Raw genomic sequence first — 55845 nt, forward strand, 5'->3', positions numbered from 1 at the left:
TCCCAGTTGTTCTTGGCCGAACGCAGATTGGTGCGCGGGTCGCGCTTGACCGCGTGGTTGAGGTCGGGGAACTTCAACGGGTCGCGCAGGAAGAACACCGGGGTGTTGTTGCCGACCAGATCCCAGTTACCTTCCTCGGTATAGAACTTGACCGCGAAGCCGCGAATGTCGCGCTCGGCATCGGCCGCGCCACGCTCGCCGGCGACGGTGGTGAAGCGGGCGAAGAGTTCGGTCTGCTTGCCAATCTGGCTGAAAATCTTGGCGCGGGTATAGCGGGTAATGTCCTGCGTCACGGTAAACGTGCCGTAAGCGCCGGAACCCTTGGCGTGCATGCGCCGCTCGGGGATCACCTCGCGGTCGAAGTGGGCGAGCTTTTCGAGCAGCCACACGTCCTGCAACAGCACCGGGCCGCGCGGGCCGGCGGTCATCGTGTTCTGGTTATCAACAACCGGCGCGCCGGCCGCAGTAGTGAGTTTCTTGCCTTGCATGGTTCTCTCCTTGAATGAGGTTGCGCTCGCAACGCTTAAAAATTGTCCGGCAACGCCGCCAGCACCGAGAAATAGGAATCCCAGGCCAGGTCGTCAAACCAGCGGTCAATAAAGCGCGAAATCATGGCGGGCCTCCTTGCTGAGCAGCGGTCGAACTGACCGGATGAATGCAGTCTAGGATTCGGTGGTTTATTTATCCAATCAATTGAATAAATAAACCGGATTTGAATTAGCTATGGCTGATGTCGCGGCAGGAGTTCCGGGTAGGGGCCTTGAATTCTCTTCCTCGAGGGAGATCGACTGTGGTTCGGGAGGTAGTTCTTCCTGCTCGTCGGGTTGCACGAGTCGAGGTCTTCGAACAGACAGGTTTTCAGTCGCCCGTTGCCGCGCTATTGTGCTGACAGCATGCACTGTCGGGCTCCGGACCTGATTCCACAAAATGGGCAGAGGCATCGGTTTACGATGATGGTCGTCAGGCTAGAATTTGCCTGGCACGGGAGGAAACATGTCAATCAAGCACTGTTCGAGGAAAACCGGGGACGGCTGGCCGGTGTGCGTCCTGTTCCTGCTGGTTTGGCTGCTGGTGCCGCTTGATGCTGCGCGGGCGGCGCCGGCGGGGCCGATCCTGATTGCCCATGTCGCCCCGACGACCGGCCGTTTTGCTTTACATGCCGAGGCGGATCGGCGCGGCGCCGAAATGGCGATCGAGGATTTCAACCGCAACGGCGGCGTGCTGGGGCGTGAGGTCGTGCTGATTTCACGTAATCCGGGGATGGATGGCAAGCAGGCCGCTCAGGTAGCCGAAGAGTTGATCGTCCGTAACCGGGTCGGCTTTATGGTCGGCGCGATTGCCTCGAACGTCGCGGCCAGCATGTCGGCGGTGGCGCAGAAATACGGCGTTATCTATATCAACACCAATTCCTCCGCGCCCTCGGAGTCGGTCGAGAACGCTCACCGCAGCAAGTTTGTCTTCGATGCCAGCGGCGCCAATTTCAATCGGGCCTTGCTCAAATATGCGCTGAAAGATCGCAAGACCAGGCGGGTCCTGCAGCTGACCGAGGACAACGAAGCCGGGCGCAGTAACGCAGCGGCGATGCGGACCTACATCGCCGAATTCGGGGGCGAAGTGGTGGGTGAGGTTGTTGCCCCGGAGAACCTTGCCGATCCGGTCGAGGTGCTGCGCAAGGTGGCGGCGATTCCGGCCGATGTCGTCACCTTGGTGATCAGCGGCGATAATCAGATCAAGCTGTTTTCGCAGATCGATCCCAAGGTTCTTGAGCAGCAAGCATGGATTGTTGGTGAGGTCGATTGGGAGGAGCTTTATCCGGCACCGGGAACGCCGCGTCCGCTGTTCGGGACGACCTGGGCCTGGAATCTCGATACCGCCGGAACCCGTGAATTTGTCGACCGCTACCGCAAGCGTTATGGCCATACCCGACTCCCCTGGCCCGGTGACGTGACGCATGCGGCTTATCTGGCAACCCGCGCGTTGCTGGCTGCCATCAGCAAGGCGGGGACAACCGATAGCCACGCAGTGATCCTGCAACTAGAACAGTACAAGGCAACGGCAACCGAGCGGATGCAGCACGATGCAGCCTGGATGGATCCGGTCAGCCACCATCTCCAGCAAACCGTCTATATCGCACGTTGGCGGCCGAGTGCGACGCAGCCGGAGCGTGGAATCGAAATTCTTGGCCGGGTCAGCCCCGAGCAGGCGCGTTACGAACCCGAAAAAAACACCCGTCTTGAGCCTCTGGCCGAGACTCCGCGATATATTCCCTGAGTCATGTTCAAGAAACCCGGCCTGATCGGCCGCATTGCACTGCTTGTCGTTTGCGTCGAAATCTTTGTCTTCGGTGCGCTGGGCAGCTTTTATGTCAGCCGCTTCAGCAATACGCTCGATCAACACCTGACCTCGGGAATCCGCAACGTCGGCCGGATGCTGGCGCAGGAAAGCCTTCCGATCAGTTCCCTGGGGGAAAAAAGCCTGATCTCCGACCTGGTGGGAGCCCCCTACCTCGATGGGTTAGTAATCGGCGGCAACGGTCGGGTCATCGTTGCGACCGATAGCTCTATCCTCGGCCAGGCGGCATCGAGCCTACTCGGTATTGATCCGGCCTGGCTCAATGCCGCTGCGTCCGACGAGCAATGGATCGTCGAAGATTCGCGTCTGACCAGCGTGCAGCATTTGCACGGCGGCAGCATTTCTCCTCTCTATATTGCGATCATCCGGGTCAGTACTGCTCCGATTGAGGCCCGCAAGCAGTCGATCATCCTCTGGGGTTTGCTCGGCTCGCTGCTTTTCGTCGCGCTCAGTTCGGCCGTGCTGATCGTGGTCGCCCAGCGCTTTATCGGCCAACGTGTCGATACCTCGCTGAAGGTTCTCAAGCAGGTCGAGTCCGGAGCCTTCGACGTGCAGATCACCGATCCCGCAGCCGATGAACTTGGGCAGTTGCAGGAGGGGATCAATTCGATGATCGTCAGGGTCGGGACCCTGATCCGGCAGCAGCAGGACGACGCCAAGGAAATGCGCGAACAGAAGGATTTACTGCAGTCGATCATCGACCATGCACCGATCCGCGTTTTCTGGAAGGACTGCGAGCTGCGCTATCGCGGGTGCAATAATCTTTTTGCACGCGATGCCAGCTTTTCGCGGCCGGAACAGTTGATCGGCAAGACCGACTTCGACATGGTCTGGCGCAACGAGGCGGAAAAATATCGCAGCGATGACCGGGCTGTGATGGAATCTGGCGTTGCCAAACTCAACTTTGAAGAACCGCAGTCGTCGGCCAATGGGCTAATCTGGCTGAGTACCTCGAAGGTACCTTTGCGCGATGCCAATGGGCAGATTTTCGGGGTCCTCGGCATCTATCAGGATGTGACCGAGCGAAAGCATGGCGAGGACGAACTGGTTGCCTATCGCGATCACCTTGAGTCCTTGGTCAAGGCGCGTACGCTTGAATTGGCGTCGGCCAAAGAGGCTGCCGAAGCTGCAAATGTCGCCAAGAGTGCCTTTTTGGCCAACATCAGTCACGAAATCCGGACCCCGCTCAACGCCATCACCGGCATGGCATATCTACTCCGCCGTAGCGGCGTCGATGCCCGGCAGGCCGATAAACTGGACAAGATCGAAGCCGCCGGCAATCACCTGCTCGAAATCATCAATGCCGTGCTTGACCTCTCGAAGATCGAGGCCAGCAAATTCTCGCTGGCCGAAGAACCTTTCTCCGTCGCCGAGATGGTCGACAACGTTGCCGGCATGGTCGGCGTCAAGGCCAAGGAAAAAGGGCTGGTCCTGAGCGTTGCCGCCGAGCCGCTGCCTGCCCGGTTGCTGGGCGACCGTACGCGCTTGCAGCAGGCCTTGCTCAACTATCTGTCGAATGCCGTCAAATTTACCCGGAGCGGCGGCATTGGACTGCGCGCACGTGTCGTCGAGGAGACCGCCGAGAACGTCCTGCTGCGCTTCGAGGTCAGCGACTCGGGGCCGGGGATCGCACCCGAAGCCTTGCCCCGGCTGTTCTCGGATTTCGAGCAGGCCGACAACTCGATTGCGCGCAAATATGGCGGCACCGGGCTGGGCCTGGCGATTACCCGGAAGATCGCATTGTTGATGGAGGGCGATGCCGGCGTCGATACGGAGTTGGGCAAGGGCAGTACTTTCTGGCTGAACGTTCGCCTGAAGAAATGCGATTCCGATACCGGTCTCGTTGCCGATGACGATTATGTGACCAGCGATATCGAGCTTGCATTGCGGCGCGAATTTGCCGGTGTGCGCATCCTGCTTGCCGAGGATGAGCCGATCAACCGGGAGGTAACCTTGTCGCTGCTCGACGATGTCGGCCTGGTCTGCGATATCGCCGAAGACGGGGTTGAGGCCCTGAAGCTTGCCACCGAGCGGCAATACGCGCTGATCCTGATGGACATGCAGATGCCGAACATGGATGGGCTGGAGGCAGCACAGCGGATTCGCCGGCTTTCCGAAATACGGCGGTTGCCGATTCTGGCGATGACTGCCAACGCCTTTGCCGAAGACCGCGCGCGCTGCCTGGCGGCAGGGATGGATGATTTCATCGCCAAGCCGGTCAGTCCGGAGCGTCTATTTGCAGCCTTGTTGCAATGGCTCAGGGCTGGTTGTGCAGAGGCTGGCGCCGCCACCGTCCGCTGACGGACCGGTGCCTCCTGCCTTGTCCAATGAAAAAACCGCCGGTTTGCCGGCGGTTTCTCTGCTCCTGAAAGCGAGCTAGCTTAGCCCAGTCGCTGCCGTGCCCGGCCAATCGCGGCCTTGACCTGTTCCGGGGCGGTGCCGCCGATGTGGTTGCGGGAAGCAAGGGAGCCGGCCACGGTCAACACGGCAAAAACGTCGTTTTCCACCTGCGGGCAGAAGGCCTTGAGTTCGTCCAGGCTGAGTTGCGGCAGGTCGACGCCCTTGGCTTCGGCGGCCTTGACCGCGTGGCCGACGGCTTCGTGCGCGTCGCGGAAGGGCAGGCCCTTCTTGACCAGGTAGTCGGCGAGGTCGGTGGCGGTGGCGAAGCCCTGGGTCAGCGCGGCCTGCATGTTCTCGGCGCGGACGGTGATGCCGCCGGCCATGTCGGCAAAGATGCGCAGGGTGTCGGTGACGGTGTCGACGGCGTCGAACAGCGGCTCTTTATCTTCCTGGTTGTCCTTGTTGTAGGCCAGCGGTTGCGACTTCATCAGGGTCAGCAGGCTGAGCAGCTGGCCGTAGACGCGGCCGGTCTTGCCACGCGCCAGTTCCGGCACGTCCGGGTTCTTCTTCTGCGGCATGATCGACGAGCCGGTGCAGAAGCGGTCGGCGATCTGGATGAAGCCGATGCGCGGGCTCATCCACATCACCAGTTCTTCCGACAGGCGGCTGATGTGCATCATCAGCAGCGCGCAGGCAGCAGTGAATTCGATGGCGAAGTCGCGGTCGGAGACGGCGTCGAGCGAATTTTCGCAGACGGCTTCAAAGCCGAGTTCCTGGGCGACGAATTCGCGGTCAATCGGGTAGGTGGTGCCGGCCAGCGCGGCCGAGCCGAGCGGCAGGCGGTTGGTGCGCTTCCTGGCATCGGCAAAACGCTCGGCGTCGCGGCCGAACATTTCGAAGTAAGCGAGCATGTGGTGGCCGAAGGTGACCGGCTGCGCGACCTGCAGGTGGGTGAAACCGGGCATCGGGGTCGCCGCTTCCTTTTCGGCGAGGTCGACCAGCGCGCTGCGGAATTGCTTGAGCAGCACCTGGATGTCGTCGATGGCGTCGCGCAGGTAGAGGCGGATGTCGGTCGCGACCTGGTCGTTGCGCGAGCGGCCGGTGTGCAGGCGCTTGCCGGCGTCGCCGACCAGTGCGGTGAGGCGCTTTTCGACGTTGAGGTGCACGTCTTCGAGGTCAATCGACCATTCGAGCTGGCCGGATTCGATTTCCTGCGCCACCTGCGCCATGCCGCGTTCGATGTCGGCCAGATCCTGGGCGCTGATGATGCCCTGCTTGGCGAGCATCTTGGCGTGCGCCAGCGAGCCGCGAATGTCCTGCCGCCACATCCGCTGGTCGAAATCGACCGAGGCGGTGTAGCGCTTGACGAGGTCGGATACCGGTTCGGAGAAACGGCCGGCCCAGGTGTATTGATTGGCGTTGGAGGTCATGAGGTGCTCTAGAATTCGGCAATCGGTCAGAAATCAGTTAATCACGGCCGCCGAGCGCGCTGGCCCGGACTGGAAGTGGAGGGCAAGCGGGGCGCGGCCAGGACGACAGGAAAAATGTCCAGCGAACCTGCAAGTATACGGCACTTTCCGGCGGCTCACCCGCTCCCGGACTGGCGCAATCTCGGCGTCCTGCTGCGCACCCTGCTCGGGATCAACGCGGCTGCGCTGCTCTGGGCGCTGGCGCAGGTCGGTAGCGGTGCCGGCGGGAGTAGTGCGGGGGCGGCGCAACCCTGGCTGACGGCCTGGGCTGCCCGCTATCTGGAACTGGCGGTGGGGGTCGAGCCGCATCTATTCCTGCTCGGGCTGCTGCTGGCGCTGGCTCGGGATGGGCTATGGCGCCTGCCGCTGCGTCTGGCGCAGGGCCTGGTAACGTTGCTTGCCGGTGGCCTGGCGCTTGGGCTGAGTGCCCTGGGGGCGGCGCTGGGGATCGGTGATGGCGGGCTGGCCCCGGTCTTTCTGCTGGCAATGGCGGCCTGGGCCTTGCTGCTCGGCTATTTTGACCTGCGTGCCCGCGCCCACTCGCCAGTACTGGCCGAAGCCCGGCTGGCGGCGCTGAATGCGCGCATCCGGCCGCACTTCCTGTTCAATTCGCTGAATGCAGTACTGTCCTTGATTCGCGCCCGGCCGCAGCAGGCCGAAAATGCGCTGGAATCGCTCGCTGACCTGTTCCGCGCCGCGCTGCGCGACCCCGGCGAACTGGTTCGGCTGGGTGACGAGATCGAGCTCGGGCGGCAGTACCTGGAACTGGAAAAACTGCGTCTCGGCGAGCGGCTCACAGTCGAATGGCAAATCGGCGATATTTCGCCGGCCACGCCGATCCCGCCGCTGATGCTGCAGCCCCTGCTGGAAAATGCGGTCTATCACGGTATCGAACCTTCGCCCGCTGGGGGCTGCATCCGCATCGCGATTGGCTATTCGCATCCCGGCGACCGGCGCGAATTCCGCCTCAGCATCGGCAATCCCCTGCCGCCGGTTGCCGGTGGCCGGGCAACCCACGCCGCCGGCAACCGTATCGCGCTCGACAATATCCGCGAACGCCTGCGCCTGTACTACGATCTCGAAGCCCGCCTGAAGATTGAAAGCCAACCCGAGTACTACCAAGTCAATATCGTGCTGCCATGTCCGCCCCCGTGCCCCTGAATCTGCTGCTGGTCGATGACGAGGCGCCGGCCCGCGAACGCCTGCGCTTGCTGCTTGGTGATATGGCCGGCCAATTGCCCAATCGCGTCGTCGGCGAGGCCGCCAATGGTCGTGAGGCGCTGGCCTGGCTGAATGCATGCGCGGCAACTGGCGAAACGGTCGATGGTGTACTCGCCGACATCCGCATGCCGGGCATGGACGGGATCGAACTGGCCAGCCATCTGGCCTTGCTGCCGCAGCCGCCGGCAGTGATCTTCACCACCGCCTACGATAATTATGCGGTTCAGGCCTTCGATCTGGCGGCCGTCGATTACCTGTTGAAGCCGGTGCGCGCCCAGCGTTTGCTGACTGCCCTGCAGAAGCTGCCGGCACGGCTGGCGCCGACGGAATTGCGGCAATTGGCGGCAACGCTCGGCCAGAACTGGCGCGGCGGTGGACGCAGTCACCTGTCCTGCCATGAACGCGGACGGCTGCTGTTGATCCCGGTCGATGAAATTCTTTACCTGCGTGCCGAACAAAAATACGTGACCGCGCGCACCCTCGAACGTGACTATCTGCTCGACGAATCGCTGGCCCAGCTGGAGGCCGAATTCGTCGAGCGCTTCCTGCGTCTGCACCGGGCGGTGCTGGTCGCGCCCGGCGCCGTCGCCGGTTTCGAAAAGGCCGCCGGCGACGATGCCGAAGCCTACGGCTGGGCCTTGCTGCGCGGGGTGCCCGAGAAGCTGCCGGTCAGCCGCCGGCTATGGTCGGCGGTGCGGCAGGCGCTGGCCTAAGCGTTGCGCTCAGGACGTTCTTGAAGGGTTTTGTGGGCTTTTGAGTCAGCTGCTGGCTGCGTTTTCCTTGTTCTGTTAATGCCATTGGATTTATTCTTATGGAATTGCCTGGGTTTGCCATCGGCCCTTCATCGCCGTGTCGCAATCCGTCGGCAGGATGGTCGTGGGCAAACTTGGAGAACCAGCATGGGAAATCAGCAAAACAACGCTTGCAGCGCCTGCGCCGGCGAGGACGTGGTCCTGGAGAACGTCTCGCGCGAGTTGGCCTTGATGCGCTTCCTGCAGTTGCAGCAATGCGGTGATCAGCCGCTGATGTGCGAAGTGCTGCCGAACCGCTACACGGTCTGCCGCGGGCACCTGGGCTGCCATGTTTCGCCGTCGCCCGTAGCGGTCTTGCCGCGGTTTGCTTGCGCCTGAAACCGGCCGGACGCCAGCGGATTTTTGCGGTTGCCCACGGTCGACCGTGAAAAACACCGAAATTCGCCGTCTTCAGCCCGCTGGCGCGGAAAAGCTGAGCCCACCGGCGCCCGACGAGGGGCCGTGGCTGGGACTGCCGGGAACGCTGTCGGGCCGGTCCCAGTAGGGTTCCTCGCCGAAGCGCCGGAGCAGGTAGTCGATGAAAGCCCGGATCTTCGGCGGCAGGTGCCGGTTGGGCCAGTGCACGGCGTAAAGAAAGCGTTCGACCGGGACGTAGCCGGGCAAGACCTCGATCAGCCGCCCAGCCTGCAATTCGCGGCCGATGATGAAGGTCGGCAGCAAGGCCAGCCCGAGGCCGCCGACCACCGCCTGCGACAGAGCTTCGTCGTCGTTGATCCGCAGCGAACCGGAGACCGGGATCGCGATGTCGCCGTCCGGCCCCTTCAGGCGCCACTGTCCCTGCGTGCTCATGTGCGTGTAGTCGAGGCAGTTGTGGCTGCGCAGGTCTTCCGGGCGCTGCGGCAGGCCGTGCCGGGCCAGGTAGTCGGGGCTGGCGCAGATCTTCCGCCGGATCGGCGCGAGACGGCGGGCGACCAGGTGATCGTCGGGGGCGGCGGTGATGCGCAGCGCCAGGTCGTAACCTTCGTCGACCAGGTCGACCAGGCGGTCGTTGATCGTCATGTCGACGTTCAATTCCGGGTATTGCGCCATGAAACCGGGCAGGGCCGGGGCCACGTGCAGCGTCCCGAAGGCAACCGAGGCGCTGATCTTGAGCGTGCCGCGCGGCGCCTGGTGCAGCCGGTGCACGGTGTTGTCGGCGAGTGCGAGCTCTTCGAGGATGCGTTCGCAATGCTCGAAATAAGCCTCGCCGACCTCGGTTAGTCCGAGTCGGCGGGTGCTGCGATGCAGCAGGCGGACGCCGAGCGCCGCTTCGAGCCGGGCAACCGCCTTGCTGACCCGCGACTTGGACTGGCCGAGGCGTACCGCCGCACCGGAAAAACTCCTGGCCTTGACCACCTGGGCAAAGATCAGCATGTCGTTGATATCGTGCATCGCCGCTTTCTATTGTTTCCTTGATGGAAACAGTTTGATTCGAACTCGCCAGCTTATCAAGCGCCGGCTCTTTCCCTAAGATGGACGACATGCTACCCGCCAAGATCACGGCAAGTGGCTGTTTTTTGCGATTTGAATTATTTTTTTGAGGAAAAATAGGCCGATACATGTTGGAGCCGAGCATCATTGTCAGCGATGTTGACTACGTTCGTTTGATGGCGCTGCCCTCGCCGCCGGAGCTGCGGGCCGAGTTGGAACGCGCAATTGTTGTTCCTTTGGAATCAATGAACCCGGCGATTGTCGGCATGCACTCGCTGGTCCTGTACCGCGACGAGGCCAGCGAGCAATTGCGCGAAGTCGAGGTGGTTTACCCCGACGAAGCTGATCCGGCGAGCGGCAGGGTCTCGGTTTTCGCCCCGGTCGGCGCCGCGCTGATCGGCCTGACCATCGGTGAAAGCATCGACTGGGACTTTCCCGACGGCAGCGTGCGCCGCTTGTGCGTACTGGCGGTCAAGCCGCCGCCGGCACCGCCCGCCGCCCTTCCGGCCCACTAGGTTTCCCCCCCCCTCGGCAGAACCCCGGCTTCCATTTCGGAAGCCGGGGATGGCGCACCGGAAATCCCTGTTTGTCATTTTCTATCCACGTTTGAGGGAGATACTGCCGTGCGCTATTCATCGTTTGACGGGTTCATGACCCATGTCGCGTCCCGTAATCCAGACCAGCCGGAATTCCTGCAGGCGGTCGCCGAGGTCATCGAAAGTCTGTGGCCTTTCATCCAGGCGCATCCCCGCTATGCCGAACACGGGCTCCTCGACCGCCTGGTCGAACCGGAGCGGGCGCTCAGCTTCCGCGTTGCCTGGGTCGACGACCAGGGCGAAGTGCGGGTCAATCGCGGCTACCGCATCCAGCATTCGTCGGCGATCGGGCCGTACAAGGGCGGCATCCGCTTCCATCCCTCGGTCAACCTCTCGATCCTGAAGTTTCTCGCCTTCGAGCAGACCTTCAAGAACGCGCTGACCACCCTGCCGATGGGCGGCGGCAAGGGCGGCTCCGATTTCGATCCGAAAGGCCGCAGTCCCGGCGAAGTGATGCGTTTCTGCCAGGCTTTCGTCAGCGAACTGTTCCGCCACATCGGCAGCGATACCGACGTGCCGGCCGGCGATATAGGCGTCGGCGGGCGCGAAGTCGGGTTCATGGCGGGGATGATGAAAAAGCTGTCGAACCGTGCCGATTGCGTGTTCACCGGCAAGGGCCTGAGCTTCGGCGGCTCGCTGATCCGCCCTGAAGCGACCGGTTACGGCACGGTCTATTTCGCCGAGGAAATGCTGCACCGCAGCGGCCGCTCCTTCGCCGGGATGCGCGTCGCCGTGTCGGGTTCCGGCAACGTCGCGCAATACGCCGTCGAGAAGGCGCTGCATCTGGGTGCCAAAGTGGTCACCGTTTCCGACTCCAGCGGCACGGTTTACGACGAGGAAGGCTTCACCCCGGAAAAGCTGGCCGAGCTGATGGAGGTCAAGAACCATCTCTACGGCAGGGTCGACGAGTACGCGCAGCGCGTGCCCGGCGTCTATTTCATGCCCGGCCAGCGGCCGTGGAGCATCCCGGTCGATATCGCCTTGCCCTGCGCGACCCAGAACGAGCTCGACGCCGGCGATGCCAAGACCCTGGTCGACAACGGCGTGCTCTGCGTCGCCGAGGGCGCCAACATGCCGTCGACGGCGGGGGCGGTCGGGGTATTCGAGCAGTCGGGCGTGCTCTATGCGCCGGGCAAGGCGAGCAATGCCGGCGGCGTCGCGACCTCGGGGCTGGAAATGAGCCAGAACGCGATGCGCCTGGCCTGGCCGCGCGAAGAGGTCGATGCGCGCCTGCTCGGGATCATGCGCGGCATCCACGACGCCTGCGTGCTGCACGGCCGGCGCGCCGACGGCAGCATCAGCTATGTCAACGGCGCCAACATCGCCGGCTTCGTCAAGGTTGCCGACGCGATGCTGGCGCAGGGCGTGATTTAAACCCGCTGCGGCTTTTTGGCGCTTTTTCACGGTCGACCGTGAAAGAGCGCCATTTTCCGTTTACCCGCCGAGCGCCCGGCTGACCACTTCGGCGACATCGCGCGACAGTCCGGCATGGTCGCGGATGCGTTCGAGCGCGGCGCGAGCGTGCGCCTGGCGGCCGGCGTCGAACTTCTTCCAGCGGTCGAAACTGCGCGCCAGGCGCGAGGCCACCTGCGGGTTGCGGTCGTTAAGCGCGATCACCTGTTCGGCCATGAAGGCGTAGCCGCTGCCGTCGGCGGCGTGAAAGCGCGCGAGATTAGCGCCGAAGGCGCGGATCAGCGCATAGACTTTGTTCGGATTGCCGAGGTCGAAGGCCGGGTGCGCGGTCAGCGCCTTGACCGTGGCCAGCGTGTCGGGGCGGCGGCTGGTCGATTGCACCTGCAGCCATTTGTCGACCACCAGCGCCTCGTGCTGCCATTGCGCGTAGAAGTCGGCCAGTGCCTGCTCGCGCTGCGGGCAGGGATCGGCATTCACATTGGCCAGCGCCGCCAGCGCCGCGAACTGGTCGGTCATGTTGTCGGCCTGCGCGAACTGGCTGGCGGCCAGGCGATAGCTGGCGGCGTCGGCGAGTTCGAGCAGGTAGCCGAGGCAGACGTTGCGCAGCGCGCGGCGGCCGGCCTGCTCGCGGCTCGGTGCATAGGGCTCATTCACGGTCAACGCCGCGTAGAGGCCGGAAAACTCGCCTTCGAGCTGTTCGGCGAGGTGGCGGCGCAGGGCATTGCGCGCGGCGTGCAGGGCCTCCGGATTGACCTCTGCCAGCAGTTCGGCCAGCGTGCCTTCGCCGGGCAGGGTGAGGGCTTCGGCGACGAAGGCCGCGCCGCGCTCGGCTTGCGTCTGGAGCAGGCGGCGGCAGGCAGCGGTGAAGGTCTCCGGCCACTGCGGCTGACGCCCGGCGGCGATTTCGGCGGTGGCGTCGAGGATCAGCGTGGTGGCGAGGCGCTGGCCGGCTTCCCAGGCATTGAACGAGTCGCTTTCGTGCGCCAGCAGCAGGGCCAGTTGTTCCGGGCTGTAGGCGAAGTCGAGATAGACCGGCGCCGAGAAATCGCGCAGCAGCGACGGTACCGGCTCGGCGGCGAGGTCGTTGAAGACGAAGGACTGGCTGCTGGCGGTGAGCTGCAGGGTGCGCTCGCTGCCCGGCAGCAGTGCGCCGCTCTCCGCGAACAAGGCGACGCGGACCGGGATCAGGTAAGGCTGTTCATCGCTGGCCTTGGCGTTGCTCTGGCTCAGAGTCAGCGTGTAGCTCCGCGATTCCGGGTCGAAATGGCCGTCGACCGTGACTTTAGGCGTGCCCGGCTGGCGGTACCAGCGCATGAACTGGCTGAAATCGAAGCCGGAGGCTGCCGCCATCGCCGCGACGAAATCCTCGCAGGTCACCGCCTGCCCGTCGTGGCGGCGGAAGTATTCGTCCATCCCGGCGCGGAAGGCGTCGCGGCCGATCAGCGTCTGGATCATGCGGATCACCTCGGCGCCCTTTTCATAGACCGTCGCGGTGTAGAAATTGTTGATCTCGATATAGGACTCGGGCCGGATCGGGTGCGCCATCGGGCCGGCGTCTTCCGGGAACTGCGCGGCGCGCAGGGTGCGTACCTCGCGGATGCGGGCGGTCTGGCGGTTGTGCAGGTCGGCGCCGAATTCCTGGTCGCGGAAGACGGTCAGGCCTTCCTTCAGCGACAGCTGGAACCACTCGCGGCAGGTGACGCGGTTGCCGGTCCAGTTGTGGAAGTATTCATGCGCGACGACCCGGTCGATGTTCTCGAAATCGACGTCGGTAGCGACATCCGGGCGGGCCAGCACGTACTTGGTATTGAAGATGTTGAGGCCCTTGTTCTCCATCGCGCCCATGTTGAAATCGCCGACGGCGACGATCATGTAATGGTCAAGGTCGCATTCGAGGCCGAAGCGTTCTTCGTCCCACTTCATCGACTTCTCGAGCGCGGCCATCGCGTGCGGGCATTGGTCGAGCTTGCCCGGCTCGACGTAGATCGCCAGCTGCACGGTACGGCCGGAGGCGGTGGTGAAGGTGTCGCGCAGCACGTCGAGCTTGCCGGCGACGACGGCAAACAGATAGGCCGGCTTCTTGAACGGGTCTTCCCACTTGGCCCAGTGTTTGCCGTTGGCTTCGTCTCCGGCAGCGACCGGGTTGCCGTTGGCGAGCAGGACCGGGAAGGTCGCTTTATCGGCGTGCAGGGTTACGGTATAGACCGACATCACGTCCGGGCGGTCGAGGAACCAGGTGATGCGGCGGAAGCCCTGCGCCTCGCACTGGGTGAAATAGCCGTCTCGCGAGCGGTAAAGGCCGGAGAGGCGGGTGTTGCGGTCGGGCTGGATGCGCACCACGGTCTGCAGCGTGCACTGGTCGGGCAAGGCATCCACGGTCAACGTGCGCTCAGTGACCAAAAACGGCACTTCCTGGCCGTCGACCGTGAGCGACAGGGTGTCCAGTTCCTCGCCGTCGAGCACCAGCGGCTGCGCCGGCTGCTCAAGGTTGCGGCGCAAGGCCAGGCGGCTGGTGACCGTGGTCCCGTCGGCGGCGATTACGAAGTCGAGATCGACCCGGTCGATCCACCAGGCGGGCGGAGTGTAGTCCTTGAGATAAATGGTCGGGGCGGTATCGGTGTTCATCGGGTCTCTGGCCTGAATGCGAAATGAGCGCCCGATGATAAGGCAAAGCCGGCCCTGTAGCGTGGCCCGCTTGCCGGCGCCGGCTCAGCCAGATCGTTGCCGACCGTCAGTCGCGGCCGCGCCCATGACCGTGCCCGCGATCACCTCGATCACCGCGGCCGCGTTCGTCGTCGCGATCGTTGCGGTACTCCCGGCGCTCGTGCTGTTCGCGGTAAAGCGGGATGTATTCGTTGCGGTACCAGTCGTCCTGCACGAAATACACCGGCCGGCCGCAGGCGTTGTAGCGGTCGCAGTAGCGGTGCCATTTCTTGGCATGGCCGGGCGGTACGCGCAGGTAGAGCGGCGGATAGGCGACGCGGGCCGGACGAACGACGATCGGCTCGGCGTAAATCAGCGGCGGCGGCGGATAGCCGCCAATGTCGATGCGGCCATAGAAACCGGGCTGTCCGATGCTGACGGAAATCTGTGCGCTGGCAGGCAGGCTGACGGCGGCGGCGAGCACTGCGGCGGCAAAAAGCTGGGGAAATTTCATGATGATCGTTCCGACAAGGAGGGTATTAAGCAAACGCTCGAACCAGTCGGTTGGTGGACAGCGGCGATCAAGGATTGGTTGCCCGACGATGGCCGGCGGGCGCCGAGCATTTCCCGGCAGGTTGGCGGAGCCAGGGGGCGCGGGCATCGGGCCGGTTGTGCCGGAAGTCAGTCCCGGCAATGGATGCTTCGTGCGGTGTCGGTTTGCATGGGCAGGAGGATTGGGGAGGGTGCGCTGAGGAATCTCCCGGCATTTCTGCGTCCTCTCGGCAAAACTGCTTGCGACGATATGTCGCAGGCTTGCGGCCGGGGCTTCGCCCTACAATGCGGGCCCCGCAATTCATCCATAAAAACAGTGCATTAGAAAATCATGGTGCGCTGATCGGAATTCCATGCAGACATTCAAGCTTCTTCCCCTGGCCTGGGCCTTGGCCGCTATCGGCAACGTACTGGCCGGCGAAAGCGGTATCGCCGCGACCGACAATTCGGCAGTCACCCTCGGCGAAATCAAGGTCCAGGGCAGCGGCAGTCTGCCGGCGCGCAGCGTGCTCAGTTCGGTCAATCTGCTCGGAGCGAGCCAGATCGAGAACCAGAACGTCAAATCGCCGTGGCAACTGTTCAACCTGATGCCGGGGGTGATGATGACCGAGTTCAACATGGGCACGACCTCGGGCAAGTTGTCCTTCCGCGGCTTCAACGGCGAAGGCGAAGTGAACGCCGTCAAACTGCTGATCGACGGTATTCCCAGCAACAGCAACGATGGCAACATGCCCTATCTCGACCTGCTGTTTCCGCTCGACATCGAGTCGATCGAACTGGTCAAGGGGACCAACGATCCGCGCTACGGCCTGCACAACATCGCCGGCAATGCCAACCTGACGACCACCGTCGGCGGTAATTACACGCGGGCCAGAGCGGCGCTGGGCAGCTTTGCCGCGCGCGAGCTGCAATTGGCAAAAGGGATCGAGGACGGCGGCTGGAGCCAGAACTACTTCTTTGCCTACCAGGCGGCCGATGGCTGGCGCGACCATGCCGGATCCGAGAAATTCTCGACCGCCGGCAAATGGTTCTATTCGCCGGATAGCGGGCGGACCCAGTTGGGGCTGATCGCTCGTGCCTATCGCCAGGCGGCGGAAGAGCCGGGCTATCTGAGCCGCAGCGAAGCGGCCAGCGCGCCGCGCAGTTCGCCGGCACGCAGCGAGACCGATGCCGGCCGGCGCGAGATGCAGCAGGTCAGCCTGCATGCCGACCGCCAGTTCACCGAGCGCCTGTTCGGCAGCGCCAAGGCGTATCTCAATCACATCGACGACCGGCGCTGGCTGAATTACGGCCAGGGCTTGCAGGCGCAGGAGCGGGCGATCCAGGAAACCCAGCGCGGGCTGCTGGCGACGCTGACCTGGCGGCCGCAGGTCAGCCTGGTGCACGACCTCGCCATCGAAGGCGGGGTCGATGGCGAGTGGCAGGAGAACCAGAGCCAGCGCTACAACATCGCCAAGCGGCTGCGGCTGGCGCAGACACGCGACCAGGATTTCGATTTCAACATTGCCGGTGCTTTCGTCCAGGCGGTGATTCGCCCGACCGAGCGCTTCAAGATCATTCCGGCGCTGCGTGTCGATAGCGTCTCCGGGCATTACGTCAATCGCCTGAGCGGGGTCAATTACGACATGAACGATTACGGTCTGATCAAACAGCCGAAACTGAGCGCCCTGTACAGCCTGACGCCGGCCTTCAGCCTGTACGGCAACGCCGGCCGCAGCTTCCAGGTCGGCGCCGGGACCGGTGCCTACCGGCAGAGCGCACTCGCCGATCAGACGCCTTCGCTCAACGATGGCTGGGAGGCCGGCGTCAAGTTCAAGCCGCTGGCTGGGGCCGAGGCCCGCGTGGCGCTGTGGCGGCAGACGGCGGCCAACGAAATGCGGCGCAAGCTGTTCGGGGCCAGCAATGATGTCGAGGCAGTCGGCAAAACCCGGCGCCAGGGGCTGGATCTCGAATTGTCGGCCAAGCTCGGCGAACAGACGCGGGTCTGGGTGTTCCATTCCTGGCAAAGCTCGGAAATCCTCAAGGCTGGCGCTCAGGAGCCGCTGGCCCAGGGCAAGGAAATCGACCACGTACCACGCCGCATTCTCTCGGCCGGTGTTGAGCGTAGCGTTGGTGATGCCTGGCGGGTGCAAGCCACGGTCAACACGCAAAGTGACTATTTTCTGGAGCGGACCAACGCGACGGCCAAGTTCGGTGCCTACACGCTGGTCAACCTGGCGGCCAACTACCGCCTGAACGCGAATACCAGCCTCGATTTCCAGGTGCGCAACCTGTTCGACAAACGCTACGAGTACGTCTGGTACGACAGCGGCAATACCTTCCATTCGCCGGGCGATGGGCGGGCAGTGTTCGCAGCGATCAATTACCGTCACTAAAAAAAGCACAGGCCAGAGTGCCTGAGGCGATATTCATTACTGGAGAAATCATGTTTTTGTTTCAACGATTCACCTTGCGCCCCTTGGCGGTTGCGGTGCTGGCCTTGGGCAGTCCGTTCCTGGCGATGGCCGACGAGGCGACCGTGCTTGGCGAGGTCCGGGTCAGCGGTCAGGCCGAGAACGACGCGATCACGCTCAAGCGCAAAACGAGTACCGGCTCGCGCCTTGGTCTGACGATCCAGGAAACCCCGGCGGCAGTGACGGTGGTCGGGCGCGAAACTCTGGAACAGCGCGGCGTCGGCAATACCCAGGAGGCTCTGCGCGGGGTGCCGGGGATCAGTTGGTCGTCCGATCCCGGTTCGTCGGGCACGGTCTTCTTCCGCGGCTTTTCCGGCGCCAGCGTGACCCAGATGTTCAACGGTATTACCGTTCAGTATGACTCGATTGCTGCACGGCCGGTCGATAGCTGGATTTACGACCGGGTCGAGACCATCGGCGGCGCGTCAAGCTTTCTCAATGGCGCCGGCGGCGTTGGTGGCTCGGTCAACAACATCACCAAGCTGGCTAATCGCGACGGCGAAACCAGCGAGGCCAAGGTCGGTGTCGGCAGCTACGACAAGAAACAGCTGGCGGTCGGGACCAACCGGCAGCTGAGCGACAATCACTACCTGCGCCTCGACATCAATCGCGAGGAAGGCGGCACCTGGGTCGATGGCATGCGCCGCGAAGCCACCCAGTTTGCCGGCTCGTGGCTGGTCGACCTGACCCCGGCCCTGTCGCACACATTGGCCGTCGAGTACCAGAAGGAAACCGTGGATCGCCCGTACTGGGGGACACCGACCTTGCGGGGCAGCGGGGGGACGATGCAGATCGACCGGGAAACGCGGTTCAGGAACTACAACAGTCGCGATGGTATTTACGAGCAAACTGTGCAGTGGGCACGCTCGGTGCTCGATTACCGGGTCAGTGATACGCTGAAGCTGAAAAACACGGTCTACGCCTACGATGCCTTGCGTGACTATCGCAACGTCGAGGTCTACGCCTTCAATGCTGGCAACACGGCGGTGGCCCGTTCGGCGGCACTTCTCCAGCGCCACGATCAGAAACTGCTCGGCAACCGTTTTGAATTCACCTGGGATTCGACACTGGGCGGCAAGACTTCGACCTGGGCCGGGGGTGTGGACTACAGCATCAATAAACAAACCCGCTTTCCACTTAGTCTGGCCGGGCCATTCGGCACCGTTGATCCGTACCACTTCAGCACCGAAGCCTTCTTCTCTATTCCGGGAATGGTTCCGGGCTTCACTCCCGATCGCAGCAACCGGGTCAAAACCCTGGCCCTGTTCCTGGAAAACCGGACCTTGCTGACGCCCGCCTTGGCCTTGGTCAGCGGCCTGCGCTGGGAGCAGATTGACCTTGAAGTGACCAATCTGCGCGCCGCCAGCGCCAGTAATCCGGCTTATTTCGAGCGTCGTTACCAGCCTTTGACCGGGCGTCTGGCGCTGAACTACGAGTTGACGCCGCAGTGGTCGACTTATGTCCAGTACAGTACCGCCGCCGATCCACCGGCCGGCATCCTGACCACCGCCAGTTTTTCGCAGGTACGCGATTTCGACCTGACGACCGGCCGACAGTGGGAAATAGGGAGCAAGTATCTGTTCGCCGATAACAAAGGTCAGGCAACGGTGGCCTATTACGACATCGTCCGCCGCAATATCGCGGTTGCCGACCCGGTCAATCCGGGGACAACCCTGCCAGTCGGCCAGCAGTCGTCGCAAGGGATCGAATTGGCGGTTTCATATAAGCCGGCGCCGCAGTGGCGTCTCGATGGCAATCTGGGCATCGTTTCGGCGCAATACGACGACTTCACCGAAAACGTTGGTGGTGTCGCCGTTTCACGCGCCGGCAAGCGGCCGGCGAATGTGCCGGAACGAGTGGCCAATGCCTGGCTGACCTTTACCCCGCATGCCCAATGGGAACTAGGGGCCGACGCCCGCTATGTTTCCGCGCGTTTCGGCGATACCGCCAATACCTATCGTGATCAGGCTTACACCCTGTTCGGTGCTTACGTCAGCTACAAGCTGGATCGCAAGACTTCGCTCACCCTGCGTGGCAAGAACCTTTCCGACGAGGTTTACGCAGAGCGGGTCAGTGGCACTGGCATGGCTTACCTGGGCGCCCCGCGTACCGTCGAATTGAGTCTGCACACCCGTTTCTGACCTGTTGAGAACCGTATGGCCCGCTGCGGCGGGCCGCTTTTTTCCGCCATGAATCTGCGTCGTTATCTTTATCTCGGGCATCGCTGGCTGGGGATCGCCCTGGCCTGGTTGATGCTGCTCTGGTTCGTTTCCGGCGCGGTCATGCTTTACGTCGGTTATCCCAAGCTGACCCCGGCCGAGCGCCTGGCCCATCTGCCCGCACTGGCGCTGGCCGAGGTCTTGCCGCCGGAGCAGGTACTGGCCGGGCTGCCGGTGCGACCGACCGCGTTGCGTCTGTCGATGCAGGGCGAACAGGCGGTCTACGTGGCGCGCCTGGGGCAGGAAAGCCGTGTTTTCGACGCCCGCACCGGCCTGCCATTGGCGCAGCCGGACGCTGAGCGCTGGCACCGGGTTGCTGCGGCCTGGGCGCCGGGGCTGCCGGTCCGGATGCTGGGTAGCGTGCAGGAGGATGCGTGGACGCATTCGCGCGCGCTCGACCCGCATCGGCCGCTGCAATTGTTCAGCGTTGGCGACGATTGGCTCTATCTGTCCGGCGTCACCGGCGAAGTGGTGCGCGATGCGCCGGCATTCGAGCGCCGCTGGGGATGGCTCGGGGCCTGGCTGCACTGGCTCTATCCCTTGCGCGGCGGCGTGGCCGAAGTGTTCTGGCAGGATTTCGTGATCTATACCGCGCTGGCCGCGACGTTGCTGACCCTGCTCGGCCTGTGGATCGGTGTTGGCCGCTGGCGGCGGCGTCGCTACGCCAACGGTTGCCACACACCGTATCGCGAGTTCTGGTTGCGCTGGCATCACCTGATCGGGCTGTGGGGCGGGCTGCTGGTCTTGCTATGGGCATTGAGCGGTTTGCTCTCGATGAACCCGTGGCGGATTTTCGACGGGCGCAAGCCGCCGGCTGCGGTTGGCCTGCCGTCCTTGGCCGACTTGCCGGCGCCGGCGCAGTGGCTAACCTGCACAGCAAGCGCCGGTACGGTCGAGGTGCTGTGGCAGAGTGTGGCCGGGCAACCGCTGGCCGTCCTGCGGCGCGGCAATGCTGCGCCGCAGGTGCTGTTGCCGGCGACCGCGTGTCCGCAAACCGGCGAACTTCCCGCCGACTGGCTGCGCCGCGAAGCCGAGCGGCAGGGCGGCGGATCGGTACAGGCCAGCGAGCGGCTGAGCGCCTACGACTTCCATTATTACGCACGGGCTCAGCACACCATGGGCGGGCATCTGGAGCGGCCGCTACCCGCCTTGCGCTACCGTTTCTCCGATGCCGAGGCAACGTGGGTCACGCTCGATCCGGTAACCGGTAGCGTCGTGCAGCGCTCAACCCGGGCGAAGCGCTGGCAACGGGTGTTGTTTGCCCTGTTTCACAGCTGGGATTGGCTACCTTTGCTTGAATGTCGCCCGCTTTGGGACCTGGCGATGATCGTCGGCAGTGTCGGCGGGGCCGTGGTTTCTCTGTCCGGTCTGATTCTCGGCTGGCGGCGCCTGCAACGTCGCCGCCAGTCGCCGCCTACAGCGGCTTCACCGGAATGCACAACTGGCAGTTGAATTCGCCGGTTGCCGGGTTGTAATCCGGGTTGATCGGATAGCGTTCAAAAAATGGCCGGCTGTCGATTTGCAGGCCGCTGTTGGGCAGCCAGTCGCGCATGAATTCGCTCCAGGCGCGGCCGATGCCAGCGCCGGTACCGCGATAGTCGGCCAGGGCGTAGCGTCCGCCGGGCAGCAGGGCGACACCGGCCGGGCTGCCTGGGGTGGCGTCGGCGGCGATTTCGACGCCGGCGTCGTAGCGGCAGTTTTCTGGCGCGGTGATCCCGGGGTCGTCGTGGCCGATGCCGTAGCAGACGCGGCCGGCGAGGTCATTGGCGTGCATCCAGGGGAAAAACGCTTGCCGCCAGAAGGCTTCGACGCTCGGGCCATAGGGGCCGATATGGCGCAGGTAGGCAATGCGGACAGGCGGCAGGGTGGCGAGGGTGACGGGCATGGGAAACTCCGTAGGGGTCGGGTGATTGACCCCGGAAGTGTCGCTTCCGGCTGCGGCCGGCGCCTGATCGAACTTGCGCTCGACCTGATCGTGCTTGCGCCGTTGCTGCAGCAGTTCCTCGGCCCAGCGTTGCTCGGTGGTCGCCCGCCAGGCGCTCGGAGTTTGCCCGAAGTGTGTTTTGAAGGCGCGGGCAAAGGCCTCGCCGGAGCCGAAACCGACACTCAGCGCGACGTGCAGGACCGGCGTTTGCCGTTGCCCGGCGAGGCGGGCGGCGGCGACTTCGAGGCGGCGCCGGCGCAGGTAGTCGCCGAGGGTTTCGCCCATCCAGGCGGTGAAGACGCGGTGGAAATGGAAGGGCGAAAAATGGGCGACCTCGGCCAGTTGCGCCACTTCCAGCGGGGCGTCGAGGTGGGCGTCGATCTGGTCGAGGACGCGGTTCATCCGTTGCGTGTAGGCAGCGAGCGGGGCCAGCCGTTCACGGCGGCCGGCGGCGACGCCGGTGTCGGGGTTCTGGCCAGAGCGGACATTGCGCGGGCTGCGCCCCAGGCGGCGGGGAGGCTGTGCCATCTCAGTTCAACGAGGCGCCGGCCAGTTTGCCGGCGAAGCCGATGAACAACGCGCCGACCGCACCGGTGCCACCGGCTGCCAGCCAGCGGCGGCGGCTGACCTGGCGGGCGAGATGAACGCCGCCGAAGATCAGCAGGGTCAGGTAGAGCGCGCTGCAGATTTGCACGATCAGCCCGAGGATCGCGAACGACAGTGCTGGATGCGGGTAGTCCGGCGAAACGAACTGGATGAAGAAGGAGACGAAGAACAGGATTGCCTTCGGGTTGGTCAGGCTGATCAGCAGTGCGATGCGGAAGGGGCGGCTGGCGTCGAGGCGCGGCGCCAGTGCCGGGTCGTGCTCGTTTGCCGGTTGCCCCCAGCGGGCGATGCCGGCCTTGATTAATTTAAATCCGAGCCAGGCCAGATAAGCCGCGCCGCTGTACTTGATCAGCATGAACAGCGCCGGCGTGGCTTGCAGCAGCGAGGCGACCCCGGTGGCCGCCGCCAGCATCAGCACGGTATCGCCGACGAAGATGCCGCAGGCACCGCGATAGCCGGCGGCGACGCCTTCGCGCGAGGCGACGGTCATCACGTAGAGCGAATTCGGCCCCGGCAGCAGCACGATGACGATGGTGCCAATGATGAAGGCCCACAGATCGGTGATTCCGTAAAACATGCTTCAGTCCTTGCGTTGCCAGACCTGCCAGCGTTCGCGGCCGGCAAACACCGGGATCGAGTCGGCGACCGGGCGATCTTCAAGGCAGATGAAATGCGGGGCCAGCAGTTCGGCGAGCTGTGCTGCCTCGATCCCGAAGGGCGGACCTTTGAGTTGCTCGCAGACGAAGAAATAGCCGGCCAGCCGGGCGCCGGCCGGCAGCAGTTCGGCGACGCGCTGCGCCCAGTCGGCCCACAGCTTGCGCGGCAGGGCGCAGAGGAAGGCGCGTTCATAGATCAGGTCGAGCGGTGTTTCCGATTGCCACTGGAAAAAATCGGCGCAGACAACGTCGACCGTGGAAGCTGGCCCGAGCACCGGAGCGAGCACGCCACGCGCCCGCTCGACGGCGACCGGCGAAAAATCGAGGGCGGTGGTGCGCCAGCTGTGTTCTGCGAGCAGCACCGCTTCCCAGCCGCTACCGCAGCCGGGGATCAGGGTGCGCAGTGGCGTCGTTTCGGCAGCGACAAAGGCAGCGAAATCATCGGGCACCTTGCCCGCATCCCACGGGGTGGTGCCGGCGCCGAAGCGCTTGCACCAGAAGTCGGGGTGTTCCGGGCGCTGGTCCGGGGTTTTTCCGTCGGCAGTTTGGTTCGCGGTTGGCTGATCCATCAGTGTCTCTTTTCGGCTTACGGACGCGTCTTGAGCTGGCGCTGCGACTGGTCGATCGCGCTTTCAAGATAGCTTTGGTAAAAATCGGGCAGGCGGGCGCCGACAATCGGCTCGGCCAGCGCTTCGCCTTGCGGGCCGTAAAAGGCAACGACCGGCACCAGCTTGATCCCGTTGGCGGCGGTGAAACGGGCGTGGGTGGTGCTGCGGCCGGAGAAGTCGCGTAGCGGGCTGTCGCGGTCCTGGCCGATTTCGCGGATCACGATGCGTTGACCGTAGTTCTTGTCGCGCAGCAGGGCGCGCAGGTGATTCTGTTTGATGGTCCGGCAAAAATGGCAGTCCGCACGGCTGTAGAGCACGATCAGCGGTCCGCCGGCGGCCGCCGCCTGGCGGCTTTCGGCCGCCAGGTCGCGGGCCGGCAAAAGCTCGGATGCATCAAGAGTGGCGTAGGGGGCACATGCTAGAATCAGCGCTCCCAAACGCATCGACCATTGCCGCATCATGTCCGCTCTCAACAAAATCGTCATCGCCTCTCGTGAATCCCGCCTCGCCATGTGGCAGGCCGTGCATGTTCAGGGCCGCCTGGCCGAACTCAATCCGGGGGCGGAGGTCGTTATTCTAGGCATGACGACCAAGGGTGACCAGATTCTTGACCGCCCGCTCGCCGAAATCGGTGGCAAGGGCCTGTTCATCAAGGAGCTGGAAGTGGCGATGCAGGAAGGCCGCGCCCACCTCGCGGTACATTCGATGAAGGATGTGCCGATGACCATGCCCGAGGGCTTTGCGCTGGAAGCCATCTCGGCCCGCGAAAATCCGCGCGATGCCTTCGTTTCCAACAACTACAACGGTCTCGACGAATTGCCCGCCGGGGCTGTGGTCGGCACCTCCAGCCTGCGCCGCGAAGCGATCTTGCGCGCCAAGTACCCGCAGCTGGTGATCAAGAGCCTGCGCGGCAACCTCGATACCCGGCTGAAGAAGCTCGATGCCGGCGAATACGATGCGATCATCCTCGCCGCTGCCGGCCTGATCCGCCTTGGCCTCAAGGACCGGATCAAGACCATCCTGACCCCGGAGCAATCGCTGCCGGCTCCCGGCCAGGGGGCGCTGGGGATCGAGATCGTCGCCGGCGATGCGGCCATGGCCGCTGTGGTCGCGCCGCTCAACGATCCCGAAACCGCGCATTGCGTGCGCGCCGAACGCGCCTTCTCGCGCGCACTGGGCGGCTCCTGCCAGGTACCGCTGGGCGGCTACGCGATCATCGATAACGGCCAGCTGTGGCTGCGCGGCTTTGTTGCCACCCCGGACGGCCAGGAAATGCTCGCCGGCGAAGTGCGCGGTAACCCGGCCGACGACGAAGCGCTCGGCCTGCAACTGGCCGCCGACCTCCGCGCGCGCGGCGTTGAGGCCATTCTGCAAAAACTCGGCCTCTGCCGCTGAAGCGCATGGCCAGCGACGGCGTTCTCGCCGGCCGGACCATCGTCGTGACCCGGCCGCTGGCCCAATGCGGGCCGCTGGCCGAGGCGATCCGAGCCGCTGGCGGCGAGCCGCTGGTCTTTCCCCTGCTCGAAATCCTGCCGGCCGATGATCCGGCACCTTTGGTGGCGGCGGTTGAGCAGCTGGCCAGCTACCGGGTGGCGATTTTCATCAGCCCAAACGCGGTCGACCACGCCTTGCCGGCGATTATCGCGGCTGGCGGCTGGCCGGCCGGCTTGCTGCCGGCGGCGGTCGGCCAGGGTACGGTCAAGGCCCTGGCGGCGCATGGCGTGCATGGCTGCATCGCGCCGACCGAGCGTTTTGACTCGGAGGCCTTGCTCGAACTCCCCGAGCTCGCGAGGGAGCGGATCGCCGGCCAGCGGATCGCGATCTTTCGCGGCGACGGCGGCCGCGAACTGCTCGGCGACACCCTGCGTGCGCGCGGTGCGACGGTCGATCCGGTGACCTGTTACCGTCGCCTCGGCCCGTCGGCCGGTGCCCAGCCCCTGCTGGCTGCCTGGAAAAATCGGTCTCTCGATGCGTTGACCGTGTCGAGCAGCGAAGGCCTGCGTTACCTCTGGGATTTGCTGCCGGAAGAAGGGCGCTTGGCGCTCGCGGAAACCCCGGTTTTCGTGCCGCATGCCAGAATTGCCGAAAATGCTAAAATCATCGGTTTGCAAAAAATAATCCTTACCGAAGCGGCGGATCAGGGCATTTTGCGCGCCCTGCGTGCTTATAATTGGCAGCGATGAGGCCGGCATGAGTTCGGCCGGGAGGATGGGCGTTTCGGGCGCTCAGCCAATTCATGACGCAATGCAAAAAAGAACGAGAGGGACTCCATGCTGAACATCGACATGCGCAAAATCTACAATTTTTACCCGATCGAGCCGGAGCCCGATCCCGCCAATCTCCCGACGGGGGGTGATCTCTACTACGAGTGTCTGGATTGCACCGTGATCTGCAATTCGGTGCCGCATATCAAGGCCGCTTGCGCCTGTGGCAACCTCGAAGGTGGCGGTGGCAAGCTGAATGTCAAGAATCCGGCACGGGTGCGTGTCGTGCGTGGCAAGCTGAAGTAACGGTTAGCTGGCAACTTTTGGCTGAAGCAAGGGGGGGCGCCATGGCGCCCCCTTGCTTTTTGCTAACCCCCCCTCAACTGATGGCCGACGGCTAAGCCAGCCAGTCGGTCGGCTTGAGGAAGACTTCGTAGAGCTCGGCTTCCGGCGTTCCGGTTTCCGGCTGCCAGTCGTAGCGCCATTTGACGACGGGCGGCAGCGACATCAGGATCGACTCGGTGCGGCCGCCGGATTGCAGGCCGAACAGCGTACCGCGATCCCAGACCAGGTTGAATTCGACATAGCGGCCACGGCGGTAGGCCTGAAAATCGCGCTCGCGTTCGCCATAGGGCATCTCGCGGCGTTTGGCGAGGACCGGCAGATAGGCGTTGGTGAAGGCCTTGCCGACCGCCTGGGTCAGTGCGAAGCAGCGGGTGAAGCCGCCTTCGTTGAGATCGTCGAAGAAGATGCCGCCAACCCCGCGCGGCTCATTGCGGTGCTTGAGGAAGAAATACTCATCGCACCAGTCTTTGTACTTGGGATACACCTCGTCGCCAAAAGGCATCAGCGCGTCGCGGCAGGTGCGGTGAAAATGCGCGACATCCTCGCGTTGACCGTAGTAAGGGGTCATGTCCATGCCGCCGCCGAACCACCAGACCGGGGCTTCGCCTTCCTTGGTGGCGACGAAGCAGCGGACGTTCATGTGCGCGGTCGGGCAGTAGGGATTGCGTGGGTGCAGCACCAGCGAAACGCCCATCGCTTCCCAGGCACGGCCGGCGAGTTGCGGACGCACTGCGGTGGCGGAGGCGGGGAGGGATTTGCCGGTAACGTGCGAGAAATTGACGCCGCCGCGCTCGAAGAAGTTGCCCTCTTCGATCAGCCGAGAAATCCCGCCGCCGCCTTCCGGGCGGGTCCAGCTATCGGTGCGGAAGGCCTGGCCGTCGAAGGCTTCGAGTTCGGCGACGATGCTGGCCTGCAGGCCGGTGAAAAAGTCTTTCAGCGCTTGAGTCGGTATCGGTTCGTGGGTCATGTCGGGGAGATGTTGTCGTTATGGATGGTATAGCGGTTGCGGCCGGTACCCTTGGCGCAGTACATCGCCCGGTCGGCGCGGGCGATCAGGGTGTCGGCGAGCAGATCGCTGGGTTCGCTGCCGGGCTCGATGCAGGCAATGCCGATCGAGACACCGATCTGCAGGTTTTCACCCTGGATCGGGAAAGTCGGGGCAAGCCCGTCGATGCACCGCTGGGCTGCACGCTGGGCTGCATCGAGCGGATTCGCGGTATCACTGAGCAGGATCAGGAATTCATCGCCGCCGAGGCGGGCGAGCAGGTCGCAGTCACGAATGCATTGACGCAGCCGCTGTCCGACCTCGAACAGCAGCAGGTCGCCGAGTTGATGCCCGTATTGGTCGTTGACCGCCTTGAAACCGTCGAGATCGAGGAAAAGCAGGGCCAGGCCGGTATTCTGGCGCCGGCAGCGGCGGATTTCCAGGTTCATGCGGTCACGGATTGCGAGCCGGTTGGGCAATCCGGTCAGCGGGTCGTGATGTGCGATGTCGGCCAGGCGCCTTTCCTGAGCCAGCAGTTTTTGCTGCAGCTGGTTGAAGCTGTCGGCTACCCGCGCCACTTCGTCGCCCGTTCCGAGCGCGATGGCTTGCAGCGGTCGCTGGCCGCTGGCCATCTCCTGCAAGGCGGTAGCCAGTACGCCCAGCGGACGGAGCAAACGGTCAAGTCCGATCAGCAGTCCCACCAGCAGAGGCAGGCTGAGCAGCAGGGCCAGCAGGAGGGCATTCTGGCGCATGTTGTCTACGGCGGCCAGGGCGGTACTGGCAGGCTGTCGAGCCAGCAACGACCAGCCGCTTTGCGGGATATCGACCAGCGCGACCAGTTCCTGCTCTCCCGATTCCAGGCGGACGAGCCGGCTGCCGCGCTGGCCGGCAACGGCAAGATCAACGGCCGGGTCGCTGCCATCGCGCGGCAGGGCGGTCACGCTGTCCTTCTGGTCGGAACTCATCACCCAGAGCCCATGCTTGGCCGAGAGCAATTGATAACGGGCATCCTTGGCCGGACTGGCGCCAATCAGCGCGTTGAGAAAACCGGGGGCGGTCAGCGGGATGATGCCGGCAACTACGGCGCGGATTTCGCCGTGCCGGGTCAACATGGGAATCGCGATGACCAGAGCGGCTTCGCCGCTGGCCCGGGTGTACAGGGGGCGACTGATGACCGGGCGGCGGCTGGTACGGACCTCGGCGAACCAGTCCCGGTCGGCAAAGCTGCGCGGCCGGCTGGACAGCTTGATCGAGTCGGCCAGGGCGGTTCCGCCATCGGCAGGGATCACCAGCAGGCCGTTGGGAAACAGCGGATGGATGGTGCGCCGCTCATCGATCCAGCCCTGGAGTTGTGCCGGCTGGCTCAGCAGCTCCACCGGCAGGCTGCTGGCAACGCGTTGCAGGCTTTCCAGGCGCAGGCGCAGTTTGCCGTCAATGTCCTTGGCCAGATGGGTTGCGGTGGCCAGTTGCTGCTGCGATAGCTGGGCACGAATTTCATCGCGCAGCTGTTCGGTGACCAGCAGGGTGATGATGATGATGGTCAATAAAAAAAGCAGCCCGACCAGCCCGCTGATCCGGGCCTTCAGGCTGCTTGCCGGAAACGGCTTCATGCAGTGACTTTACCGGCCAATCGCGCGATAGCCGATGTCCTTGCGGTACTGCAGGCCTTCCCAGGCGATCTGGGCTGCTGCTTCGTAAGCCCGCTTCTGGGCCAGTTTGACGTTTTCGCCGAGGGCGGTGACACAGAGCACGCGACCGCCGTTGGTGATCACGCAGCCGTCCCGCTCGGCGGTGCCGGCATGGAAAACGTGACAGTCGTCGCCAAAGCTGTTGCCGGCCGGCAGGCCGCCGATCACGTCGCCTTTTTTCGGAGTTTCCGGGTAGTTGGCGGCGGCGAGGACCACGCCGAGTGCGACGCGGCGATCCCATTCGGCTTCGATCTGGTCGAGGGTGCCGGCGATGCCGTGCTCGAGCAGGGTGACGAAGTCGGATTTCAGGCGCATCAGGATCGGCTGGGTTTCCGGGTCGCCCATGCGGCAGTTGAATTCAAGGGTCTTGACCGAGCCGTCCTTGCCGATCATCAGGCCAGCGTAGAGGAAGCCGGTGAAGGGGATGCCGTCGGCCAGCATGCCGCGTACGGTCGGCATGATAATCTCGCGCATCGCCTTGGCGTGCACTTCCGGCGTCACGCACGGAGCCGGGGAGTAGGCACCCATGCCGCCGGTGTTCGGGCCCTGGTCGCCGTCGAAGATGCGCTTGTGGTCCTGGCTGGAGGCCAGGGCGAGGACGTTCTTGCCGTCGACCATGACGATGAAGCTGGCTTCTTCGCCGTCGAGGAATTCCTCGATCACGACGCGGGCGCCGGCATCGCCGAGCTTGTTGCCGGAGAGCATGTCGTCGATGGCGGCGTGGGCTTCTTCGAGGCTCATGGCGACGACGACGCCCTTGCCGGCAGCCAGGCCATCGGCCTTGATGACGATCGGGGCGCCCTTGCGGTCAATGTAGGCGTGCGCCGCGGCGGCGTCTGAGAAGGTCTCGAATTCAGCGGTCGGGATGGCGTGGCGGGCCATGAAGCGCTTGGCGAAATCCTTGGAGGACTCGAGCTGGGCGGCTTCCTTGGTCGGGCCGAAGATCTTCAGGCCGCGGGCGCGGAAGACATTGACCACGCCGGCCGCCAGCGGGGCTTCCGGGCCGACCAGGGTGAGGTGAATCTTGTTCTGCTCGGCGAAATCAGCCAGGGCTTCCGGGTCGGTGATGTTGATGTTTTCCAGCTCGTGCTCGCGCGCCGTGCCGGCGTTACCCGGGGCGACGTACACCTTCTGCAGACCGGGGGTTTGGGCCAGCTTCCAGGCCATGGCGTGCTCGCGGCCGCCGGAACCGATAACCAGTAGTTTCATTAGGCTGTTTCCTTGTCGTTATATCCGGGATGATTGCGCAGCTGGCAAAGCCGTGACGCGAAGACAAGCCGAAGGCAGTGCTGTTGCACGGCGAGGCGCAGTCGACAAAGTCACGGCAAAGCCGGATGCGAAATCAGTGGCGGAAGTGGCGGGTGCCGGTAAACACCATGGCGATGCCATGCTCGTCGGCGGCCGCGATCACTTCCTCGTCGCGCATTGAGCCACCCGGCTGGATGACGGCGACGGCACCGGCTTCGGCCAGCACATCGACGCCGTCGCGGAACGGGAAGAAGGCATCCGATGCCACGACCGAGCCCTTGAGGCCGAGCCCGGCGTTCTGGGCCTTGATGCAGGCGATCTTGGTCGAATCGACACGGCTCATCTGGCCGGCGCCGACGCCCAGGGTCATGCCGCCGCCGCAGAAGACGATGGCGTTGGACTTGACGAACTTGGCGACGCGCTCGGCGAAGAGCAGGTCTTCGATCTGCTGGGCGGTCGGCTGCACCTTGGTCACGACCTTCAGGCCGGAAGCCTGGGCGGTGAAGTCATCAGCGGTTTGCACCAGCAGGCCGCCGCCAACGCGCTTCAATTCCAGCTTGTTGAGGTCATTGCCCAGCGGCACGACCAGCACGCGCAGGTTGGCCTTGGCGGCCAAGGCGGCCTGGGCTTCAGCGGTGAAGGACGGGGCGATCAGCACTTCGACGAAGTGCTTGCGGGCGTTCATGGCCTCGACAACGTCCATGCCGACTTCGCCGTTGAAGGCGATGATGCCGCCGAAGGCGGAGGTGGAGTCGGTCTGGAAAGCCTTTTCGTAGGCGCCGAGCAGCTTGCCGTCGATGGCGACGCCGCACGGGTTGGCGTGCTTGACGATGACGCAGGCCGGCACGTCGAAGCTCTTGACGCATTCCCAGGCGGCATCGGAGTCGGCGATGTTGTTGTAGGACAGTTCCTTGCCCTGCAGCTGGGTGTAGGCGGCGATGCTGCCCGGCAGTGCCACGGTGTCGCGGTAGAAGGCAGCTTGCTGGTGGGAGTTTTCGCCGTAGCGCAGGATTTCGCTGCGATCGAAAGCCAGTTGCAGCTTGGCCGGGAAGATCGACGGGGTCGGGGCCGCGTCGGCCGGCTTGGCTTCGGCACCGTCTTCCAGGCCGGTCAGCCAGTTGGCGATCATGCTGTCGTAGCGGGCGGTGTGGGTGAAGGCCTTCTTGGCCAGGTTGAAGCGGGTCGCCAGTTGCAGCGCGCCACCATTTGCCTGCATTTCGGCGAGCAGCGGGGCGTAGTCTTCGGGATCGGTGACGATGGCCACGCCGTTGTAGTTCTTGGCCGAGGAGCGGACCATGGCCGGGCCGCCGATGTCGATGTTCTCGATGGCGTCTTCCAGCGTGACGCCCGCCTTGGCGATGGTGGCGGCGAACGGGTAGAGGTTCACGCAGACCAGGTCGATGGTCGGGATGCCGTGGGCGTCGATGGTGGCCATGTGCTCGGCCAGGTCGCGACGGGCGAGGATGCCGCCATGCACCTTCGGGTGCAGGGTCTTGACGCGGCCGTCGAGCATTTCCGGGAAACCGGTGTAGTCGCCGATTTCAGTCACGGTCAACCCGGCGTCGCGCAACATTTTGGCGGTGCCGCCGGTGGACAGCAGCTTGACGCCCTGGGCGGCGAGGCCTTGGGCGAATTCGAGAACGCCCGTCTTGTCGGAGACGGAAATCAGCGCTTGTTTGATGGACATGATGATGGTTGAGAGTCGTTAATAATTCGGTGGTGACTGGAGGGAGCGGGTTGCCAAGCCTCGGCCGAGGCCGAGGGCTGGTGACTCGCGACTACAGCAGTTGGTGTTCGGTCAGCTTCTTGCGCAGGGTGTTGCGGTTGATGCCGAGCATCTCGGCGGCCAGCGTCTGGTTGTTGCCGGCCTTTTCGAGCACGATTTCGAGCATCGGCCGTTCGATGCTCTTGAGCACCATTTCGTAGATCGCGCACGGCTTTTCGCCGTCCAGGTCGCGGAAATACTGTTCCAGCGCCCCCTGGACGCAGGCAGAAATGTCTTGTTGGCTCATGCTGCCAACCCCTCCTCTGGATTTTGTTTGTGTTCTTCGTACTGCAGGTGCTCGTGCTCTTCCGCGTAGCGCAGGAAGAAATCGTCGACCGCGCCGCGTTGCAGCTCGACCGTCGGCAGTGTGTTCATGATTTTGCGGAAGGCCGCCGAGCCGATCAGGCCCTTGGTGTACCAGCTGATGTGCTTGCGTGCGACCTTGACCCCGGTTTCCAGCCCGTAAAAGGCGTAGAGGTCTTCGAGATGAGCAAGCAGGATGGCGTGGATTTCGCCGACTGGCGCCGGCGGCAGCTTCTCGCCGGTTTTCAGGTAGTGCTCGATCTCGCGGAACAGCCACGGCCGGCCCTGCGCAGCGCGGCCGATCATCAGGCCGTCGGCGCCGGTTTTTTCGAGCACCAGTTTGGCCTTCTCCGGCGTGGTGATGTCGCCGTTGGCGATCACCGGAATATTCACCAGCGTCTTGACGTAGGCGATGGTCTCGTACTCGGCTTCGCCGGTGTATTGCTGGCAGCGCGTGCGGCCATGAATGGCGACGGCGCGGATGCCGGCATTTTCGGCGATGCGGGCGATGTTCGGAGCGTTGCGGTTGGCCAGATTCCACCCGGTGCGGAATTTCAGCGTTACCGGGGTGTCGGGCACGGCGGCGACCACGGCATCGAGGATTTCGCCGACCAGCTGTTCGTTCTGCATCAGCGCCGAGCCGGCCATCACATTGCAGACCTTCTTGGCCGGGCAGCCCATGTTGATGTCGATGATCTGGGCGCCGTTGTCGACATTGTGTTTCGCCGCTTCGGCCATCATCTTCGGGTCAGCACCCGCGATCTGCACCGAGATCGGCTCGACTTCGCCTTCGTGGTTGGCGCGGCGCAAGGTTTTGGCGCTGCCGTAGAGCAGCGAATTGGAGGTCACCATTTCGGACACGGCGAGGCCCGCGCCGAGCTTTTTGCAGAGTTGCCGGAAAGGGCGGTCGGTCACTCCAGCCATCGGAGCGACGAAAAGATTGTTGCGGAGCTGAAAACCGGCAAATTCCATGTAAAAGCAGAGAGATGAAAAAAGAAAAGACAGCTTTGCAGCTGTCGGCGGCGGCGCGGCCAAGGGCAGGATTTTACCGCAAAAGCCGCTTAAAAAATAGTCAAGCGACGGCTGCCGCAAGGCTCGCCGTCGCTTTCGCCGCTGTGGCGGCCGGGCTGGTCAATGCCCCTTGAGTGCGTAAATGCCGGGAGCGTTGCGCCAGTAGCCCTTATAGTCCATGCCGCAGCCAAAAAGGAAACGGTCGGGGATGTCGAGGCCGGAAAAATCGGCACGCATGCCGGGAACCGCCTTGCGCTCGTGATCCTTGTGCACCAGCACGGCGGTTTGTACGCTGGCAGCCCCCTGGTCGCGCAGGTACTGGCAGATCGCGGTCAGGGTGTGACCTTCGTCGAGGATGTCGTCGATCACCAGCACGGTGCGGCCCTTGAGTTCCTGGGTCGGGCGCACGCGCCAGTCGAGCAGGCTGTTGCCGGACAGTTGATGACCGTAGCGGCTGGCATGCAGGTAGGCCGTTTCGAGCGGAAAGTTGAGGCGGGCGAGCAGGCGGCCGGCGATGATCAGGCCGCCGTTCATCACGGTGTACACCAGCGGGTTGCTGTCGGCCAGGCGAGCGGTGATCTCGGCTGCCATCCGGTCGAGCGCAGCGTCGACCTGTTCCGGGGTGGCAAGGCAGTCGGCCTCGGCCATCGCACGCTTGATTTCATTCATCTCGCTGGTCATTTCAATGTCCTTCAAATTCGCAAACGGTGAAGACGGGCAACCCCGCTGTCTTGAGCAGGGCCGAGCCGCCGAGTTCGGGCAGGTCGACGATGGCAGCGGCTTCGACGATTTCGCCGCCGAGGCGCTGGATCAACCGGGCGCCAGCCATCATCGTACCGCCGGTGGCGATCAGGTCGTCAAGCAGCAGCACGCGCTGGCCGGGGTGGATTGCGTCGGTATGGATTTCGACGGTGGCATTGCCGTATTCGAGCTCATATTCCTCGCAGACCGTGGTGAACGGCAGTTTGCCTTTCTTGCGCACCGGCACGAAGCCCTTGTTCAGCTGGTGGGCGACGACGGCACCGAGGATGAAGCCGCGGGCATCGATGCCCGCGACGACATCGATGCGTTCTTCCATGTAGCGCAGGACGAAGGCGTCCACCAGCACGCGGAAGGCGCGTGGGTCTTGCAGGACCGGGGTGATGTCGCGGAACTGGACGCCGGCTTGCGGCCAGTCCGGAACGGTACGGATGCGGGCTTTCAGGTAGCCGGTATCGGGCAAGGGGGCCTTATTCACGGTCAACCTCAGAGCAGGGCAAATTTGGCGACGAAGGCGGCAGCAATGATCGCGACGGTAGGCGATACATCGCGGGCGTGGCCGGCCAGCACCTTGATCGCGACGTAGGAAATGAAGCCGAAGGAAATCCCGTGCGCGATCGAGAAAGTGAACGGGATGGTGATGGCGGTGACGACAGCCGGCGTGGCTTCGGTCAGGTCGTCCCATTCGATTTCGGCTAGGCCGCGCGACATCAGGATCGCGACGTAGCACAGCGCTGGCGCCGTGGCGTAGGCCGGGACGGTGCCGGCGAGCGGGGCGAAGACGATGCAGCAGAGGAAGAGCAGGGCCACCACCAGTGCGGTCAGGCCGGTGCGGCCGCCGGCGGCGGTGCCGGCTGCCGATTCGATGTAGGCGGTGGTCGACGAGGTGCCGAGCACGGCACCGGCGCTGATCGCGACCGAGTCGGCGAGCAGGGCTTTTTTCAGGCGCGGCAGCTTGCCGTCCTTATCGAGCAGCCCGGCGCGGTGGCAGACACCGACCAAGGTGCCGGAGGCGTCGAAGAGTTCGACCATGAAGAAGGTCAGCACCACCGCCAGCAGCCCGGCATTCAAGGCGCCGGCCAGATCCAGCTGCATGAAGGTCGGCGCCAGCGACGGCGGGGTGGCGACGATGCCCTTGAATTCAACCAGGCCGAGTGCGACCGAGGCGCCGGTCACCGACAGAATGGCGATGATGATCGCGCCCGGCACCTTGCGGTACTCCAGCGCGGCGATCAGCATGAAGCCGGCGGCAGCGAGCAGCGGGCCCGGGCTGCGGATATCGCCGAGGGTGAGCAGGGTGGCCGGGTGGGCGGTGATCAGGCCGGCGTTCTTGAGCCCGATGATCGCCAGGAAGAGGCCGATGCCGGCCGAAATCGAATATTTGAGCGAGGTCGGAATGGCGTTGACGATCCACTCGCGGACCTTGAACAGGCTGAGCAGGATGAACAGGATGCCGGAAATCAGTACTGCGCCGAGGGCGGCCTGCCAGGTGTAGCCCATGCCCTGGACGACGGTGAACGCGAAGTAGGCGTTGAGTCCCATTGCCGGCGCCAGCGCCACCGGGTAGTTGGCATAGAGTCCCATGATCGCGGTGCCGATCGCGGCAGCGAGACAGGTGGCGACGAACACGGCGTCGCGCGGCATGCCGGCGGCCGAGAGGATGTCCGGGTTGACGAAGACGATGTAGGCCATCGTCAGGAAGGTGGTCAGGCCGGCGAGGATTTCGGTACGGACCGTGGTGCCGTGGGCCTGCAGCTGGAAAAACCGTTCGAGCATGCTCTGCTCCCGGAAAAAGCGGGGCATCCTACGGTGCTGGGGGTGCGGCTGGCTATTGTGGTAAACACTAATAAAAAGCGGTTTTGGGGCTTTTTTGCGGTCGACCGTGGTTAAGTGCAAAAACCGTTCAGTGGCCGGCAAGCAGCAGCCCGGCGGTCAGCAGCAGCGAGAACAGCAGTTGCAGGGCGGCCGTCTGGGCCAGGATGGCGTTGAATACCGGCCCCGGCGTTTCGCGCGCGAAGCGCTGCGCCAGGCGCCGGGCCAGCGGCGCCGAGAGCAGTGGCAGCAGCAGCGTCGGGCCGAGGTGCCAGGCCAGCGGCGCCAGGCAGAGGTAAGCGGCGAGCAGTTGCAGCGCGTAGATCCGTTGCATCGCCGGGCGGCCGATCCGGACCGCCAGCGTGTTCTTGCCGTTTTTCGCGTCGCCGTCGCGGTCGCGGTAATTGTTGACGCTGATCACCGCCGCCGCCAGCAGGCCGACCGGCAGCGCCAGCAGCAAGGCCAGCGGCGTCAGGCTCAGGGTTTGCAGGTAATAGCTGCCGCCGACCGCGACCAGGCCAAAGAAAAGCAGCACGAAGACCTCGCCGAGCGGGCCGTAGGCAATCGGCTTTGGGCCGCCGGTATAGGCCCAGCCGGCGGCCAGCGAGGCCAGACCGATGGCAACGATGGGCCAGCCGCCGTGCCAGACCAGATAGATGCCGCAGGCGAAAGCCAGTGCAAAGCACAGCCAGGCGCCACGGGCGACCGCCTTCGGACTCAGCCAGCCTTCGGCGGTGGCGCGGCGGGGGCCGATCCGCTCCGGCGTATCGGTGCCGCGCAGGAAATCGCCGACGTCGTTGAACAGATTGGTCCCGATCTGGATGAAGGCGGCACCGAGCGCGGCCGCCAGCAGCGGTAGCCACAGCAAGGCGCCCTGCTGTTGCCAGGCCAGCGCGCTGCCGACCAGCACCGGCGACAGCGAGACCGGCAGGGTTTTCGGGCGGCAGGCGAGCAGCCAAGCGTGCAAGGGTGTCATGCGAAGAAATCGGGGGCGGGGCGAAAAGCGGCAATGATAGCGGGGAAGTCCGGGGTCGGCTGCGCCCATCCGTGTTTCGCCGGGGGCGGCGAAAGGTCACGGTGCGGTAAACAAGCGGTCATCCGGCTCCGGTAGGGTGTGCGCTTTCCCGTTTTTGTGGAGGCGCCGCGTGGCGCCTTGCCGATCCGATGCTGAGCGAAGTTGCCAAGAAAAGTCTGAACGAGATTGTCGCCGCTGCCGTGCGCGATGCCCTGCCGCTGGCGCCCAGCGACCGCTTGCGGATCGAGTGCCTGCCGGCCAGCGAATTGCACGAGCCGGAGGCCGGCGACTTGCTGGCGCAACTGATCGGCAGTTTTTCTTTCCGCCTGCTGACCGTGCTCCATCTCGATGCTGCCGCCGAGGAACTGGTCCAGGCCGGGCAGCGCTGCTGCCAGCGCATCGGCGATTACCTGCAGGGGCATTTCCACGGCGTCGGCGTCGCCCGCCCGCAGTGGCAGCAAACCGGCCTGGCCGCGCTGGTCGAGCGTTTGCGCCCGGCGCACGTGGTGCAGCATCGGGTGTGGATCAACGACCGGGTGGTGATGCACGCCTCGCTGTGCGTCAATCCCTACGCGCCGCTGCATTTCGAACATCGCGCTGCCGCCTGAGGGGGGCGGCGGGCATCTGGCTCAGGGCCAGGCGCGAGCGCCCCAGATCATCCGCTTGGCAACGAAATGACGGGCCGGCGGGAAGATGTCGAGCGCCCACAGCCCGAGGCCGCGCGCCAGCTTGAGCGGGGCGCAGTCGTTGGAGAAGGCCTTGACCACCTGGTCGGTGAAGAAGGCGCCGCCTTCGCGGTCGAGGCGGCGGCTGCGCGCGTAGGCGGCCAGGTCGACACGGTCGACGCCGTCACGGAGCAAAAAATCAGCCAGTTGCCAGGCATCGCGCAGGCCGAGGTTGAAGCCCTGGCCCGAGACCGGGTGCAGGGTCTGCGCGCTGTTGCCGATCCACACCTCGCGCTGCCGGTGCAGCGTCTGGCGCATCCGCAGCGCCAGCGGAAAGCGGCTGCGCGGACCGGGGGCGGCGAACTTCATATTGCGGCCGAACTGGCGTTCGAGCGCGGCGATAAAGGCGGCATCGTCAAGCGCCATCACTGCGTCGGCTTTCTCCGGCGGCAGGGTGAATACAATCGAGTATTCGTCGCCGAGCGGCAGCAAGGCCAGCGGGCCGTCCGGGGTGAAGCGTTCCCAGGCGCGGCGCTGGTGCCCCGCCTGCGGCGTTACCTCGCAAATCACCGCATGCTGGCCGTAAGCCGCAACTTTGACCCCGGCTTCGTCGCCGGGCGTGCCTTCGGCGTGCACCAGCAGCTTGCAGCGCAGGCGGCGCAACTGGCCGGCGTGGCGCAGCGCGACGGTGGCGCCGTCAGCATCGCTGGCGATGTCGAGGATTTCGGCCTCGGCGAGCAGGCGGTCGGGGGCGAGGCGAGTCGCCAGCGCAGCGGCCAGATCGCGGTAGCGGACGACGTAACCGAGTGCCGGCAGCTGGTAATCGGCGCGGTCGAGCAGAGTGCGGCCGAAGCCGTCCTTCTGCGAGATATGGATGGTTTCAATCGGCGTCGCGGCGCGGGTCGGCCAGCTTTGGATCTGTTCGAGCAGTTCGCGTGCGCCGTGCGATAAAGCCAGGGCGCGCGGGTCGGCCTGCAGTGCGCTGTGCGGGCGGCGGTCGAGCAGCAGCGACGACTGGCCGCCAGCGGCCAGCGCCAGATGCAGGGTCATCCCGACCGGGCCGGCGCCAACGATCAGGATGTCGACGTTTTCAACGGCGGTTTCAGTCATGGCGCATTACTTCCTCAATTTCGGCCACCGTTTTCGGTGCCGTGGTGTACACGTCGCAACCGCTTTCGGTCACGCGCACGTCGTCCTCGATGCGGATGCCGATGCCGGCGAACTCCGGCGGAATGTCGGCGCCGGGGCGGATGTAGAGGCCGGGTTCCACGGTTAACGTCATTCCCGGGCATAAAACCGTCCACTCGTCGCCGACCTTGTATTCGCCGGCGTCGTGCACGTCGAGCCCGAGCCAGTGGCCGGTGCGGTGCATGTAAAAGCGGCGGAAGTCGCCCTTTTCGATCAGGTTGTCGACGTCGCCGGTGAGCAGCTTGAGGTCGACCAGGCCCTGCGTCAGCACACGCACTGCCGCGTCGTGCGCTTCCATGAAGTGGCGGCCGGGCGCGGTGGCGGCAAAGGCGGCTTCCTGCGCGGCGAGGACGATTTCATACACCGCCTTCTGCGCCGGGCTGAAGCGGCCATTGACCGGGAAAGTGCGGGTGATGTCGGCGGCGTAGCCCTGGACCTCGCAGCCGGCGTCGATCAGTACCAGCGTGTGGTCGTTGAGCAGCTTGTTGTTGTCGACGTAGTGCAGCACGCAGGCGTTGGCGCCGCCGGCAACGATGGGCGTGTAGGCATGGGCGTCGGCGCCGCGCTTGCGGAATTCGTAAGTCAGTTCGGCTTCCAGTTCGTACTCGGCCATTTGCGGGCGGCAGGCGCGCATGGCGCGGGCGTGTCCGGCGCTGGCGATGTCGGCGGCGCGCTGCATCAGGCCGAGCTCGGCGGCATCCTTGACCAGGCGCATCGCGTCGAGTTCGGCGCGCAGGTCGTGGATCGCGCGCGGCGCCCGCTTGCCGGCACGGGTTTGCGCGCGCACCGCGTTCAAGGCTTGGGCGATGCGCGCATCCCAGGCGGCATCGTGGCCGACGCTGTGCCACAGGTTGTCACGGTCGACCAGCAATTCGGGCAATTTCCGGTCGAAGTCTTCAATTGAATAAGCGGCGTCGAAGCCGAAGGCCGCCTTGGCCGCCTTCGGGCCGTAACGGTAGCCGTCCCAGATTTCCCGCTCTTCGTGCTTCTCGCGGCAGAACAGGATGGACTTCGCCTTCTTGCCCGGCTGCGCCCCGACCAGCACCACCACCGCCTCCGGCTCGGGAAAGCCCGAGAGGTACCAGAAATAGCTGTCGAAACGGTAGGGAAAATGCGCATCGCGATTGCGCACGACTTCCGGCGCGGTCGGGATGATGGCGACGCCGTCGCCGATGGTCTGGAGCAGGCGCTTGCGGCGGGCGAGAAAATGGGCGTGGGTCATGGCTTGCTGAGTTCCTGATCGAGTTCGGCCAGTCGTTGCGGGGTGCCGACGTCGACCCAGCGGCCGGTGTGCAGGCTGGCGCTGAGGGTGCCGGCGGCGATGGCGGCGTCGAGTAGCGGGCGCAGTTTCATCGCTTGGCCGGGCGGAACGTCGGCGAACAGCGCCGGCGAGTACACCCCGATGCCGGCGTAGGTGTAGGTCGGGCCGTCGGCAAGGGCGGGGATGACGCGGTTGCCGGCGAGGCTGAAGTCGCCGCTGCGGTGGTGCTCGGGGTTGGCGACGAAGAGCAGGTGGGCGCCGGTGGCGGGATTGGGTGGTGCCGGGTCTGCTTCCCGGTTTTTTGCCATGTCCACGGTCGACCGTAGAAAAGCCGAAAAATCGAGGTCGCAGTAGACGTCGCCATTGACCACCAGAAAGGGCTGCTCGCCGAGCAGCGGCAGTGCCTGCGCGATGCCGCCAGCGGTTTCCAGGGCGCCCGGCGGTTCGGCCGAGTAGGTGATGCGCAGGCCCCAGCGGGCGCCGTCGCCGAGCGTCTGCTCGATCTGTTCGCCGAGGTGGGCATGGTTGATCACCACCTCGTGGATGCCGGCGGCGGCGAGTTTTTCCAGGTGCCAGACGATCAGCGGCTTGCCGCCGACCGGCAGCAGCGGCTTGGGGGTGTGATCGGTCAGCGGCCGCATGCGTTCGCCGCGACCGGCGGCGAGGATCATTGCTTTCATCGGGCTAGGCTCGCGTGGTTGGGTGCCGGGAGCGCGGAGCTGCTTGCGCCTGCTCCGTGATCCTGGCAGTTCCGCTTAGCGCCGATACCCGATCTGCTCGGTCTGGCCGTCAAGGCGGTCGAGCAGGTTGAGCAGCGGCTTGAGTTGCACGTAGCGGCCGGCGGTCTTCTTGGCGTAAGTCATGAAGCGCGGCAGGTCTTCAATGTACTTGTCCTTGCCGTCGCGGTACTTGAGGCGGCAGAAGATGCCGAGGACCTTGAGGTGGCGCTGCAGGCCCATCAACTCGTATTCGCGCCAGAAGTGGCCGAAGTCCTCGCGCACCGGCAGGCCGGCGGCGCGGGCCTTTTCCCAGTAGCGGACGACCCAGTCGATTTCCTGTTCTTCATCCCAGGAAATGAAGGCGTCGCGGAACAGCGAGACCACGTCGTAGCTGAGCGGCCCCATCACTGCGTCCTGGAAGTCGATGATGCCCGGCGTCAGCGTCGCTTCGCTCTCGACCACCATCAGGTTGCGCGGCATGAAGTCGCGGTGCACGAAGACCTTGGGCTGGGCCAGCGCGCTGTTGATCAGGAACTTGAAAGTGCGGTCGAGCAGGGATTTTTCTTCGGCACTGAGCTCGATGCCGAGGTGGCGGCCGATGAACCATTCCGGGAACAGATCGAGTTCGCGGCGCAGCAAGGTCGCGTCGTAAGGCGGTAAGGTTGCGGCGGTGGTCGACTTCTGCCACTGCACCAGCACGTCGAGCACCGGGCGGATCAGGGTGTCAGCCAGCGACAGGTCGGCGTTGAGCGCATCGAGATAGCCGATGCGGCCGAGGTCGGTGAGGACCAGGAAACCGTTTTCCAGGTCCTGGTCGAGGATGCGCGGTGCCGCCAGCTTGGCCTTGGCGAGCAGCCCGGCGACGTGGATGAAGGGGCGGCAGTTTTCCTTGTCCGGCGGCGCGTCCATCAGGATGCGGGTCGCGCCGTCCGGCCAGGTCAGACGGAAATAGCGGCGGAAACTGGCATCGGCCGAGGCCGGGGTGATCTCGACCGACTGGTTGGGGAAGCGTTCGGCGACCCATTGCGCGACCAGTTCGTCGCGGTTGACGGCAGGCTGGGTATTCATAAGACGATGGGGGAATCGAGGTTCGTTGTAGAATCACACGATTTTAGCATCCGGGGCGGGTGTCGCCCGTCGTCCCGTCCTTCTCCCCCCGTATCTTCCATGGCCGTTTTCTCCCGTCGTCCGCTTGCCTTGCTGCTTTGCTGCCTCTCTGTTGGCACGCAGGCGCCTGTCGCCCAGGAGCGGGAATGGTTTGGCAGCGGCGATTCGGTCCTGCTGGCGGCGGCGGACGATCCGCCGGTACGCTTGCGCAGCGAGCGCCGCTTCAACGTGCTCGGCAAAAAGAAGAGGACGGCGCGTTCGCAGGTCGGGATCGAGCATCCGGTCGAGCTGAACAAGGAAGACCGCTATCCGATGTTCATCGTCGCCGACCGGATGGACGGGCGGACCGAAGAGCTGACCGATGCCGAAGGCAACGTCGAACTGCGCAAGGCGGGGACGCTGGTCTATGCCGACCGCCTGCAGTATCGCCCGCTCGACGACGAAATCGACGCCCAGGGCAACGTCCGCCTGTTGCAGGAAGGCGCCGAGGTCAATACCCCGCACCTGCGCCTGAAAATCGGCGAACAGACCGGTTTTGCCGAGTCGGCCGATTACCACATGGTGCAGGAGGTGCGCAGCCGGGTCTATCGCACGCAACAACTGGTGATGACCTATGCCGGCAGCAATGCATTGAACAGTTCCGGCGCGCCAATGATGAGCAACGTGCCGAACAACTACGGCCTGCCGACGGTCGCGCCAGCGTCGCGGCCATCGGAAGCCAGCGGCTACGCCGAGCGGATCGACTTCCAGGGGGAGAACCGCTTCCTGCTCAGCAACAGCAGTTTCTCGACTTGCAAGCCGGGGGCTACCGACTGGTATCTGCAGGCCAAGGAAGTCAGGCTCGATTTTGACGAGGACAAGGGCGAGGCCGAGGCGGCGACGGTCTATTTCAAGGACACCCCGATCTTCTACCTGCCCGAGGCCAGCTTTGCGCTGAACCACCAGCGGCGCTCCGGGTTCCTGCATCCTTACTATTCGGCTTCGACCAAGAATGGTTTCGACCTGACGCTGCCGTACTATGCCAACATTGCGCCCAACTATGACCTGACCCTGTTTCCGCGCTATATGGTCAAGCGTGGTTTCCAGTTGGGGGCCGAGGCGCAGCTGTTTGGTCATTACCATCGCGGCACGGTGCGCGCCGAGTTCATGCCGCAGGATGAGATGCTGGACCGCCAGCGTTACGCCTTCAACATCCAGCACACTCACCACCTGGGCAACAACATGTCCGGGGTGATCAACTGGCAACGCGTGTCGGACAACATGTACTGGCAGGACATGTCGTCGCGCCTGCTCAATACTTCGCAAGCACAGTTGCCGCAGCAGGTGGTGTTCAATTATTTCCCGACCCCCTGGCTGCATACCAGCACCCAGTTCCTGCGCTACCAGACCCTGCAGATCGACCCCAATTCGACCATCGCCCGGCCTTACTTCGTCGAGCCGCAGGTCAATATCGTCGGTTTCAAGGCCAATGTACTGAAGACCGACCTCAGCCTGTTCGGCCAGTATTCGCGGTTCACCCATCCGGACAAGACCAATGGCGAGCGGATGGTCTTCTATCCGCAGGTTTCGTTGCCGATCATCCATCCGTCGTTCCAGATCATTCCCAAGGTCGGGGTGCATCTGACCAGCTATGCCCTCACCCAGCAGTCGCAGGAAGATCGCCTGCTCGGGCAGAAGACCTCGCTGACGCGCAGCGTGCCGACCTTCTCGCTCGATTCGACGGTGGTCTTCGAGCGCGACAGCCAGTGGCTGGGCAAGGACTATATCCAGACGCTGGAGCCGCGCCTGTACTACGTGCGCATTCCCTACCGCGATCAGACCCTGTTCCCCAACTTCGACAGCGGTCTCACCGACTTCAATTTCGCCCAGATCTTTGCCGAGAACCGTTACAGCGGCCAGGACCGGATCAACGACGCCAACCAGCTGACCGCCGCGCTGACCACCCGCTTCCTGGGGGCCGATACCGGCGCCGAATATTTCAAGGCGATGATCGGTCAGCGTTATTACTTCCAGCCGCAACGGGTAATGCTTAACGGCGAGACGCAGCGCAAGGCCGATTTCTCCAACATCATTGTTGCCGCGAACGGCCTGGTTGCCGACCGTACTTATGTCGATGTCGCCTGGGAATACAATCACCGCGAAAGCAGCAGCGACCGTTTTTCGGCCGGGATGCGCTATCAGCCGGATTACGGCCGGGTGTTGTCGGCGAGCTACCGTTATACGCGCGACCCATTGACCGGTCAGTCGCTGGTCAAGCAGGTTGATCTGGCGGGCCAATGGCCGATTTCAGGACGCTGGTATGCCGTTGGCCGCTATAATTTCTCGCTCCGCGACAGTCAGTTGCTGGAAGCCATCGGTGGCCTCGAATACAACGAAAGCTGCTGGTCGGCCCGGCTGGTCGTGCAACGGCTGGAGGCCTTGGCCGGTTCGGCCAATACCACGGTTTTCCTGCAGCTGGAGTTGAAGGACTTCGCCAGCATCGGCTCCAATCCGATCGGCTTGTTGCATCGCAGTATCCCCGGCTTTGGCAAGGTCAATGAATTGCCGGCCAAGAGTAACCTGTTGAACAGCTATTGATGACCATGACTCCATTCCTGCGTCGCCTGTGTGCGACTGTTGCCTGCCTGGCCCTGTTGGCTCCCGCTCTGTCGCAGGCTGCGGCTGAACCTGTCGAGGTCGACCGCATCGTTGCCGTGGTTGGCGATGAAGTGATTACCCAGGTCGAGTTGCGGGCACGCCTGCAGTCGGCGCTGCAGCAATTGCGGCGTCAGGGAACGCCGCTGCCGCCGCAGGGTGAACTGGAAAAACAGATGCTGGAGCGGCTGATTACCGACCGGGCGCAGATGCAGCATGCCAAGCAGTCGGGGATTCGCATCGACGATCTGCAGCTGGATCAGGCGATTAGTCGGATTGCCGCCGGCAACAAGATGACCCAGCAGCAGTTCCGTCAGGCGCTGGAAAAGGATGGGCTTGAGTACGCCCGCTTCCGCGAGGAAATCCGTGGCGAAATGGTGATCGCTCGGCTGCGCGAACGCGAAGTCGATAGCCGCCTGACTATTTCCGATGGGGAAATCGATAATTTCCTGGCCGGCCAGGAGGCTACTACCGGTGAGGAATATCAACTCGCGCACATCCTGCTGCGGGCTCCCGAAGGCGCCAGCCCGGAGCAGCTGCAGAAACTGCGCTTGCGTGCCGAACAGGCCTTGAAGCGGGCGCGGGCCGGCGAAAATTTCGCGCAGCTGGCGGCGGCCTTTTCCGACGCCCCGGATGCCTTGAGCGGCGGCGACCTCGGCTGGCGTTCGGCGGACCGTTTGCCGGTCCTCTATGCCGATGCGCTGACTCGCCTGCAGGCTGGCGAGGTGAGCGAGGTGCTGCGTTCCTCCGCCGGTTTCCATATCCTCAAGCTGGTGGGCAAGCGGGGCGGCAAGGTCAATGTCGCGGTGCGCCAGACCAAGGCCCGGCATATCCTGATCCGGAGCAGCGAGGTGGTCTCCGAGAGCGAGGCCAAGCGCAAGCTTGAGATTGTCCGCGAACGGATTCAGCATGGCGCCGACTTCGCCGAGCAGGCACGCCTCTATTCGCACGACGGTTCGGCGGCCAATGGCGGCGATCTGGGCTGGCTCAACCCGGGCGATACCGTGCCCGAGTTCGAGCGGGCAATGGACGCCCTGAAACCGGGCGAGCTCAGTACTGTGGTGCAGTCGCCTTTCGGCATGCACCTGATCCAGGTGCTGGAGCGGCGTGAGCGCGACATGTCGGAGGAGCGGCAGCGGGCTGTCGCGCGGCAAGCCATCCGCGAGCGCAAGCTTGACGAGGCTTATCAGGACTGGTTGCGCCAGTTGCGTGACCGGACCTACGTCGAAAACCGCCTCGAAGAGCAATGAACCCGCCGCTGATCGCCGTCACCAGCGGCGAACCTGCCGGGATCGGCCCCGAACTCTGCCTGCAACTGGCCGGTCGCCGTTTCGGCGCAGCCCTGCCGGTGGTTTTGTGCGACCGCGAACTGCTGCGCCAGCGCGCAGCCGATCTCGGCATTGCAGTTGAGCTGCGCGAATATTTGCCCGCTCAGCCGGTCGACCGTGAATCTGGTCCCAACACCCTGTGGGTGCTGCACCAGCCTCTACGCGCAGCGAGCGTTGCCGGTCAGCTTGACCCGGCCAATGGCGCTTATGTGCTGGAACTGCTCGACCGAGCCTTGGCCGGCTGCGTTGCCGGTGAATTTGCCGCGATGGCGACGGCACCGGTGCACAAAGGGGTGATCAATGCGGCCGGCGTGCCCTTTACCGGTCACACAGAGTATCTTGCCGAAAAGACCGGTACGCCGCTGGTGGTGATGATGCTCGCCGGCAATACCGAGCGCGGTCCCTTGCGGGTGGCGCTGGCAACCACCCACCTCCCCTTGCGCGCGGTGCCCGACGCCATTACCGGCGAATTGCTGGAACAGACGCTGGAAATCATTGCCCACGACCTGCGCAGCAAATACGGACTGGCGGCCCCGCGCATCCTGGTGGCCGGCCTTAACCCGCATGCCGGCGAGGGCGGTTACCTCGGGCGCGAGGAAATCGAAGTCATCAGCCCGGTGCTGGAGCGTTTGCGTGCACGCGGCTTGTACCTTTCCGGGCCGCATCCGGCCGATACCATGTTTACTCCGCCGGTGCTCGCCGGCGGCGATGCGGTGCTGGCGATGTATCACGATCAGGGGCTGACCGCGCTCAAGTACGCAACCTTTGGTCACGGCATCAATGTCACGCTCGGTTTGCCGATCATCCGTACTTCGGTTGATCATGGGACCGCACTCGAACTTGCCGGTAGCGGCCGCGCCGATCCCGGCAGCCTCTTCGAGGCGGTTACCGAAGCGGCGCGGATGGCCGCTTGCGGCGGTGCCTCGGCCCGGTCCTGAGTTGCGCAGGTCTTTGGCAAGTCATCGAATGGATCAATTCATGCCCGGGTTCGGGCGTAACCGCCGGGCCGCGCCCCTGTCGCTTCCCGGCACGCTGTCGTTGTTGACCGACGGCGGCCAAGCGGAGTGAATCGCTGATGAAAAAACCGGTAGCTGGTACTTCCCACGTTGCCCGCAAGCGTTTTGGCCAGAATTTCCTGGTCGACCGTGGAATTATCGACGGCATCGTCAGTGCGGTGAATCCGCAGGCCGGCGAGATCGTGGTCGAGATCGGCCCCGGTCTTGGCGCGCTGACCGAGCCGTTGCTGCAACGGGTGGCGCAGTTGCACGTGGTCGAAATCGACCGCGACCTGATCGCCCGTCTGCGTCAGAAACACGCGCCGGAACGCCTGGCGATCCATGAAGGCGATGCGCTGGCCTTCGATTTTGCGACTATCGGTAGTCGCCTCAAACTGGTCGGCAACCTGCCCTACAATATTTCGACACCGTTGCTCTTTCACTTGGCGAACTACGCCGAGCAGGTGACGGACATGCATTTCATGCTGCAGAAGGAAGTCGTCGAGCGCATGGTTGCCGAGCCCGGTACCGCCGATTTCGGCAGGCTGTCGGTGATGTTGCAGTACCGTTTCTGGCTTGAATGGCTGCTCGACGTGCCGCCGGAGAGCTTCGATCCGGCGCCGAAGGTCGATTCAGCCGTGGTGCGCCTGATCCCCAAGCCGAAAAGCGAATTGACTGCGAAAAACGAGCAGAAGCTGGAGCAGGTGGTGCTGGCAGCGTTTTCACAGCGGCGCAAGATGCTGCGCAACACGCTCAAGGGCGTACTCGACGACGCCGGCTTTGCCGCGCTCGGCATCGCGCCGACCGAGCGTGCCGAAAACCTGCAGGTTGCCGACTACATCGCGATTGCCAACTACTTGTCGGCCTGACCTTCCTGCGCCAGCCAGGCCTGGGCACTGTCCAGGTCGGGGAAAATTTCGACCGGGTGATCGTTGCGGTATGTCGGCTGCTGCAGCATGCGGGCGACGCTGAGCCCGGGTTCGCTGGTAGCGACAAACGGGGACAGGACGTTGCGGTTGCTCAGGGCTGCGCCGATCCGCAACGACGCGTAGTGCTCGATGTCGGACAGACTGATGTCGTCGCTGGTAACGGCCCTGAAATCGTTGATGATGTAGCGGAGCCGGTCGTAACGCGGGTCGCTCGATACCGCGACCGCACCGGCGACCAACTCGCTGCCGGTCAGGTGGCCGTAGTGGTGCTTGACGACGCCTCCGGCTTCCCAGCGAAGTGAAAACGGCATGCAGCGAATCCTCGGTACTTGTGTGCGCGCCATCTTACCTGCCCGGCCGTAAAAGCCAAAGGCACCGCCGGCGGTGCCTGGTGGTGCCTGGGTACGGCGAGCGGCAGCCGGTAATCCGCTGGCCGCCCGGTCGGAGTGTCTTATTCTGGCTTTTTCAGCGGGCAGGTGTTCATGCCCAGCAGCGGGTAGAGCGGACACCAGCCGAGCAGGCCAGTGGCCAGCGGGACGATGCCGATCCAGCCCCAGGCCGGCAGCATGCCGGCGGCAGTGGCGCCAAGCAGGCCGAGGCCGACGACGATGCGGAGGATTTTGTCGATGCCGCCCACGTTGTTTTTCATTTTGCGTTCTCCATCAGAGTTGGTTGATGGCGCCACTGTAAGCTGCGCTGCGCGGATTGTATGTAACTTGGGTCACACAGAGCTGGCCACCGGCCGCTCATGTTTCTCTCGCCTTGTCCGGTTACGCCGCCAGGCGGCGCAGACCATCCCGGTCGAGCAAAGTGACCTGCTCGCGGCCGAGAGCGACCAGGCCCTGTGCGGCAAAGCCCTTGAGCAGGCGGCTGACTATTTCGCGGACGCTGCCGAGCTCGTCGGCCAGTTGCTGGTGTGTGACGTTCAGCTGATCTTGCGGCGCGGCCAGCAGCAGCTTGGCCAGACGTTGATCGAGGCGGGCAAAGGCAACTTCCTCAACCAGTTGCATCAATTCGGCAATCCGCTCTGAGAACAGGTGGAAGACGAAATCGCGGAAGGGCGGATGTTCCACCAGCAGCCGCGAAAATGCCTCGGCCGGCAGTGCCAGCAAGGTCAGCGGGCTCTCGGCCAGGCCGCGTGCGTTATAGGCGGCATGCCCGAGCAGGCAGCTGGAGGTGATGATGCACGAACCGCCGGGGCTGACCCGGTACAGCGTCATTTCGCGCCCGTTGCCGGCCTGCTTGACGACCTTGATGCTGCCAGCGAGCAGCAGCGGGAAACCCTGGCAGGCCTGGCGTTCGGCAAATACCTCGGTACCCCCAGGTAACTGCAGCAGGCGAGCCTGCGCCAGCACCGCATCGAGTTGTGCGGGTGCCAGGCCGGACAAGGCCGGATAGAGTTTTTGCAGTTGTTCACGGTCGACCGTGGAAATGCTCATGTTTCGTTCCTTGGCCGACTCAGGCGAGGTTGAGGGTGGCCCAGGCCGGGGCGTGGTCGGACGGCCGCTCCAGCTTGCGCGGGGCGCGGTCGATTCCCGCCGCCGTGCAACGGGCGGCGAGCGGCGCCGAAAGCAGCACATGATCGATGCGCAGGCCGAGATTTTTCTGGAAACCGAGCATCCGGTAATCCCACCATGAAAAGGTTTTTTCCGGTTGTTCGAAGCGCCGGAAGCTGTCGCTCAGGCCAAGGTCGAGAAAACGCTGGAACGCCGCCCGTTCCGGTTCCGAGCAGAGAATCTTGCCGTTCCAGGCGGCCGGGTTGTGCACGTCGCGGTCGTCGGGGGCAATGTTGTAGTCGCCGCACAGTGCCAGCTTCGGGTAACGCACCAGTTCGTCCGCCAGCCAGTCGCCGAGCGCCGCCAGCCATTCCAGCTTGTAGGCGTATTTGTCGCTGCCGACTTCCTGGCCGTTGGGCATGTAAGCGGAGATGACGCGGACATCGCCGACGGTGCCGGCGATCAGCCGCTTCTGCTCGTCGGGAAAGTTGGGTAGATTGATCTGAACCTCGGCGATTTCCTGCCGGGCCAGCAGCGCGACTCCGTTGTAGGTCTTCTGCCCGGCGAAGGCTGCGCGGTAACCCGCTGCCTCGATCTCGGCCAGCGGAAATTTCGCGTCTTCCAGCTTGAGTTCCTGCAGGCACAGCGCATCCGGCTGTTGCGTGGCCAGCCAGTCGAGCAGGTGGGGCAAGCGGACTTTGAGCGAATTGACGTTCCAGGTAGCGATTTTCATGAGCAGAGGGGAAAGGTGAGGCAGGCGGCGATTCTGCCACAACAGTGATTGCCTTCTCCGATTGGCCTTGGTAATGTTGATGAGCCATGCAAGATGGCAGTCCGGAGGGGGAATGATCTTGAATAAAAGCTATTCCAGACTGGCGGCGGGGCTTGGGGGCGCAGTCCTCCTTTGTGCGACGGCAACAGCCTTCGCCCAGGCTTCCGCGTGGGTCGGTCAAATCAAGGTTTCGCGCGGTATCGTGGTGCTCGAACGCGGCGGGCAGAAACTGCCCGGCATGGTCGGGGTGCGGCTGAAGGAAAACGACGTGATCCTGACCGAGGCCAACGGCTCGGCCGGCCTGATGTTCAACGACAACTCGACCCTGTCCCTCGGCCCCAATGCCGAGGTCGTGCTTGAGCGCTACGCCTACGACTCGACCACCTATCTCGGCGCCTTCGACGCCTTCGTCAAGCGCGGCGCGGTATCGATCGAGGCCGGCAATCTGGCGAATGCCCAGCCGGAAGCGGTGCGCGTCAAGACGCCGCAGGCGGAACTCAAGGGGCAGGCCCGCAGCTTTGCCGTGAACGTGGAGGGGAAATGATGTTGGATCGGCATGCTGCCAAACAATTGAAGACGCTCGCGTCGCTGTTTCTGGCGTTGGGATTGGCGGCTTGCGCCGGCCCGCGCGAAACCTATGTCGTGCTGCCCGATGCCGGCGGTCAGGCCGGGACGCTGACAGTCACGCCCAAGTCTGGCAAGCCGTTGCAATTGAGCGGTGCTTACGCCAATGCTCAGGGCAATGCCGATAACGCACAGGCCGGCAAACTCAGCGAACAGGAAATCAAGGCCGCCTTTGCCGAGGCAATGTCGGCGCGGCCCGAGGCGCCGCAACGGTTTACGCTGTATTTCCTCGAAGGTCGCGACGAACTGACCGCCGAGTCGAAAAAGGACATGGAAAAAGTCCTGGCCGAAGTTCGCCGGCGCCCGGCGCCGGATGTGATCGTGGTCGGCCATACCGACCGGGTCGGCTCGCTCCAGGATAACGACCGCCTGGCCTTGCGCCGGGCCGAGCGCCTGCGCAGCGACCTGCTCAAGCAGGGCTTGCCGGCCGATAGCGTACAGGCTGCCGGGCGGGGCGAACGCGAGCCGCTGGTGGCGACTGCCGACGAGGTGGCCGAGCCGCGTAATCGCCGGGTCGAGATGCTGGTTCGCTAGGCCGGGCGGCAGGAGGGGGAAGCATGAACAGGAGCCCGAGGGTTCGGAACTGGATGATCGGCCTGTGGGCCGTACTGAATCTGGCGACGGCGGGCGCCGCGCCGGAATTGCCGCGCGAGCCGGTGTTGCGGATCGAAACCGAGGCGCACCTGTCGCCGATTGCGCGGATATCGGCCGATCCCGCCGGACTCTGGGCGGTGACTGCGTCGGAAGACAAGACCGCACGCCTGTGGGATCTGCGCAGCGGCCGGGCGGTGGCGGTGCTGCGGCCGCCGCTGGGCAGCGAAAGCGTTGGCGCGCTCTACGCGGCGGCGCTTTCGCCCGATGCCCGGCAGATTGCCGTCGGCGGCAATGCCGGTTTTGACGGCAAGACGCATGCGGTCTACCTGTTTGACCGCGCAACCGGCAACCTGCCGCCGAAGAGTACCCTCTCCGGGCTGGAGGCGCCGGTCACCCAGCTGGCCTGGTCCGGCGACAGCCAGTTGCTGGCGATCGGCTTGCGCCAGGAAGGCCTGCGCGTGTTCCGCCGCAATCTCGGCTTTGTCGGTGCCGATCCCGAGTTCAACGACGCGATCTATGGCGCCGCCTTTTCGCGTGACGGGCGCCTTGCCGTCGCTTCGCTCGATGGTTACCTGCGCATCTACGGTTTCGGCAAGAACGGCATGGAGCGGCTGGCGCGCAAGCAGATGCCGGGCAAGCCCTACGCGCTGGCCTGGTCGCCGGACGGTTCGCAGTTGGCGGTCGGCCTCCAGGATAGCGCCCGGGTCGCGATTTTCAGCGCCACCCTTGATCTGGCGCACATGGTCGAGAGCGGTGGCGGCAGCAACCTCGGGCGGGTGGCCTGGTCGGCCGACGGGCGCACCTTGTACGCTGCCGGCAATGTGGTCCGCGATGGCCGCTTTGCGGTGCTGGCCTTTGCCGACCGGGGGCGGGCGCCGGGGCAGCCGGTAGCCAGCTTCGGCAATATCGTCACTTCGCTGGCTGCGCACGCCGGTGGCCTGCTCGCCAGCTCGGCCGAGCCGGCCTGGCTGGCGCTGGATGCCTCCGGAGCCTTGCGTTTCCAGTCGCAGGCGAGAAATGGCGATTTCCGCGATGCTGGCGACAGCTTCCGGATTTCGGCCGACGGCCAGCAGGTCGATTTTCCGATGGCCCAAGGCGGCCGTGAGGTTCTGGCTTTCGATATCGGCAAGGGCGAGTTGCGACCGGCACCGGGCAACAGCACCCTGCGTCCGGCGCAGTTGCCATCCGGCCTGAGCAACTGGCGCAATAGTGCGGCGGTCACTCTGAATGGCCGCAACCTGCTGCTGCGGCCCGGCGAAGTGGTGCGCAGCGCAGCGGCTTTTCCCGATGGTCAGAAGCTGGTTTTGGGCAGCGAGTGGTTCCTCCGGCTCTACGCGGCCAGCGGCGGCCAGCTCTGGGAGCGCCGTTTGCCGGGCGCGGCGTGGGCCGTCAATGTCAGCGGCGATGGTCGCTGGGTGGTGGCGGCGCTGGGCGATGGCAGCATCCGCTGGTTCCGTGCCGGCGATGGCGAGCCACAACTGACGCTGTTCGTGCATGGTGACCGCGAACGCTGGATTGCCTGGACCCCCGCGGGCTATTACGACACCTCGATGGGGGGCGAAAATCTGGTCGGCTGGCACGTCAATCGCGCCTTCAACCAGGCGGCGGATTTCTTCTCGGTCGGTCGCTTCCGCGACCGCTTCTACCAGCCAAGCGTGATCCAGAAAGTCATGCAGCTGGCCGACGAGGGCGAGGCGGTACGCAGCTTCAAGGCCGAACTGGCGCTGCTGGCGCAGATGAACGCCGAGGCCGAAGCGGCCGCCAAGGCGCCGCCAGCCAAGCCAGCGGCGCAGATCGTCGAAGCCCTGCCGCCGGTGATCGAATTGCAGAGCGACCGCAGCATCGAGAGCGGCGAGGCGCAAGTGCCGATCCGTTACGCGGTGCGTTCGGCGACCGGGGCGCCGGTCAAGGAAATCAAGGTACGGGTGAACGGTAAGCTGGAACGCAACATCAAGACGCGTTCGACCCGCTCGGCTGAAGGTTCGGTCTTCGAAGCGATGGTGCCGGTGCCACCCAAGGATGCCGAAATCCTGTTGATTGCCGAAAACAAGTACGCCAAGTCCGAGCCGGTCAGCATCCAGGTGCGGCGTCCGAGTGCCGCGCCGGGCAAGGCGCCGTTCATCGAGAAGTACGACACGCTGTACATGCTGATCGTCGCGGTCAACAAGTACCCGGGCGACAATGCGCTGGCCCTGCCGGTCAAGGATGCTTCCGATTTCCGCCGGCAGATGACGCGGATCGCCCAGCCGCCGCCGGGCAAGCCCAAGCTCTACGACAAGCCGGCGGTGCGGGTGCTGGTCGATGAAGAGGCAACACAGGAAAACATCCGCGACGGCTTGAAGTGGCTGCGCGACAACGTCAAGGAAAAGGACGCCGGGGTGGTTTTCCTGGCTGGCCATGGCATGACCCAGGAGCATTCGTATTACTACGTACCCTATCGCTCCGGCAGCGTCGGCAACAAGGACAACTGGGTGCCGGGCAAGGAAATCGTCGATACCCTGCAGAACCTGCCGGGACGGGCGATGTTCTTCCTCGATACCTGTCATTCCGGGGCGCTCGCCAACCAGGCCAAGATGGCAGGCACGGTCAACCAGGTGGATGAGGAAAAAGGCGTGATCGTCTTTGCTTCGGCCACCGCCAAGGAACTGGCGCAGGAAACCGACGAATGGGGCAACGGCGCCTTTACCAAGGCGCTGATTGAAGGTCTCCGTGGTGAAGCTGAGGACCCGCGCGACAAGCTGATCTACCCGACCACGCTCAAGCGCTACATCACCCGCCGGGTGCGTGATCTGACCGACAACCAGCAGCGGCCGTATGTCAGCGATCACGGGATCGACGATCCGATCGCGATTGTCGTCAAATGATTTTTCATGAACAAAGGGCTATGGCCCACGAACGTAAGGGGGATGCAATGTTCAATTCAGCAAAACGACCGGTTGCGCTGGCGGTGGCCAGCGTGTTTCTGTTCTCCGCCTGTGCGACTAACCCCGATGGCAGCTACAGGCTCGATGAACGGGCGACCGGCGCCCTGATCGGTGCCGCTGCCGGCTGCGCCATCGGTGCTGCCGCCAAGGGCTCGCAGGGGTGCCTGGCAGGGGCGGTGATCGGTGCCACCGCCGGCTTCCTGATCGCCTGGTATTTCGAGTCGAAAAAGATTGCCGATGCCCAGCAGGTGAATTCGGAGTACGAAAAACAGGTCAAGACCCAGGCCAAGGGCAAGGCCAAAGAGCAGCAGATCGCTGCTGCCGTTCCCCGGAACGACGTGATTCCGGCCAAGTTCGAAAGCAAGGTGCAGACGGCGGCCCCGGATGCCTCCGGGCAGAAGGAAGTGCAGATCACCGCCAATACCGACCTGGTCGGCTACGGCGACAAGGTGCCGGAAGTCCAGCAGAAGTACGCGATCTACGACGAGAACAACAAGCTGGTCGAGGAAAAGACCGAAAAGCTGGCGGCCGTCGACGGCGCCGGGCGTTACCAGACCAACTCCAAGTTCAAGCTGCCGGCTGATGCCAAAGGAAAGAACTACACGGTCAAGACGGCACTGGTCAGTAACGGCAAGACTTACAAGGAAAGCGCCTACAAGGTCACCGTGCTTGACGGGCAGATGCAGTTCGCTGCGCTGTACTGAGCGCACGCCAGAGGCCCCAGCGCATGGGGCGGTGAATGAAAAAAGGCCGGATTTCCGGCCTTTTTTCTTGCGGGCGCTCGCCCTTGCTGGTGCTTACTCTTCTCGCGCGGGTGGTCGGCGCCCCGGATAGCCGGCGGCGTCGAGCAGGTTGTGGTAGAGCTCGCCGCTGAAGCCGCGCTGCACCTGGCGGCCGACTTGCAGGGTAGGGACGGCAGCCTCGCCGGCGAGTTTTTTCAGTGCATCGATCTCTTCCTGCGTCGCTACCGTTTTTTCGCTGAACGGCGTGCCGCGTGCCTTCAGCAGTTCGCGTGCCTGCCGGCATTCTTCCAGGCAGCCAGCCCCGGTGTACAGCGTCACCGGATGCTTGGCCGCCGCCTGGCGGGTGGCGTAGGGCAGTTCCGCCGTCACCGGGGCCGTCTTGCCGCGCACGCTGACCTCGCCGACGCTGGCCGGCGGCGGGGTGTCGGAAATGATCGTCCGCCCCTGGCCATCGTTCCAGCGGTAGCTCTGCGCCGCAACGCTGCCGGCGAGGCAGAGCAGGGCCAGGCCGAGCCAGCGGGCGGCATTCATGCGAGGGCCATGCCGCTGTGGCGCAGCAGTGCGTCCGGGCTCGGCTCGCGGCCACGGAAGGCGCGGAAATTTTCCAGCGCCGGGCGCTCGCCACCGCGCGACAGGATTTCGTCGAGGAAGCGCCGGCCGACCTCCGGGTCGAACGGGTTGCCAGCCTCCTCGAAGGCCGCGTAGCAGTCGGCCGACAGCACTTCCGCCCACTTGTAGCTGTAATAGCCGGCCGCGTAGCCGCCGCCGAAAATGTGCGAGAAGCTGTGCGGGAAACGCTGCCAGGGCGGCGGCAGCAGCACGGCCACCTCGGCACGGACGGTGTTGAGCAGGTCGATCACGGTCGACTCGCCCTGCGGGTCAAATTCGCTGTGCAGCAGCATGTCGAACAGCGAAAACTCCAGCTGACGCACGGTCATCATCCCGCTCTGGAAGTTCTTGGCCGCCAGCATCTTGTCGTAGAGCGCGCGCGGCAGCGGTTCGCCGCTATCGGCATGGGCGGTCATCCCCTGCAGCACTTCCCATTCCCAGCAGTAGTTTTCCATGAACTGCGACGGCAGTTCGACCGCGTCCCATTCGACGCCGTGGATGCCGGAAACGCCCGACTCCTCACCGCGCGCCAGCAGGTGGTGCAGGCCGTGGCCGGCTTCGTGGAAGAGGGTGATCACTTCGTCGTGGGTGAAGGTGGCGGGTTTGCCGCCGACCGGGCGGGCGAAATTGCAGTTGAGGTAGGCAATCGGCTTCTGGATGCCATCGGCAGTGCGCTTGCGCGAACGCGCTTCATCCATCCAGGCGCCGCCGCGCTTGGTCTCGCGGGCGTAGAGGTCGACGTAAAACTGGCCGACCAGCTCGCCGGCCGGGGTTTCCAGCCGGTAGAAACGGACATCCTCGTGCCATACCGGCGCGGTATCGGCCTTGACCTTGACCCCGAACAGGCT

The 55845-nt window shown here is 64.3% G+C and carries 52 protein-coding genes (2 of these 52 running past the window's edge); 23 read left to right on the forward strand and 29 right to left on the reverse strand.

Annotated elements, in window-relative coordinates; all coding sequences use genetic code 11:
• Positions 1-488 carry the beginning of a catalase gene (locus VX159_RS02610; RefSeq protein WP_371324434.1) on the reverse strand. Its footprint begins 949 nt before the window's first position, so the window shows 488 of its 1437 coding nt (coding positions 1-488); its start codon is at positions 486-488; its stop codon lies off the left edge, out of view.
• Positions 489-993: 505 nt separating this feature from the next.
• Here VX159_RS02610 and VX159_RS02615 point away from each other — a divergent pair.
• Both VX159_RS02615 and VX159_RS02620 read left to right on the forward strand, forming a co-directional pair.
• A complete protein-coding gene (locus tag VX159_RS02615) occupies positions 994-2271 on the forward strand; it encodes an ABC transporter substrate-binding protein (protein ID WP_371324435.1) in 1278 nt (425 codons plus the stop codon).
• Between the two features lie 3 nt (positions 2272-2274).
• Entirely contained in the window at positions 2275-4653 is a 2379-nt protein-coding gene (locus VX159_RS02620) for a response regulator (RefSeq protein WP_371324436.1), read from the forward strand.
• 80 nt (positions 4654-4733) lie between these two features.
• Here the strand turns inward: VX159_RS02620 and argH are convergent, their stop codons facing one another.
• A complete protein-coding gene (gene argH / locus VX159_RS02625) occupies positions 4734-6122 on the reverse strand; it encodes an argininosuccinate lyase (protein WP_371324437.1) in 1389 nt (462 codons plus the stop codon).
• 114 nt (positions 6123-6236) lie between these two features.
• Here argH and VX159_RS02630 point away from each other — a divergent pair, with 114 nt between their 5' ends.
• From VX159_RS02630 to VX159_RS02640, 3 genes are all read left to right on the forward strand, one after another.
• Positions 6237-7322 (forward strand): sensor histidine kinase, encoded by a 1086-nt coding sequence (locus VX159_RS02630; protein ID WP_371324438.1) that lies wholly within the window; start codon positions 6237-6239, stop codon positions 7320-7322.
• Positions 7301-8095 (forward strand): LytR/AlgR family response regulator transcription factor, encoded by a 795-nt coding sequence (locus VX159_RS02635; protein ID WP_371324439.1) that lies wholly within the window; start codon positions 7301-7303, stop codon positions 8093-8095. Before VX159_RS02630 ends, VX159_RS02635 begins: the two co-directional genes overlap by 22 nt.
• Positions 8096-8281: 186 nt before the next feature.
• Complete coding sequence (locus VX159_RS02640) at positions 8282-8512, forward strand: hypothetical protein (RefSeq protein ID WP_371324440.1); 231 nt, start codon at positions 8282-8284, stop codon at positions 8510-8512.
• Between the two features lie 72 nt (positions 8513-8584).
• Here VX159_RS02640 and VX159_RS02645 read toward each other — a convergent pair whose 3' ends face one another.
• A complete protein-coding gene (locus tag VX159_RS02645; RefSeq protein WP_371324441.1) occupies positions 8585-9565 on the reverse strand; it encodes a LysR family transcriptional regulator in 981 nt (326 codons plus the stop codon).
• A gap of 167 nt (positions 9566-9732) precedes the next feature.
• Between VX159_RS02645 and rnk the strand changes: the two genes are divergently transcribed.
• Together rnk and gdhA are read left to right on the forward strand one after the other, a co-directional pair.
• A complete protein-coding gene (gene rnk, locus VX159_RS02650) occupies positions 9733-10119 on the forward strand; it encodes a nucleoside diphosphate kinase regulator (protein ID WP_371324442.1) in 387 nt (128 codons plus the stop codon).
• A 108-nt stretch (positions 10120-10227) separates the two neighbouring features.
• A complete protein-coding gene (gdhA, locus tag VX159_RS02655; protein ID WP_371324443.1) occupies positions 10228-11574 on the forward strand; it encodes an NADP-specific glutamate dehydrogenase in 1347 nt (448 codons plus the stop codon).
• Positions 11575-11634: 60 nt separating this feature from the next.
• Here the strand turns inward: gdhA and pepN are convergent, their stop codons facing one another.
• Together pepN and VX159_RS02665 are read right to left on the reverse strand one after the other, a co-directional pair.
• On the reverse strand, positions 11635-14238 hold the full coding sequence (gene pepN, locus VX159_RS02660) for an aminopeptidase N (protein ID WP_371324444.1): 2604 nt from the start codon (positions 14236-14238) through the stop codon (positions 11635-11637).
• A 106-nt stretch (positions 14239-14344) separates the two neighbouring features.
• Entirely contained in the window at positions 14345-14770 is a 426-nt protein-coding gene (locus tag VX159_RS02665) for a hypothetical protein (RefSeq protein WP_371324445.1), read from the reverse strand.
• A gap of 391 nt (positions 14771-15161) precedes the next feature.
• Between VX159_RS02665 and VX159_RS02670 the strand changes: the two genes are divergently transcribed.
• Genes VX159_RS02670 through VX159_RS02680 form a run of 3 tightly spaced genes read left to right on the forward strand, consistent with a single transcriptional unit; the run spans position 15162 to position 20932 of the window.
• Positions 15162-17183, forward strand: coding sequence for a TonB-dependent receptor (locus VX159_RS02670; protein ID WP_371324446.1), 2022 nt, complete (start codon positions 15162-15164; stop codon positions 17181-17183).
• A 50-nt stretch (positions 17184-17233) separates the two neighbouring features.
• Positions 17234-19402 carry a TonB-dependent receptor gene (locus VX159_RS02675; RefSeq protein WP_371324447.1) on the forward strand — a complete coding sequence of 723 codons (2169 nt, stop codon included), beginning with the start codon at positions 17234-17236 and terminating at the stop codon, positions 19400-19402.
• Positions 19403-19450: 48 nt separating this feature from the next.
• On the forward strand, positions 19451-20932 hold the full coding sequence (locus VX159_RS02680) for a PepSY domain-containing protein (RefSeq protein WP_371324448.1): 1482 nt from the start codon (positions 19451-19453) through the stop codon (positions 20930-20932).
• On the opposite strand, the gene VX159_RS02685 is transcribed toward VX159_RS02680, so the two are convergent.
• From VX159_RS02685 to VX159_RS02700, 4 genes are read right to left on the reverse strand one after another with little or no spacing between them, the layout of a single operon-like run.
• Positions 20895-21932: a GyrI-like domain-containing protein gene (locus VX159_RS02685; protein ID WP_371324449.1), complete on the reverse strand. Its 1038-nt coding sequence runs from the start codon at positions 21930-21932 to the stop codon at positions 20895-20897. The two genes, VX159_RS02680 and VX159_RS02685, sit on opposite strands and share 38 nt — an antisense overlap.
• A gap of 1 nt (position 21933) precedes the next feature.
• Positions 21934-22587 carry a leucine efflux protein LeuE gene (leuE, locus tag VX159_RS02690; RefSeq protein ID WP_371324450.1) on the reverse strand — a complete coding sequence of 218 codons (654 nt, stop codon included), beginning with the start codon at positions 22585-22587 and terminating at the stop codon, positions 21934-21936.
• A gap of 3 nt (positions 22588-22590) precedes the next feature.
• A complete protein-coding gene (locus VX159_RS02695) occupies positions 22591-23235 on the reverse strand; it encodes a methyltransferase domain-containing protein (protein WP_371324451.1) in 645 nt (214 codons plus the stop codon).
• A gap of 17 nt (positions 23236-23252) precedes the next feature.
• The gene (locus VX159_RS02700; RefSeq protein ID WP_371324452.1) at positions 23253-23735 is read right to left on the reverse strand and encodes a hypothetical protein; all 483 of its coding nucleotides are present in this window, start codon (positions 23733-23735) and stop codon (positions 23253-23255) included.
• Between VX159_RS02700 and hemC the strand changes: the two genes are divergently transcribed.
• The 3 genes from hemC to VX159_RS02715 all read left to right on the forward strand — a co-directional run bounded on the left by hemC (position 23734) and on the right by VX159_RS02715 (position 25784).
• A complete protein-coding gene (gene hemC, locus VX159_RS02705) occupies positions 23734-24669 on the forward strand; it encodes a hydroxymethylbilane synthase (RefSeq protein WP_371324453.1) in 936 nt (311 codons plus the stop codon). The two genes, VX159_RS02700 and hemC, sit on opposite strands and share 2 nt — an antisense overlap.
• A gap of 5 nt (positions 24670-24674) precedes the next feature.
• A complete protein-coding gene (locus VX159_RS02710; protein ID WP_371324454.1) occupies positions 24675-25457 on the forward strand; it encodes a uroporphyrinogen-III synthase in 783 nt (260 codons plus the stop codon).
• An 87-nt stretch (positions 25458-25544) separates the two neighbouring features.
• Positions 25545-25784: a hypothetical protein gene (locus VX159_RS02715; protein WP_371324455.1), complete on the forward strand. Its 240-nt coding sequence runs from the start codon at positions 25545-25547 to the stop codon at positions 25782-25784.
• Between the two features lie 91 nt (positions 25785-25875).
• On the opposite strand, the gene hemF is transcribed toward VX159_RS02715, so the two are convergent.
• The 6 genes from hemF to dusB all read right to left on the reverse strand — a co-directional run bounded on the left by hemF (position 25876) and on the right by dusB (position 32784).
• Complete coding sequence (gene hemF / locus VX159_RS02720) at positions 25876-26790, reverse strand: oxygen-dependent coproporphyrinogen oxidase (protein ID WP_371324456.1); 915 nt, start codon at positions 26788-26790, stop codon at positions 25876-25878.
• Positions 26787-28418 carry a diguanylate cyclase domain-containing protein gene (locus VX159_RS02725; RefSeq protein ID WP_371324457.1) on the reverse strand — a complete coding sequence of 544 codons (1632 nt, stop codon included), beginning with the start codon at positions 28416-28418 and terminating at the stop codon, positions 26787-26789. Before VX159_RS02725 ends, hemF begins: the two co-directional genes overlap by 4 nt.
• A gap of 9 nt (positions 28419-28427) precedes the next feature.
• The gene (gene purD / locus VX159_RS02730) at positions 28428-29705 is read right to left on the reverse strand and encodes a phosphoribosylamine--glycine ligase (protein WP_371324458.1); all 1278 of its coding nucleotides are present in this window, start codon (positions 29703-29705) and stop codon (positions 28428-28430) included.
• A 133-nt stretch (positions 29706-29838) separates the two neighbouring features.
• Positions 29839-31431: a bifunctional phosphoribosylaminoimidazolecarboxamide formyltransferase/IMP cyclohydrolase gene (purH, locus tag VX159_RS02735; protein ID WP_371324459.1), complete on the reverse strand. Its 1593-nt coding sequence runs from the start codon at positions 31429-31431 to the stop codon at positions 29839-29841.
• Positions 31432-31522: 91 nt separating this feature from the next.
• On the reverse strand, positions 31523-31756 hold the full coding sequence (locus VX159_RS02740; protein ID WP_290894755.1) for a Fis family transcriptional regulator: 234 nt from the start codon (positions 31754-31756) through the stop codon (positions 31523-31525).
• Complete coding sequence (dusB, locus tag VX159_RS02745; protein WP_371324460.1) at positions 31753-32784, reverse strand: tRNA dihydrouridine synthase DusB; 1032 nt, start codon at positions 32782-32784, stop codon at positions 31753-31755. Before dusB ends, VX159_RS02740 begins: the two co-directional genes overlap by 4 nt.
• 14 nt (positions 32785-32798) lie before the next feature.
• Here dusB and VX159_RS02750 point away from each other — a divergent pair, with 14 nt between their 5' ends.
• Positions 32799-32957: a hypothetical protein gene (locus VX159_RS02750; RefSeq protein WP_371324461.1), complete on the forward strand. Its 159-nt coding sequence runs from the start codon at positions 32799-32801 to the stop codon at positions 32955-32957.
• Here VX159_RS02750 and VX159_RS02755 read toward each other — a convergent pair.
• The 4 genes from VX159_RS02755 to VX159_RS02770 all read right to left on the reverse strand — a co-directional run bounded on the left by VX159_RS02755 (position 32944) and on the right by VX159_RS02770 (position 36370).
• Positions 32944-33504 carry a hypoxanthine-guanine phosphoribosyltransferase gene (locus VX159_RS02755; protein WP_371324462.1) on the reverse strand — a complete coding sequence of 187 codons (561 nt, stop codon included), beginning with the start codon at positions 33502-33504 and terminating at the stop codon, positions 32944-32946. The two genes, VX159_RS02750 and VX159_RS02755, sit on opposite strands and share 14 nt — an antisense overlap.
• Position 33505: 1 nt before the next feature.
• On the reverse strand, positions 33506-34060 hold the full coding sequence (locus VX159_RS02760; protein ID WP_371324463.1) for an adenine phosphoribosyltransferase: 555 nt from the start codon (positions 34058-34060) through the stop codon (positions 33506-33508).
• 8 nt (positions 34061-34068) lie between these two features.
• Complete coding sequence (locus VX159_RS02765) at positions 34069-35358, reverse strand: NCS2 family permease (RefSeq protein ID WP_371324464.1); 1290 nt, start codon at positions 35356-35358, stop codon at positions 34069-34071.
• A gap of 127 nt (positions 35359-35485) precedes the next feature.
• Positions 35486-36370 carry a 1,4-dihydroxy-2-naphthoate polyprenyltransferase gene (locus tag VX159_RS02770; protein WP_371324465.1) on the reverse strand — a complete coding sequence of 295 codons (885 nt, stop codon included), beginning with the start codon at positions 36368-36370 and terminating at the stop codon, positions 35486-35488.
• Positions 36371-36558: 188 nt separating this feature from the next.
• On the opposite strand from VX159_RS02770, the gene VX159_RS02775 reads away from it, so the two are divergent.
• Entirely contained in the window at positions 36559-37017 is a 459-nt protein-coding gene (locus tag VX159_RS02775; protein WP_371324466.1) for a hypothetical protein, read from the forward strand.
• A 21-nt stretch (positions 37018-37038) separates the two neighbouring features.
• Here VX159_RS02775 and VX159_RS02780 read toward each other — a convergent pair whose 3' ends face one another.
• The 4 genes from VX159_RS02780 to VX159_RS02795 form a co-directional block, all read right to left on the reverse strand.
• A complete protein-coding gene (locus tag VX159_RS02780) occupies positions 37039-38184 on the reverse strand; it encodes an FAD-dependent monooxygenase (RefSeq protein WP_371324467.1) in 1146 nt (381 codons plus the stop codon).
• Entirely contained in the window at positions 38177-39484 is a 1308-nt protein-coding gene (locus tag VX159_RS02785) for an aminopeptidase P N-terminal domain-containing protein (protein ID WP_371324468.1), read from the reverse strand. The genes VX159_RS02780 and VX159_RS02785 overlap by 8 nt, the downstream gene beginning before the upstream one ends.
• Positions 39481-40203 (reverse strand): N-acetylmuramate alpha-1-phosphate uridylyltransferase MurU, encoded by a 723-nt coding sequence (murU, locus tag VX159_RS02790; protein WP_371324469.1) that lies wholly within the window; start codon positions 40201-40203, stop codon positions 39481-39483. The genes VX159_RS02785 and murU overlap by 4 nt, the downstream gene beginning before the upstream one ends.
• A gap of 75 nt (positions 40204-40278) precedes the next feature.
• The gene (locus VX159_RS02795) at positions 40279-41310 is read right to left on the reverse strand and encodes an aminoglycoside phosphotransferase family protein (RefSeq protein WP_371324470.1); all 1032 of its coding nucleotides are present in this window, start codon (positions 41308-41310) and stop codon (positions 40279-40281) included.
• A gap of 99 nt (positions 41311-41409) precedes the next feature.
• On the opposite strand from VX159_RS02795, the gene VX159_RS02800 reads away from it, so the two are divergent.
• The 4 genes from VX159_RS02800 (at position 41410) to rsmA (ending at position 47175) form a co-directional block, all read left to right on the forward strand.
• Positions 41410-43926, forward strand: a complete 2517-nt coding sequence (locus VX159_RS02800) for an LPS-assembly protein LptD (protein ID WP_371324471.1) — start codon at positions 41410-41412, stop codon at positions 43924-43926.
• Entirely contained in the window at positions 43926-45233 is a 1308-nt protein-coding gene (locus tag VX159_RS02805; RefSeq protein ID WP_371324472.1) for a peptidylprolyl isomerase, read from the forward strand. Before VX159_RS02800 ends, VX159_RS02805 begins: the two co-directional genes overlap by 1 nt.
• The gene (gene pdxA, locus VX159_RS02810) at positions 45230-46249 is read left to right on the forward strand and encodes a 4-hydroxythreonine-4-phosphate dehydrogenase PdxA (protein WP_371324473.1); all 1020 of its coding nucleotides are present in this window, start codon (positions 45230-45232) and stop codon (positions 46247-46249) included. The genes VX159_RS02805 and pdxA overlap by 4 nt, the downstream gene beginning before the upstream one ends.
• A gap of 137 nt (positions 46250-46386) precedes the next feature.
• Positions 46387-47175, forward strand: a complete 789-nt coding sequence (gene rsmA / locus VX159_RS02815) for a 16S rRNA (adenine(1518)-N(6)/adenine(1519)-N(6))-dimethyltransferase RsmA (RefSeq protein ID WP_371324474.1) — start codon at positions 46387-46389, stop codon at positions 47173-47175.
• On the opposite strand, the gene VX159_RS02820 is transcribed toward rsmA, so the two are convergent.
• The 4 genes from VX159_RS02820 to xth all read right to left on the reverse strand — a co-directional run bounded on the left by VX159_RS02820 (position 47160) and on the right by xth (position 49464).
• Positions 47160-47546, reverse strand: coding sequence for a hypothetical protein (locus tag VX159_RS02820; RefSeq protein WP_371324475.1), 387 nt, complete (start codon positions 47544-47546; stop codon positions 47160-47162). The two genes, rsmA and VX159_RS02820, sit on opposite strands and share 16 nt — an antisense overlap.
• A 140-nt stretch (positions 47547-47686) precedes the next feature.
• Positions 47687-47884, reverse strand: a complete 198-nt coding sequence (locus tag VX159_RS02825; protein WP_371324476.1) for a DUF2892 domain-containing protein — start codon at positions 47882-47884, stop codon at positions 47687-47689.
• 121 nt (positions 47885-48005) lie between these two features.
• A complete protein-coding gene (locus VX159_RS02830; RefSeq protein WP_371324477.1) occupies positions 48006-48674 on the reverse strand; it encodes a Crp/Fnr family transcriptional regulator in 669 nt (222 codons plus the stop codon).
• A gap of 19 nt (positions 48675-48693) precedes the next feature.
• On the reverse strand, positions 48694-49464 hold the full coding sequence (gene xth, locus VX159_RS02835) for an exodeoxyribonuclease III (RefSeq protein ID WP_371324478.1): 771 nt from the start codon (positions 49462-49464) through the stop codon (positions 48694-48696).
• Between the two features lie 112 nt (positions 49465-49576).
• On the opposite strand from xth, the gene VX159_RS02840 reads away from it, so the two are divergent.
• From VX159_RS02840 to VX159_RS02855, 4 genes are read left to right on the forward strand one after another with little or no spacing between them, the layout of a single operon-like run.
• A complete protein-coding gene (locus VX159_RS02840) occupies positions 49577-50047 on the forward strand; it encodes a FecR domain-containing protein (RefSeq protein ID WP_371324479.1) in 471 nt (156 codons plus the stop codon).
• Positions 50044-50661 carry an OmpA family protein gene (locus VX159_RS02845; RefSeq protein WP_371324480.1) on the forward strand — a complete coding sequence of 206 codons (618 nt, stop codon included), beginning with the start codon at positions 50044-50046 and terminating at the stop codon, positions 50659-50661. Before VX159_RS02840 ends, VX159_RS02845 begins: the two co-directional genes overlap by 4 nt.
• A gap of 23 nt (positions 50662-50684) precedes the next feature.
• Positions 50685-53585 (forward strand): caspase family protein, encoded by a 2901-nt coding sequence (locus VX159_RS02850; protein WP_371324481.1) that lies wholly within the window; start codon positions 50685-50687, stop codon positions 53583-53585.
• Positions 53586-53605: 20 nt separating this feature from the next.
• Positions 53606-54349 carry a glycine zipper domain-containing protein gene (locus VX159_RS02855; RefSeq protein ID WP_371324482.1) on the forward strand — a complete coding sequence of 248 codons (744 nt, stop codon included), beginning with the start codon at positions 53606-53608 and terminating at the stop codon, positions 54347-54349.
• Positions 54350-54442: 93 nt separating this feature from the next.
• Here the strand turns inward: VX159_RS02855 and VX159_RS02860 are convergent, their stop codons facing one another.
• The gene (locus VX159_RS02860) at positions 54443-54919 is read right to left on the reverse strand and encodes a DUF4124 domain-containing protein (protein ID WP_371324483.1); all 477 of its coding nucleotides are present in this window, start codon (positions 54917-54919) and stop codon (positions 54443-54445) included.
• Positions 54916-55845, reverse strand: partial view of a M3 family metallopeptidase gene (locus VX159_RS02865; RefSeq protein ID WP_371324484.1) — the 3' end only. It continues 1128 nt past the right edge of the window; only the last 930 of its 2058 coding nucleotides appear in the window; the start codon falls outside the window, past its right edge; its stop codon occupies positions 54916-54918. The genes VX159_RS02860 and VX159_RS02865 overlap by 4 nt, the downstream gene beginning before the upstream one ends.

Source organism: Dechloromonas sp. ZY10 (assembly GCF_041378895.1).
Lineage (GTDB): Bacteria > Pseudomonadota > Gammaproteobacteria > Burkholderiales > Rhodocyclaceae > Azonexus > Azonexus aquae.

Bases quoted from the DNA above. Each gene is read 5' to 3' on its own strand.
- VX159_RS02775 (WP_371324466.1), top strand. From the start codon at position 36,559: ATGCTGAGCGAAGTTGCCAAGAAAAGTCTGAACGAGATTGTCGCCGCT.
- VX159_RS02800 (WP_371324471.1), top strand. From the start codon at position 41,410: ATGGCCGTTTTCTCCCGTCGTCCGCTTGCCTTGCTGCTTTGCTGCCTC.
- VX159_RS02805 (WP_371324472.1), top strand. From the start codon at position 43,926: ATGACCATGACTCCATTCCTGCGTCGCCTGTGTGCGACTGTTGCCTGC.
- VX159_RS02665 (WP_371324445.1), bottom strand. From the start codon at position 14,770: ATGAAATTTCCCCAGCTTTTTGCCGCCGCAGTGCTCGCCGCCGCCGTC.
- VX159_RS02740 (WP_290894755.1), bottom strand. From the start codon at position 31,756: ATGAGCCAACAAGACATTTCTGCCTGCGTCCAGGGGGCGCTGGAACAG.
- pdxA (WP_371324473.1), top strand. From the start codon at position 45,230: ATGAACCCGCCGCTGATCGCCGTCACCAGCGGCGAACCTGCCGGGATC.
- VX159_RS02685 (WP_371324449.1), bottom strand. From the start codon at position 21,932: ATGGCACAGCCTCCCCGCCGCCTGGGGCGCAGCCCGCGCAATGTCCGC.
- VX159_RS02620 (WP_371324436.1), top strand. From the start codon at position 2,275: ATGTTCAAGAAACCCGGCCTGATCGGCCGCATTGCACTGCTTGTCGTT.
- pepN (WP_371324444.1), bottom strand. From the start codon at position 14,238: ATGAACACCGATACCGCCCCGACCATTTATCTCAAGGACTACACTCCG.
- VX159_RS02630 (WP_371324438.1), top strand. From the start codon at position 6,237: ATGTCCAGCGAACCTGCAAGTATACGGCACTTTCCGGCGGCTCACCCG.
- VX159_RS02855 (WP_371324482.1), top strand. From the start codon at position 53,606: ATGGCCCACGAACGTAAGGGGGATGCAATGTTCAATTCAGCAAAACGA.
- VX159_RS02675 (WP_371324447.1), top strand. From the start codon at position 17,234: ATGTTTTTGTTTCAACGATTCACCTTGCGCCCCTTGGCGGTTGCGGTG.
- VX159_RS02845 (WP_371324480.1), top strand. From the start codon at position 50,044: ATGATGTTGGATCGGCATGCTGCCAAACAATTGAAGACGCTCGCGTCG.
- VX159_RS02695 (WP_371324451.1), bottom strand. From the start codon at position 23,235: ATGGATCAGCCAACCGCGAACCAAACTGCCGACGGAAAAACCCCGGAC.
- dusB (WP_371324460.1), bottom strand. From the start codon at position 32,784: ATGGAATTTGCCGGTTTTCAGCTCCGCAACAATCTTTTCGTCGCTCCG.
- VX159_RS02795 (WP_371324470.1), bottom strand. From the start codon at position 41,310: ATGAATACCCAGCCTGCCGTCAACCGCGACGAACTGGTCGCGCAATGG.
- VX159_RS02755 (WP_371324462.1), bottom strand. From the start codon at position 33,504: ATGACCAGCGAGATGAATGAAATCAAGCGTGCGATGGCCGAGGCCGAC.
- xth (WP_371324478.1), bottom strand. From the start codon at position 49,464: ATGAAAATCGCTACCTGGAACGTCAATTCGCTCAAAGTCCGCTTGCCC.
- murU (WP_371324469.1), bottom strand. From the start codon at position 40,203: ATGAAAGCAATGATCCTCGCCGCCGGTCGCGGCGAACGCATGCGGCCG.
- VX159_RS02615 (WP_371324435.1), top strand. From the start codon at position 994: ATGTCAATCAAGCACTGTTCGAGGAAAACCGGGGACGGCTGGCCGGTG.
- VX159_RS02785 (WP_371324468.1), bottom strand. From the start codon at position 39,484: ATGACCCACGCCCATTTTCTCGCCCGCCGCAAGCGCCTGCTCCAGACC.
- VX159_RS02725 (WP_371324457.1), bottom strand. From the start codon at position 28,418: ATGAAGCCGTTTCCGGCAAGCAGCCTGAAGGCCCGGATCAGCGGGCTG.
- VX159_RS02830 (WP_371324477.1), bottom strand. From the start codon at position 48,674: ATGAGCATTTCCACGGTCGACCGTGAACAACTGCAAAAACTCTATCCG.
- VX159_RS02635 (WP_371324439.1), top strand. From the start codon at position 7,301: ATGTCCGCCCCCGTGCCCCTGAATCTGCTGCTGGTCGATGACGAGGCG.
- VX159_RS02840 (WP_371324479.1), top strand. From the start codon at position 49,577: ATGATCTTGAATAAAAGCTATTCCAGACTGGCGGCGGGGCTTGGGGGC.
- VX159_RS02645 (WP_371324441.1), bottom strand. From the start codon at position 9,565: ATGCACGATATCAACGACATGCTGATCTTTGCCCAGGTGGTCAAGGCC.
- hemF (WP_371324456.1), bottom strand. From the start codon at position 26,790: ATGACCCACGAACCGATACCGACTCAAGCGCTGAAAGACTTTTTCACC.
- VX159_RS02715 (WP_371324455.1), top strand. From the start codon at position 25,545: ATGCTGAACATCGACATGCGCAAAATCTACAATTTTTACCCGATCGAG.
- VX159_RS02765 (WP_371324464.1), bottom strand. From the start codon at position 35,358: ATGCTCGAACGGTTTTTCCAGCTGCAGGCCCACGGCACCACGGTCCGT.
- VX159_RS02850 (WP_371324481.1), top strand. From the start codon at position 50,685: ATGAACAGGAGCCCGAGGGTTCGGAACTGGATGATCGGCCTGTGGGCC.
- VX159_RS02780 (WP_371324467.1), bottom strand. From the start codon at position 38,184: ATGACTGAAACCGCCGTTGAAAACGTCGACATCCTGATCGTTGGCGCC.
- VX159_RS02825 (WP_371324476.1), bottom strand. From the start codon at position 47,884: ATGAAAAACAACGTGGGCGGCATCGACAAAATCCTCCGCATCGTCGTC.
- hemC (WP_371324453.1), top strand. From the start codon at position 23,734: ATGTCCGCTCTCAACAAAATCGTCATCGCCTCTCGTGAATCCCGCCTC.
- purD (WP_371324458.1), bottom strand. From the start codon at position 29,705: ATGAAACTACTGGTTATCGGTTCCGGCGGCCGCGAGCACGCCATGGCC.
- rnk (WP_371324442.1), top strand. From the start codon at position 9,733: ATGTTGGAGCCGAGCATCATTGTCAGCGATGTTGACTACGTTCGTTTG.
- VX159_RS02710 (WP_371324454.1), top strand. From the start codon at position 24,675: ATGGCCAGCGACGGCGTTCTCGCCGGCCGGACCATCGTCGTGACCCGG.
- purH (WP_371324459.1), bottom strand. From the start codon at position 31,431: ATGTCCATCAAACAAGCGCTGATTTCCGTCTCCGACAAGACGGGCGTT.
- VX159_RS02640 (WP_371324440.1), top strand. From the start codon at position 8,282: ATGGGAAATCAGCAAAACAACGCTTGCAGCGCCTGCGCCGGCGAGGAC.
- VX159_RS02700 (WP_371324452.1), bottom strand. From the start codon at position 23,735: ATGATGCGGCAATGGTCGATGCGTTTGGGAGCGCTGATTCTAGCATGT.
- leuE (WP_371324450.1), bottom strand. From the start codon at position 22,587: ATGTTTTACGGAATCACCGATCTGTGGGCCTTCATCATTGGCACCATC.
- argH (WP_371324437.1), bottom strand. From the start codon at position 6,122: ATGACCTCCAACGCCAATCAATACACCTGGGCCGGCCGTTTCTCCGAA.
- VX159_RS02770 (WP_371324465.1), bottom strand. From the start codon at position 36,370: ATGACACCCTTGCACGCTTGGCTGCTCGCCTGCCGCCCGAAAACCCTG.
- VX159_RS02750 (WP_371324461.1), top strand. From the start codon at position 32,799: ATGAAAAAAGAAAAGACAGCTTTGCAGCTGTCGGCGGCGGCGCGGCCA.
- VX159_RS02670 (WP_371324446.1), top strand. From the start codon at position 15,162: ATGCAGACATTCAAGCTTCTTCCCCTGGCCTGGGCCTTGGCCGCTATC.
- VX159_RS02680 (WP_371324448.1), top strand. From the start codon at position 19,451: ATGAATCTGCGTCGTTATCTTTATCTCGGGCATCGCTGGCTGGGGATC.
- VX159_RS02860 (WP_371324483.1), bottom strand. From the start codon at position 54,919: ATGAATGCCGCCCGCTGGCTCGGCCTGGCCCTGCTCTGCCTCGCCGGC.
- rsmA (WP_371324474.1), top strand. From the start codon at position 46,387: ATGAAAAAACCGGTAGCTGGTACTTCCCACGTTGCCCGCAAGCGTTTT.
- VX159_RS02820 (WP_371324475.1), bottom strand. From the start codon at position 47,546: ATGCCGTTTTCACTTCGCTGGGAAGCCGGAGGCGTCGTCAAGCACCAC.